Annotated in this window: 51 protein-coding genes; 20 read left to right on the plus strand and 31 right to left on the minus strand. The window is 66.4% G+C overall.

Annotation, left to right across the window (positions count from 1 at the left end; translation table 11 throughout):
* The first annotated feature begins 261 nt into the window (after positions 1 to 261).
* Complete coding sequence (locus N7573_RS14440) at positions 262 to 1,776, plus strand: acetyl-CoA hydrolase/transferase family protein (protein WP_012509864.1); 1,515 nt, start codon at positions 262 to 264, stop codon at positions 1,774 to 1,776.
* 162 nt (positions 1,777 to 1,938) lie between these two features.
* Here the strand turns inward: N7573_RS14440 and N7573_RS14445 are convergent, their stop codons facing one another.
* The 9 genes from N7573_RS14445 to N7573_RS14485 form a co-directional block, all read right to left on the minus strand.
* Positions 1,939 to 3,303 carry a VOC family protein gene (locus tag N7573_RS14445; RefSeq protein ID WP_279913977.1) on the minus strand — a complete coding sequence of 455 codons (1,365 nt, stop codon included), beginning with the start codon at positions 3,301 to 3,303 and terminating at the stop codon, positions 1,939 to 1,941.
* Between the two features lie 165 nt (positions 3,304 to 3,468).
* The gene (locus N7573_RS14450; protein ID WP_279943201.1) at positions 3,469 to 3,957 is read right to left on the minus strand and encodes a hypothetical protein; all 489 of its coding nucleotides are present in this window, start codon (positions 3,955 to 3,957) and stop codon (positions 3,469 to 3,471) included.
* A gap of 31 nt (positions 3,958 to 3,988) precedes the next feature.
* Positions 3,989 to 4,741: an HAD family hydrolase gene (locus tag N7573_RS14455; RefSeq protein ID WP_032130030.1), complete on the minus strand. Its 753-nt coding sequence runs from the start codon at positions 4,739 to 4,741 to the stop codon at positions 3,989 to 3,991.
* 95 nt (positions 4,742 to 4,836) lie between these two features.
* Positions 4,837 to 5,247 (minus strand): EF-hand domain-containing protein, encoded by a 411-nt coding sequence (locus N7573_RS14460; RefSeq protein ID WP_279913450.1) that lies wholly within the window; start codon positions 5,245 to 5,247, stop codon positions 4,837 to 4,839.
* A gap of 232 nt (positions 5,248 to 5,479) precedes the next feature.
* Positions 5,480 to 5,851, minus strand: coding sequence for a hypothetical protein (locus N7573_RS14465; RefSeq protein WP_032968343.1), 372 nt, complete (start codon positions 5,849 to 5,851; stop codon positions 5,480 to 5,482).
* A gap of 210 nt (positions 5,852 to 6,061) precedes the next feature.
* The gene (locus tag N7573_RS14470; protein WP_253144926.1) at positions 6,062 to 6,775 is read right to left on the minus strand and encodes a M15 family metallopeptidase; all 714 of its coding nucleotides are present in this window, start codon (positions 6,773 to 6,775) and stop codon (positions 6,062 to 6,064) included.
* Positions 6,708 to 8,261 (minus strand): serine hydrolase, encoded by a 1,554-nt coding sequence (locus N7573_RS14475; protein WP_279913449.1) that lies wholly within the window; start codon positions 8,259 to 8,261, stop codon positions 6,708 to 6,710. The genes N7573_RS14470 and N7573_RS14475 overlap by 68 nt, the downstream gene beginning before the upstream one ends.
* 55 nt (positions 8,262 to 8,316) lie before the next feature.
* Positions 8,317 to 11,340 carry a TonB-dependent receptor gene (locus tag N7573_RS14480; RefSeq protein WP_279913448.1) on the minus strand — a complete coding sequence of 1,008 codons (3,024 nt, stop codon included), beginning with the start codon at positions 11,338 to 11,340 and terminating at the stop codon, positions 8,317 to 8,319.
* A 51-nt stretch (positions 11,341 to 11,391) separates the two neighbouring features.
* Entirely contained in the window at positions 11,392 to 12,882 is a 1,491-nt protein-coding gene (locus tag N7573_RS14485; protein ID WP_279913447.1) for a transglutaminase domain-containing protein, read from the minus strand.
* 132 nt (positions 12,883 to 13,014) lie between these two features.
* Between N7573_RS14485 and N7573_RS14490 the strand changes: the two genes are divergently transcribed.
* From N7573_RS14490 to N7573_RS14515, 6 genes are all read left to right on the plus strand, one after another.
* Complete coding sequence (locus tag N7573_RS14490; RefSeq protein WP_279913446.1) at positions 13,015 to 14,451, plus strand: SH3 domain-containing protein; 1,437 nt, start codon at positions 13,015 to 13,017, stop codon at positions 14,449 to 14,451.
* Entirely contained in the window at positions 14,452 to 15,546 is a 1,095-nt protein-coding gene (locus tag N7573_RS14495) for a dipeptide epimerase (RefSeq protein WP_032130035.1), read from the plus strand.
* Between the two features lie 376 nt (positions 15,547 to 15,922).
* Positions 15,923 to 16,771: a MurR/RpiR family transcriptional regulator gene (locus N7573_RS14500; RefSeq protein ID WP_279913594.1), complete on the plus strand. Its 849-nt coding sequence runs from the start codon at positions 15,923 to 15,925 to the stop codon at positions 16,769 to 16,771.
* Between the two features lie 15 nt (positions 16,772 to 16,786).
* On the plus strand, positions 16,787 to 17,548 hold the full coding sequence (locus N7573_RS14505) for a L,D-transpeptidase family protein (protein WP_279913595.1): 762 nt from the start codon (positions 16,787 to 16,789) through the stop codon (positions 17,546 to 17,548).
* On the plus strand, positions 17,545 to 18,846 hold the full coding sequence (locus tag N7573_RS14510) for an amino acid permease (protein ID WP_279913596.1): 1,302 nt from the start codon (positions 17,545 to 17,547) through the stop codon (positions 18,844 to 18,846). Before N7573_RS14505 ends, N7573_RS14510 begins: the two co-directional genes overlap by 4 nt.
* A 108-nt stretch (positions 18,847 to 18,954) precedes the next feature.
* Positions 18,955 to 19,284, plus strand: coding sequence for a hypothetical protein (locus tag N7573_RS14515; protein ID WP_049421182.1), 330 nt, complete (start codon positions 18,955 to 18,957; stop codon positions 19,282 to 19,284).
* A gap of 52 nt (positions 19,285 to 19,336) precedes the next feature.
* Here the strand turns inward: N7573_RS14515 and yiaA are convergent, their stop codons facing one another.
* A complete protein-coding gene (gene yiaA, locus N7573_RS14520) occupies positions 19,337 to 19,789 on the minus strand; it encodes an inner membrane protein YiaA (RefSeq protein WP_032130378.1) in 453 nt (150 codons plus the stop codon).
* 170 nt (positions 19,790 to 19,959) lie between these two features.
* Here yiaA and N7573_RS14525 point away from each other — a divergent pair, with 170 nt between their 5' ends.
* Positions 19,960 to 21,126 (plus strand): PQQ-dependent sugar dehydrogenase, encoded by a 1,167-nt coding sequence (locus N7573_RS14525; protein WP_279913597.1) that lies wholly within the window; start codon positions 19,960 to 19,962, stop codon positions 21,124 to 21,126.
* Positions 21,127 to 21,196: 70 nt separating this feature from the next.
* Here the strand turns inward: N7573_RS14525 and N7573_RS14530 are convergent, their stop codons facing one another.
* The 4 genes from N7573_RS14530 to folB all read right to left on the minus strand — a co-directional run bounded on the left by N7573_RS14530 (position 21,197) and on the right by folB (position 25,861).
* On the minus strand, positions 21,197 to 21,739 hold the full coding sequence (locus N7573_RS14530; RefSeq protein WP_279913598.1) for a hypothetical protein: 543 nt from the start codon (positions 21,737 to 21,739) through the stop codon (positions 21,197 to 21,199).
* 131 nt (positions 21,740 to 21,870) lie between these two features.
* Positions 21,871 to 24,045, minus strand: a complete 2,175-nt coding sequence (locus N7573_RS14535) for a glycoside hydrolase family 3 N-terminal domain-containing protein (RefSeq protein WP_279913599.1) — start codon at positions 24,043 to 24,045, stop codon at positions 21,871 to 21,873.
* 128 nt (positions 24,046 to 24,173) lie between these two features.
* Complete coding sequence (locus tag N7573_RS14540; RefSeq protein ID WP_279943202.1) at positions 24,174 to 25,445, minus strand: mechanosensitive ion channel domain-containing protein; 1,272 nt, start codon at positions 25,443 to 25,445, stop codon at positions 24,174 to 24,176.
* Positions 25,446 to 25,507: 62 nt separating this feature from the next.
* On the minus strand, positions 25,508 to 25,861 hold the full coding sequence (gene folB / locus N7573_RS14545; protein WP_046983887.1) for a dihydroneopterin aldolase: 354 nt from the start codon (positions 25,859 to 25,861) through the stop codon (positions 25,508 to 25,510).
* A gap of 360 nt (positions 25,862 to 26,221) precedes the next feature.
* On the opposite strand from folB, the gene N7573_RS14550 reads away from it, so the two are divergent.
* Complete coding sequence (locus tag N7573_RS14550) at positions 26,222 to 26,887, plus strand: hypothetical protein (protein WP_279943203.1); 666 nt, start codon at positions 26,222 to 26,224, stop codon at positions 26,885 to 26,887.
* Positions 26,888 to 27,028: 141 nt separating this feature from the next.
* Here N7573_RS14550 and tsaD read toward each other — a convergent pair whose 3' ends face one another.
* Positions 27,029 to 28,054 carry a tRNA (adenosine(37)-N6)-threonylcarbamoyltransferase complex transferase subunit TsaD gene (gene tsaD / locus N7573_RS14555; RefSeq protein ID WP_279943204.1) on the minus strand — a complete coding sequence of 342 codons (1,026 nt, stop codon included), beginning with the start codon at positions 28,052 to 28,054 and terminating at the stop codon, positions 27,029 to 27,031.
* Between the two features lie 166 nt (positions 28,055 to 28,220).
* Here tsaD and rpsU point away from each other — a divergent pair, with 166 nt between their 5' ends.
* The 6 genes from rpsU to N7573_RS14585 all read left to right on the plus strand — a co-directional run bounded on the left by rpsU (position 28,221) and on the right by N7573_RS14585 (position 33,391).
* Positions 28,221 to 28,436, plus strand: a complete 216-nt coding sequence (rpsU, locus tag N7573_RS14560; RefSeq protein ID WP_002808376.1) for a 30S ribosomal protein S21 — start codon at positions 28,221 to 28,223, stop codon at positions 28,434 to 28,436.
* Positions 28,437 to 28,569: 133 nt separating this feature from the next.
* Complete coding sequence (locus N7573_RS14565; protein WP_004153909.1) at positions 28,570 to 29,013, plus strand: GatB/YqeY domain-containing protein; 444 nt, start codon at positions 28,570 to 28,572, stop codon at positions 29,011 to 29,013.
* A gap of 103 nt (positions 29,014 to 29,116) precedes the next feature.
* On the plus strand, positions 29,117 to 30,061 hold the full coding sequence (locus N7573_RS14570) for a YihY/virulence factor BrkB family protein (protein WP_050509858.1): 945 nt from the start codon (positions 29,117 to 29,119) through the stop codon (positions 30,059 to 30,061).
* Positions 30,062 to 30,120: 59 nt separating this feature from the next.
* A complete protein-coding gene (dnaG, locus tag N7573_RS14575; protein ID WP_279912657.1) occupies positions 30,121 to 31,860 on the plus strand; it encodes a DNA primase in 1,740 nt (579 codons plus the stop codon).
* Positions 31,861 to 31,887: 27 nt separating this feature from the next.
* Positions 31,888 to 32,388, plus strand: a complete 501-nt coding sequence (locus N7573_RS14580) for a sulfur transferase domain-containing protein (RefSeq protein ID WP_279912656.1) — start codon at positions 31,888 to 31,890, stop codon at positions 32,386 to 32,388.
* Positions 32,389 to 32,419: 31 nt separating this feature from the next.
* Entirely contained in the window at positions 32,420 to 33,391 is a 972-nt protein-coding gene (locus N7573_RS14585) for a bile acid:sodium symporter (RefSeq protein ID WP_279912655.1), read from the plus strand.
* Between the two features lie 81 nt (positions 33,392 to 33,472).
* Here the strand turns inward: N7573_RS14585 and N7573_RS14590 are convergent, their stop codons facing one another.
* The 5 genes from N7573_RS14590 to N7573_RS14610 all read right to left on the minus strand — a co-directional run bounded on the left by N7573_RS14590 (position 33,473) and on the right by N7573_RS14610 (position 37,899).
* Positions 33,473 to 34,279, minus strand: a complete 807-nt coding sequence (locus tag N7573_RS14590) for a calcium-binding protein (protein WP_182267114.1) — start codon at positions 34,277 to 34,279, stop codon at positions 33,473 to 33,475.
* A 152-nt stretch (positions 34,280 to 34,431) separates the two neighbouring features.
* Positions 34,432 to 35,325 (minus strand): heme o synthase, encoded by an 894-nt coding sequence (cyoE, locus tag N7573_RS14595; RefSeq protein WP_010484229.1) that lies wholly within the window; start codon positions 35,323 to 35,325, stop codon positions 34,432 to 34,434.
* Between the two features lie 4 nt (positions 35,326 to 35,329).
* Entirely contained in the window at positions 35,330 to 36,493 is a 1,164-nt protein-coding gene (locus N7573_RS14600) for a COX15/CtaA family protein (RefSeq protein ID WP_279912654.1), read from the minus strand.
* A gap of 10 nt (positions 36,494 to 36,503) precedes the next feature.
* Entirely contained in the window at positions 36,504 to 37,073 is a 570-nt protein-coding gene (locus tag N7573_RS14605; RefSeq protein WP_032129724.1) for a hypothetical protein, read from the minus strand.
* 109 nt (positions 37,074 to 37,182) lie between these two features.
* Positions 37,183 to 37,899: an SURF1 family protein gene (locus tag N7573_RS14610; protein ID WP_279912653.1), complete on the minus strand. Its 717-nt coding sequence runs from the start codon at positions 37,897 to 37,899 to the stop codon at positions 37,183 to 37,185.
* A gap of 57 nt (positions 37,900 to 37,956) precedes the next feature.
* Between N7573_RS14610 and N7573_RS14615 the strand changes: the two genes are divergently transcribed.
* Positions 37,957 to 38,175: a twin transmembrane helix small protein gene (locus N7573_RS14615; RefSeq protein WP_010484233.1), complete on the plus strand. Its 219-nt coding sequence runs from the start codon at positions 37,957 to 37,959 to the stop codon at positions 38,173 to 38,175.
* A gap of 20 nt (positions 38,176 to 38,195) precedes the next feature.
* Here N7573_RS14615 and N7573_RS14620 read toward each other — a convergent pair whose 3' ends face one another.
* Genes N7573_RS14620 through N7573_RS14645 form a run of 6 tightly spaced genes read right to left on the minus strand, consistent with a single transcriptional unit; the run spans position 38,196 to position 43,026 of the window.
* Positions 38,196 to 39,071: a cytochrome c oxidase subunit 3 gene (locus tag N7573_RS14620; protein ID WP_005412024.1), complete on the minus strand. Its 876-nt coding sequence runs from the start codon at positions 39,069 to 39,071 to the stop codon at positions 38,196 to 38,198.
* Positions 39,072 to 39,085: 14 nt separating this feature from the next.
* Positions 39,086 to 39,676: a cytochrome c oxidase assembly protein gene (locus tag N7573_RS14625; RefSeq protein ID WP_279912652.1), complete on the minus strand. Its 591-nt coding sequence runs from the start codon at positions 39,674 to 39,676 to the stop codon at positions 39,086 to 39,088.
* Positions 39,673 to 39,909 (minus strand): hypothetical protein, encoded by a 237-nt coding sequence (locus tag N7573_RS14630; protein WP_279912651.1) that lies wholly within the window; start codon positions 39,907 to 39,909, stop codon positions 39,673 to 39,675. The genes N7573_RS14625 and N7573_RS14630 overlap by 4 nt, the downstream gene beginning before the upstream one ends.
* Positions 39,910 to 39,917: 8 nt before the next feature.
* Positions 39,918 to 41,525, minus strand: coding sequence for a cytochrome c oxidase subunit I (ctaD, locus tag N7573_RS14635; RefSeq protein WP_004153896.1), 1,608 nt, complete (start codon positions 41,523 to 41,525; stop codon positions 39,918 to 39,920).
* Positions 41,526 to 41,584: 59 nt separating this feature from the next.
* The gene (coxB, locus tag N7573_RS14640; protein ID WP_279912650.1) at positions 41,585 to 42,538 is read right to left on the minus strand and encodes a cytochrome c oxidase subunit II; all 954 of its coding nucleotides are present in this window, start codon (positions 42,536 to 42,538) and stop codon (positions 41,585 to 41,587) included.
* Positions 42,539 to 42,549: 11 nt separating this feature from the next.
* Positions 42,550 to 43,026 carry a DUF2244 domain-containing protein gene (locus N7573_RS14645; RefSeq protein ID WP_004153894.1) on the minus strand — a complete coding sequence of 159 codons (477 nt, stop codon included), beginning with the start codon at positions 43,024 to 43,026 and terminating at the stop codon, positions 42,550 to 42,552.
* Between the two features lie 274 nt (positions 43,027 to 43,300).
* Between N7573_RS14645 and putA the strand changes: the two genes are divergently transcribed.
* Positions 43,301 to 46,519, plus strand: a complete 3,219-nt coding sequence (gene putA, locus N7573_RS14650; protein ID WP_279912649.1) for a bifunctional proline dehydrogenase/L-glutamate gamma-semialdehyde dehydrogenase PutA — start codon at positions 43,301 to 43,303, stop codon at positions 46,517 to 46,519.
* A gap of 118 nt (positions 46,520 to 46,637) precedes the next feature.
* Here the strand turns inward: putA and pnuC are convergent, their stop codons facing one another.
* Together pnuC and N7573_RS14660 are read right to left on the minus strand one after the other, a co-directional pair.
* Entirely contained in the window at positions 46,638 to 47,210 is a 573-nt protein-coding gene (gene pnuC / locus N7573_RS14655) for a nicotinamide riboside transporter PnuC (protein WP_032968313.1), read from the minus strand.
* A 142-nt stretch (positions 47,211 to 47,352) separates the two neighbouring features.
* On the minus strand, positions 47,353 to 48,702 hold the full coding sequence (locus tag N7573_RS14660) for an outer membrane protein transport protein (protein ID WP_032129717.1): 1,350 nt from the start codon (positions 48,700 to 48,702) through the stop codon (positions 47,353 to 47,355).
* Positions 48,703 to 48,928: 226 nt separating this feature from the next.
* Between N7573_RS14660 and N7573_RS14665 the strand changes: the two genes are divergently transcribed.
* Positions 48,929 to 49,621 carry a rhomboid family intramembrane serine protease gene (locus tag N7573_RS14665; protein WP_019662230.1) on the plus strand — a complete coding sequence of 231 codons (693 nt, stop codon included), beginning with the start codon at positions 48,929 to 48,931 and terminating at the stop codon, positions 49,619 to 49,621.
* 117 nt (positions 49,622 to 49,738) lie between these two features.
* Here the strand turns inward: N7573_RS14665 and N7573_RS14670 are convergent, their stop codons facing one another.
* The 3 genes from N7573_RS14670 to N7573_RS14680 all read right to left on the minus strand — a co-directional run bounded on the left by N7573_RS14670 (position 49,739) and on the right by N7573_RS14680 (position 53,076).
* On the minus strand, positions 49,739 to 50,149 hold the full coding sequence (locus N7573_RS14670; RefSeq protein ID WP_279912648.1) for a hypothetical protein: 411 nt from the start codon (positions 50,147 to 50,149) through the stop codon (positions 49,739 to 49,741).
* Between the two features lie 83 nt (positions 50,150 to 50,232).
* Complete coding sequence (locus N7573_RS14675; protein WP_279912647.1) at positions 50,233 to 51,669, minus strand: S41 family peptidase; 1,437 nt, start codon at positions 51,667 to 51,669, stop codon at positions 50,233 to 50,235.
* Between the two features lie 108 nt (positions 51,670 to 51,777).
* Complete coding sequence (locus tag N7573_RS14680) at positions 51,778 to 53,076, minus strand: peptidoglycan DD-metalloendopeptidase family protein (protein ID WP_049461916.1); 1,299 nt, start codon at positions 53,074 to 53,076, stop codon at positions 51,778 to 51,780.
* Positions 53,077 to 53,171: 95 nt separating this feature from the next.
* On the opposite strand from N7573_RS14680, the gene N7573_RS14685 reads away from it, so the two are divergent.
* Positions 53,172 to 53,834, plus strand: a complete 663-nt coding sequence (locus tag N7573_RS14685; RefSeq protein ID WP_032129713.1) for a hypothetical protein — start codon at positions 53,172 to 53,174, stop codon at positions 53,832 to 53,834.
* A gap of 86 nt (positions 53,835 to 53,920) precedes the next feature.
* Entirely contained in the window at positions 53,921 to 55,636 is a 1,716-nt protein-coding gene (locus N7573_RS14690) for a M28 family metallopeptidase (protein WP_049401620.1), read from the plus strand.
* Positions 55,637 to 56,077: the final 441 nt, after the last annotated feature.

A 56,077-nucleotide genomic window follows, 5' to 3' on the forward strand; every position in this document is an offset into this window, starting at 1 on the left:
ATGGAGACCGCGTATTCATACTGGACGACAGGTAATAAAAAAGCCCGCTTGCAGCGAACTGCCAGCGGGCTCTGCTCCCTCCCCCACGTCGGGATGCAGGTCCATCGTGCGGGCTGCGAAAGCACTTTGCACGCTGCACTGCAAAACAAAACCGGCGGGTTTGGGTGACCCCTGCGGGAAAAGCCATTCCACGAAGGTAGAACCCCCCGTACGGATGAGGATGGCCGATAATCAGAATTCCCCCCAGCAACACGTGTCGTCATGTCTGTTGATCGCATCGCCAACGCGCGTCTTCGTGACCGCGTGGTCTCCGCAGAGGCCGCAGCCGCGCTGATCCAGCCCGGTGAAACCGTGGCCATGAGCGGCTTTACCGGCTCCGGGTATCCCAAGGCCGTTCCCGTCGAACTGGCCCGCCGCATCGAAGCGGTGCATGCCCAGGGCCAGCCCTTCCAGATCAGCCTGATGACTGGCGCCTCCACCGCGCCGGAACTCGATGGCGCGCTGGCCAAGGCCGATGGCATCGCCATGCGCATGCCGTTCCAGAGCGACCCGGATGCGCGCAACCGCATCAACGAGGGCAAGCTGGATTACATCGACATCCACCTCAGCCACGTGGCCCAGCACGTGTGGTTCGGTTTCTATGGCGAGATCGATACCGCCGTGATCGAAGTCTCGGCCATCCGCGAGGATGGCTCGCTGGTGCCCTCCACCTCGGTCGGCAACAACAAGACCTGGCTGGACCTGGCGAAGAAGGTGATCGTCGAGGTCAACGAGTGGCAGCCGGCCGGCGTCGACGGCATGCATGACATCTACTACGGCACCGCGCTGCCGCCGCACCGCAAGCCGATTCCGCTGGTGAACGCCAACGACCGCATCGGCGACACCGCGCTGCGCTGCGACCCGGACAAGATCGTGGCCGTGGTGCGCACCAACGGCCCGGACCGCAACAGCCCGTTCAGCCCGATTGATGCAACCAGCGAGCAGATCGCTTCGCACCTGATCGAGTTCCTCAAGCACGAAGTGAAGAAGGGGCGCCTGCCGCCGAACCTGCTGCCGCTGCAGTCAGGCGTGGGCAATATTCCGAACGCGGTGCTGGCCGGCCTGGCCAAGAGTGGTTTCCGCGACCTGGCCGCGTTCACCGAAGTGATCCAGGACGGCATGCTCGACCTGCTGCGCGACGGCGTGCTGAGCTATGCCTCGTGCACCGGCTTCGCGCTGAGCCCGCAGGCCAACGAGACGTTCAAGGAGAACATCGATTTCTACCGCGAGCGCATCATCATGCGCACGCAGGAAATCTCCAACCATCCGGAACTGGTGCGCCGCCTCGGCTGCATCGGCATGAACGGCATGATCGAGGTGGACATCTACGGCAACGTCAATTCGACGCACGTGATGGGCACGCGGATCATGAACGGCATCGGCGGTTCCGGTGACTTTGCCCGCAACGGTTTCCTGTCGGCGTTCCTGAGCCCGTCCACCGCGAAGAACGGCACCATCTCGGCGATCGTGCCGATGGCCAGCCACGTGGACCACACCGAACACGACGTGTCGGTGATCGTCACCGAACAGGGCTTGGCCGACCTGCGTGGCCTGACCCCGCGCAAGCGTGCGCAGGTGCTGATCGACAACTGCGCGCACCCGGATTTCCGCCCGCAGCTGCAGGACTACTTCGACCGCGCCAGCCGCGAGAGCTACGGCAAGCACACCCCGCACCTGCTGCCGGAAGCGCTGTCGTGGCACCAGCGCTGGCTGGATACCGGCACGATGAAGGGCTGAGACCCGCTTTTGTAGAGTCGAGCCATGCTCGACTGCTTTTCTCGGCAGCCGAGCATGGCTCGGCTCTACAGAGGGCAGCGCCATGACCCCAGGCACGGACATCGGGTAGAGCCGGCCGCTGGCCGGCTCCCCAGAACAGCCGGCCAGCGGCCGGCTCTACCTTCACGCGGTGCGCAGCGCCGCCAGCGATTCGGCCTGCAGCCGCTCGTAGATTTCGAACTCGTCATTCACCGCCACGCCCAGCGCCTGCTCGAAGGCCTCGCGGTTGGCGTGTGCGGCATACGCACGCTGTTCTTCACCGCCCAGGTTCGACTGGAAGATGCCCGCGGCGCTGACCGGCAGGAAATCCTCGTAGACGATCGGGTCGGCCGTGGCCAGGCCCGCGGCCACCAGTACTTCAGCCGGCAGATCGGCCACGCGCTCCGGCGCGGCGCGGCCGGCATCGGTCAGCTGGTAGCGGTAATAGCCCAGGCCTTCCTGGCGCAGCGTGTCATGGTCATCCGGGAAGCTGGCGAACACCGCCTGCAGGCGCTGGCCGTAGTCGCCGCCGGTGCTGCCTTCGCCACCGGCATCGCGTGCCTGCGACAGCAGCTGGTCGTAGAGCGCGCGGCCCTTCGGGGTCAGCGCAAGGCCACGCTGTTCGATCTCGCCGAAGCGCGCGGTGTGGGTGCCGGCATCACCACCCTCACTGTGCGGGAACTGCACGGCTTCTTCCAGTGCCTTGAAGCTGGTCTGCCGCAGCAGGATCGGGCAGGCACGGCGCGGCGGGCCTTCGATCACCGCCTTGGCCGCCATGCCATGCTCGATCATCGCCGCCTGCGCCGCGTCGATATCCAGCGTGCGCGGGGTCAGGTGGTTGATGTGCGGGCCACGGAAACTGACCACGTCGGCCACCAGCCGATGCGCGTTGTGCAGCGCGTGGTAGGTCGGCAGATCGACGGTGGCATCGCCGTGCCAGCGGAAGGTTTCCAGTGCTTCATCGACGAAGCGCTCGGCATCGGCCTGCGACAGCCCGCCGTCACGCTCGGCCTGCTCGATCAGCGCCAGCGCGCCCTCGGTGAAGATGCGGCGACGTGCAAGGATCTTTGCCGATTCGGCACGCAGCGCTTCGTCTTCGATCAGCTCCAGGCGCAGCAGCGAGGTGAACACGCGGAACGGGTTCTGCGCCAGCGCGGCGCCGGTGAGCGGGCGGAACGCGGTTGAGTGCACCGGCACGCCAGCCACCGACAGGTCGTAGTAGCCCACCGGGTACATGCCCATCACCGCGAACAGGCGGCGCAGCGTGGCCAGTTCCTGCACGGTGCCGACCCGGATCGCGCCGTGGCGCTCTTCATCCAGGCGCGCGCGCTCGTCGTTGCGCTGCAGCTGCGCGGCCAGCGCAGGGTCTTGGTCAAGCACCTGCGCGTTGATCCGCTCCACCAGTTCCACCAGCGTGCCGTACAGCGGCACTTCGGTGCGGTACATGCGGGACATGGCCTGCGCGAACAGGCGGCGGATCACATCAGGCGAAACGAAAGAGGCGCTCATCAGTCACTCGATTACGGGAACGGGGAACAGCTCGAACCCGTATTGTCGCCGGAGCGCGGGGCCGCGGCGATATGCAGAGCAACATGAAGGAAATCGGTAGTGCCGGCCGCTGGCCGGCAACCTCGGGATGCCTGGAAGGGTGCAGTTGCCGGCCAGCGGCCGGCACTACCGCTTGAGCTGGCGCCTCAGGGTGGCATCCAGGGTGATCGGCCGGTCCCAGTGCTGGTAGCTGGCCACGATGGCGTGGCGCAGCGCGCGGTAGTGCAGGTTGTCCGGCTTGGTCGGCATGCGCTTCACCCCCGCCTCCCAGCCGCCCTCCGGGTCCTGGCTGAAGGCGCGCACGCTGTCGCGGCAGGTCTGGCCGCTGGCCTTGGCCCAGAAGCAGGCGAAGTAGATATCCCCGGCCTGCCAGCCATGGGTGGTGAACAGCGCGCTGATGTAGCCGCGCGGTACGCCGGCATAGCGCGACACCTCGTCGAGGAAGGCGTCGGGGTAGCGTTCGGCGTAGTGGTTGATGTCCTGCAGTTGGGCATCGACCCAACGGTCACCGGTTTCCACCGTGTAGGCCGCCGAACGCTCGGCGGTCTGCTGGGCCAGCACGGTGGCCGGCACCAGCAGCAAGGACAACAACAGTGCGCGCAGTCGGACGTTCATGCCCCGATTCTGCCGCAGCCGCCGGGTCCTGTCAGGCCGCCGCCGAGGCCTTGGCCTCGATCGCCGCCAGTGCGGCCGGCCAATCGTGGGCAGTGTCGGCGGTGACCATGCGCGGTTCGTCGTCGGCCACGCCGTGCTGGGTCTCGTGGGCCCAGGTCACTGCGTACGGCGTATGCACGCCCCAGCCGCCCAGGGTCACCACCGGCTCGATGTCCGAGCGCAGCGAGTTGCCGACCATCACGAAGCGCTGCATCGGCAGGTCGAATTCGGCCAGCACGCGGGCGTAGGTTTCCGGGTCCTTCTCGGAGACGATCTCGATGCGCGGGAACAGCTCGGCCAGGTTGGCGACCTTGATCTTCGCTTCCTGGTGGAACAGGTCGCCCTTGGTGATCAGCACCACCGGGTAGTGCTCGGCGATGGCCGCCACCGCTTCGCGCACACCGTCGATCAGTTCGACCGGGTGGCGCAGGGTGTCGTGGCCGATGTCCAGGATGCGCTGGATGTCCTTGGCCTCGATGCGCTGGCCGGTGATGTCGATGGCCGCTTCGATCATCGACAGCGTCATGCTCTTCACGCCGTAACCGAAGGTGCCCAGGTGGCGCTGCTGCACTTCCAGCAGGTGGCGCGCGGTCTGCGTGTCATGCACGTCGACGTAGCGCGACAGCAGGTCAAGATAATCCTGCTCGGCCTTGCGGTAGTAGTCCTCGCTCTTCCACAGCGTATCGTCACCGTCAAAACCGACCAGGCCGATGGCGCGCGACGGCGCAGGCGTGGGGGTGTTCATCGCACAAGGATACAGGGGTGCTGGTGACGATAAAAACCCGGGCGGCCGCAGCCGCCCGGGTCCTCATGCACCGGTCTTCCCGAATCAGGCGTGGATCAGCGGCCCTGCGCCGCGCCGGCACCTGTACCGGCCTGCTGGGCGGCCACGTAGGCCTTGTACTCATCGGCGCTCAGCTCGCCGTCCTTGTTGGTATCGGCCTGGTCGAACACCTGGGCCAGGCCAGCGTTCACCTGCGCCTCGGTCTTGCTGATGGTGCCGTTGCCATCGGTATCGATGCTGGCCCAGGTCTGGCCACCGCCATTGGCCTGTGCCGAAGCCGCTGCGGCCGCGTTGGTCGCCTGGTCAGCCGCCTGCCCTGCCTGTGCCGCCGACTGCTGCGCCTGCGCGGCCTCGTTCTGTGCCTGCGCGGCCTGCTGCTTGGCCGACTGGGCCATCGCCGGAATGGCCAGCACGCTGCCGGCGGCGACGATCAGGGCGATCAGGGGCTTGCGGTTGCGAATAGTCATCAGGGGTGTCTCCTACCAATTGGGTGGTGTTGCGCGGCGTGTTGTCTCCGCACGGCACCTACCCTGCCACCGCCTTTCTGAATCGATTTTGCCCCGCGACCGGCGTCAACACGCACGATTAACCACTCGCCTACGCGCATGCTTTAGCGCGGTGGTTAGCATGAAGTGAGTGGCTCATAAGCTGCGCATTCAGCGCTGCCTGATTTAACCGGCAGCGAACGAAAAACCTGCGTCAGTCGACGTTCTGAGCCGATGACCGCGAACTGAACACCACCCAGCCGAGGGCAACACCAGCGAGCGCGCCGGCGATTTCCAGCACCACGCGGCTGCCGAGTTCGTTCGGATCGTGGATGGTGGCGAGGAAAAGACGCGCATACAGCGGCGACTCCAGACGCACGATGCCCATGTAGAACAGCTTCCAGGCATCGATGCCGGCGGAGATGATCACGGCGATGACGCAGGACCAGCCGATCGCGTGGCCGACCGTCCAGTGCAGGAGCCGGCACAGCTGCGACCACAGGAAGTACACCAGCAGCCCGACCAGCAGGGCGATGGCGCCCGCTTCGAGGGTACCGAGCAGGCCGAAGTGCAGGGGAAGGTTCATCGGGTGGGCAGGGATGAAGAGGCGGCCAGTGTAAGGGATCTGCCTCGGACCCAATCCGTTAGCCCCGGTAGATCCACGCCATGCGTGGATGAATCCCCATCGAAATCGAATACTCCGATGATTGAACGAAAGGCGTCCACGCATGGCGTGGATCTACCGTGTCGACCAAGGTCGACACCTACCAACAGCAGCGACCCTCTGCCGATATCCCTACCGCACCGGGACGTCGTACGCGGTGCCGGGATCCGGCTCGGGTTGCAGGGTGTAGTGCCACCACTCCTGCGGATAGTTGACGAAACCACGGCGTGCCATCGCCTGCACCAGCTGCTTGCGGTTCGCCTGTTGTGCATCGCTCAATCCGCTTGTCTGCGTGTGCGCACGAGGGCCGAAGAAATCGAAATCCGTCCCCATGTCCAGCGGCGTGCAGGTACCGCTGCGGCAATCGAGCAGACCGAGGTCGACGGTGGCACCGCGGCTATGGCCGGAGCGCTCGGCGATGTAGCCGTCGACCAGCAGCCGTGGCTTGTCCAGATCCGGGTACTGCAAAGCCTTGCGCGAGCGCTCGCGCGGATCGTTCACCCAGGCCATGAAGGCCTGCACCGAACGCACCGGCCGGTAGCAGTCGTAGAGGCGCAGGCCAAAGCCATCCGCGCGCAGGTCCTGTTCCACCTGTGCCAGTGCCTTCGCCACCGGCGCCAGCAGGTAACAGGACGGCGCCTCGTAACCCGGCACGCGCGCGCCGGTGAAGTTGTTCGCGCCGGCGTAGCGGATGTCCATCTCGATGCCTGGCGACAACGTGCGGACCTCCACTAATCCGGCGCTGGCGGCATCAGTGGCCGGCGAAACACGCGGCGGCTCAGCGGCGCTGGCGCTCGCTGCCAGGGCAGTCGCCAGTACGAGTGAAATGCAGGTCCTGGAAGTCATAGCTGAAGTCGATGTCCGGATCGATGGCACGCAGGTCCAGTGTGGGCGGCGCACCGTCACCGGGCTGCAGCCAGGCCTGTGCATCTTCGCCCAGCGTATCCCAGCGCAGCAGCCAACGCCCCTGCAACTGCAGCACCGTGGCCTGCAGCCGGGGCGACTTGTCCACGCTGAAGCGCAGGCCGTCCGCGCCCGGGCACAGTGAGGCCGGGCCCAGCCACGAATCAGTGTAGCGGCCTTGCCAGCGCTGCAGATCGGAAGCCGACGCCTGCTGCGCATCTGACGTCGGCGGCCGCTGATGCCCGGTTGCCGCACGAGCGGCCTGGTCCGCCTTCAGTTCGGCAAGGTACTCCATCGCAGGCCGCGCATCGTCCGCTGCGGTGAAGCGCTTCAGCGCGGCCTGCATCAACGCGGTACGCGCATCCTCGCCTTCGCCATTGATCAGCATCACCACACCCACCTTGCGGTCGGGCAGCAGCGCCAGCGACGAGTACATCCCTGACAGCGTGCCGGTGTGTGCCACCTTCCACTGCCCATCCATGTCAGAAACGCGCCAGCCATAGCCGTAGCCGTAAAAATGCGCGTTGTCCCAGCGCCGCTGGCGCTCACCCAGCGGCATCGGCATGTGTAATGTCCACAACGTGCGGCGCTGTTCACTGTCCAACCAGGCCGGCACCACGGCAGGATCCAGCAGTACCTGCATCCAGCGCGTCATGTCACGCAGCGAACAGCGGATGCCTCCGGCAGCCATGGACGGCAGGTCCGGGCTGATGGCACCGTCAGCGTTCACCACCTCATTGCGATCACCACGCCAGGCATGTGGCTGCGCGACGTTGCCTACGCGCTTCACCGACCAGGCCCCCACCTGGCAGCGCGTCATCCCGAGTGGTTCAAACACCTGCTCGCGCATCAACTGGTCGTACGATTTGCCACCCGCCGCAGCGGCCACTTCGCCGGCCACCACGTACATCAGGTTGTCGTAGGCATAGTGGCTGCGGAAGCTGCTGACCGGCTTCAAGTGCGCCAGTCCGGCAATGATGTCGGCGCGGGTGAACGAGTTCGGTTCCGGCCACAGCATCAGGTCGCCGGCACCCAGGCCGAGGCCGCTGTTGTGGATCAGCAAGTCGCGCACCTGCATCTGCTGGCCCACCCATGCGTCATGCATGCGGAAACCGGGCAGGTGCCGCCGCACCGGGTCATCCCAGCGCAGCCTGCCCTGCTGCACCAGCCGCGCCAGCAACGCGGCGGTCATCGCCTTGCTGTTGGAGGCGATCTTGAACAGCGTGTCCTCGTCGATGCGGCCGCCATCACCGCGCGCGCCCTCGGCATGGCGATAGACCACCTGTCCGTTCTCGACCACCGCCATGGCCAGCCCGGGCAGGTGCTCGTGCCGGACCACGGCGGCGACATCGGTATCGAGGGGGGCGGTGTCGGTCGCCGATGCGGAGGGTGCGGCCAATGCCGCTGCGAGGATCAGCAGATGATGCATGCACGCTTCCCTTCCAATGCCCGCGCCGCCCACACGGACGGCACGGGATGCAGCCTCAGAAATTCCAGGTCACCACCAACTGTGTATAGCGCGGAGCCTGCCAGCGCGTCCCGGTGGCGAACGTCGCCTCGCGGTACTGGCCGGGCTGCGCTTCATAGCGCTGGTGCACGTTGATGGTCTTCTGATTGTTGAACAGGTTGTAGACCGACAGCCGTGCGCTGAGGTCGACGCCTTCCACCGGCAAACGCCACGTCACATTGGCGCCCATGGTCCACGTCCATGGCAGGCGACCGAACGCGCCGCGCGGACTGTACTCGAACTGTCGCTGGTTGTATGGGCCGGAGCAGTTGGCCACGCACAGCCAACCGGTGCCACCGCCACTACCTTCACTGGAGGTACTGCCACCGGCGATGGAGTCGTTTGGCCACATCACGCCATACGCAGTGATCGGGCCACCGGACTGCACCTGCAACGTGGTGCCGAAGGACCATTGCTTGTTCAGTGCGTACGCAGCTCGCAGCTTGAACTGGTGGCGGAAGTCGTTGAACAGTACGCCGTAGCGCTCGTTGGTGGCGGGGTGGTCCCAGAACTGGACCATGCCGGTATCACCGTAGTTGGTATCGGAGTTCACTGGTCCTTCGAAGTTGCCTTCACTCTTCGACCACAGGTAGGACGCGTTGAACATCCACTTCTCGTCCCATGCACGGTCGATCTGGAACTCCAGCGCCTTGTAGGTACGCTTGGGCTTGGAGTAACCGATCACCTCGTCGCTGCCGCCCTTTCGATAGCCGCTGTTGGCGGTGTCGATGGTGATCCAGCCTTCGTTGGCGCAGCCGATGCTCTTGTCGCCCCAGATCGTCAGGCTCTCGCCCGGATTGGCGATCGGCCACAGCGTGCTCGGGGTCGGGCCGCACGGGGTGTAGTTGATGCGGATGTCATCCAGCGCACGGGTCATCCGTCGATAGGTGGCGTTGACGCCCCAGGACCACGCCTGGTTGATCATGTTCTGGAAGCCCAGGATGTACTCGTCCTGGTAGACCGCCTTGAGATCGCGGTCCACGCTCTGGCGCAGGTCGGCACCGCCGGTGTTCATGCGGGTGTCGGTCGGCCCGATCTGCTGGCCGACGATCGGTGCCATGTACGGCGAGCCTGTCGGCGAGGTCTTCTGTTCCCAGCCATTGAGCACGTAATAGCTGTATTCGTCGGTGAGACCACCGGCGAAGTTCACGTTGATGTTGTTGGTAACCGGCAGGTAGTAGCGGCCGGCGTTGCCGAAGAGCTTGGTGCTGCCATCACCGCGCATGTCCCACGAGAAGCCCACACGCGGCGCGACCAGGTCGTCCATCTTGATGAACGCCTTGCCGGCGGCGGTGCGGTTTTCGAAACGGTCCCAGCGCACGCCGAGGTTGAGCATCAGGTTCGGAGTGATGTTCCAGATGTCTTCCACGTAGAAGGCATTGGCTTCAGTCTCGAACGTGCCTCCCGACTTGCGGTTGCGCGCACGCAGCATTTCGGTAACGCCTGCTGGCACGTAGGCATTGGCACCGTCCCAGACTTCGTCGCCAGGTCGCGCTACGTAGGCCGTGTAGCTCAACTCGGTCGGACCGGGGTAGCGGGTGGACTGCTTTGTGGTCATCAGCTCACGGTCGACACCGAAGCGTAGCAGGTGATCACCCAGCTGCCATTCGAAGTCCAGTCGCGCCACGTCACGGGTATCGTCACGCTCGGCCACTGCCGTGCCGGTGGGGTGGCAGCCTGCGCGCAGGCCCTGCAGCTTGCCCAGGCGCGGGCCGTAGGTGCTGTCGGTGAACACCGGGCTGCACGCCTGATCCAGCGACGAATTGGTGAACGCACGCTGGTTGTTCTGGCCGACCATGGCGCGGGCGGTGAAGTTCTGGCCGAAGTGGCCGGTATAGGTGGCCGACCAGTTGCGACCACCCGTCTCGGTGACCGAATCACCGCCCCATGCACCGAGCTGGTCTGCGTTCCAGTTGTAGCCATACGAGGCGTTGGTGACGTCACCTTCGTCGGAGAACGCCAGCAGTGCCAGGCTGTGGTTGTCGTTGATGTTCCAGTCCAGCTTGGTGCCCCAGAAGCCGTTGCCGGAATCATTCTTGAACCAGGTACTGCCATCGGACGAGGTGTTGTGCCCTTTGTCACTGCGGTCTTCATACATCGCGAACAGGAACAGCTTGTCCTTGATGATCGGACCGGAGCCCCACACGTTGGTCTTCAGGAACGAGTTGTTGTCGCGGCTGCCATACGAATGCGGGGTTCCATCACGATGGAAGTGGTCGCCGCCGCTGGAGCGCCATGCACTGGGTTCAGCGGTGACTTCCACGCCGCCTTCGAACTCGTTGCTGCCCGAACGGGTCACCGCATTGATCACGCCACCGGTGGAGCGGCCGAACTCGACCGAGTATCCGCCGGTCTTGACCTGAAACTCCTTGAAGAAGGCGAACGGCGCGGTACTGAAGCCGCGACGGGTGTACATGTCGGTGACATTCAGGCCATTGATGAAGACGGCATTTTCAGCCACCGACGAGCCGGCGAAGGACAAGCCACCAAAGGACGAGTTGCCGCCGACCACGCCAGGCGCCATCAGTGCGACCGCAGACAGGTCCTGCGCCACAGGAAGGCGCGAGATTTCCTGTCGATTGATGTTGAAGGATGTTTCGGTGGAATAGACATCCACGCGATTGACCACGCGTGTGCCGACCACCTGCAGTGCATCGAGATTGGTGACGCCGCCGCCGCTTGCCAGATTGACCGTGGTGGTGCCGCCGATCGCGACGCTGACAGCAACCTGATCACCCAGCTTCTGGCCATCACGGCTGAGCTGCAACTGGTAGTCGCCCACCGGTAGCTGGCCAAGGCGATAGCTGCCATCGGCACCGACCGTGACAGAGCGGGTCAGGCCCGTGCTGTTGCTGACCACGGTCACCTGATCACCGGCGGTGGCACGGCCCGCCACCGCGCCGCTCACGTTCTGCGCCATTGCGGTGCCGGGCAGCATCACGCCCAGACACGCCCCGAGGGCGACGCACAACGCCGCCCGCTTGATGCTGTAAGCCTTCATCCCCTGCTCTCTCCTGCAAGAATTGAATGGTGTGGAATGCGATGTGTCGCGCTAGCGTTGCCCGGCTGGCAGTACCCGCCACTGGAAGTCGTAGTTCCATTGGTCGAAGTACAGGTTGCCGCCTGACCACTCGGCCTCGCCGCGCTGCGAGTCGACCGTTTCCGAGCGGAAGTGCTGCTTGGCCGGCACCAGGGCCTGGCCGAAATCGTCGTTGAAGGCGATGCGGTAGCCGTCGAGGCCACCCAGGTAGAAATCGCGCAGGGCAGGCACGTCGCTGGCCAGCGCGCCGGTGGTCACATCCATCGGCAGCCAGCCATACGGCGCCAGGTAGACCTGCCCCCAGTCATGCAGGTTGTTGTAGCCGCTGCCATCGTCGGAGAACACCATGCCCGACTGCCAGCGCGCGGGAATGCCGTTCATGCGCAGCAGCGCGATCAGCAACAGCGTCTGCTGGCCGCAGTCGGCATGTCCGGCACGCAGCGCGTAATCGCTGATGTTGCTGATCGTGGAGTATTCGCGCGCACCGGCCCATGGAATGCGATCCACGGCAGCAAACAGCTTGCGCACCACTTCATACGGGCGGGTTTCCCCCTGCAGCACCTGGTCGGAGAACAGCTTCAGTGCCGGCGTGAATCGCACGTGCGGCGGCTGCTCGGCCAGGTAGGGTTTCAGCGCCGGATCGGCCGGTGTCGGCTGCACCTTGGCCGGATCGATCGCGGTATGCCGGGCCAGGATCGTGACCGCGTAGCGGACCTCGAAGCGCGTCGGCTGCCCCGCCACCGCCTTGGCTTCCAGATAGGCCGTGCGCTGCAGGGTGCTGGCTGGCGCCACGCGCGCCTTGCCCGGGGTGCTGCCCAGCCACTGCACCTGCTCCTGCTGGCCGGGTATCTCGCGCGGGTAGGGAATCCAGGCGCGTACGGTCTCGCCGGCCGGCACCGCATCAGCTTTCACCGTGAGCGACTGGGTGAATTCAATGCGCTGCGGCAGTACCGACGCTCGGCCACTTTGTTCCGCTGCGGCAAGCACGCGCGCGTGGTGCGCGTTGAGCACCTCGTTCGGGCCCGGCGCCGGCATCGGTGCATCCGCGCGGCGGCGCGCACGTGCCTCGTCGCTGAGCAGGAACAGGTTCGACGGTGCGCGCTTGAGGTACCAGCGCGTGCCATCGATGTCGAGGTGTTCGATCAGTCCAAGCTGGTCCCAGCGTGCGAATTCCTCGTCGGTCAGGTCGGGAATCCAGCGGCGCACGGCAGACTTGGTGGCGGCTTCGTCGAGGGAAAAATCCAGGCGGATGCGGCGCATGCGCTCTTCCTGGAACGCGATGTCGTCGAAACTGACGCCAGGCTCCGCCGCGTCCGCAGCCGACCAGGTGTTCAGTTCGCTGCCGGCTTCAAAGAACCGTCCCGCGTCGATCATCTGCACGACGCGCGCGAACTGGATGGCCGAGGGTGGCGGCTCCGCTCCCGCCGACCACGCGCACAGCAGCAGCGCGGCACTCAGGCCGGCAGCAGCAGGCAGACGCAGTTTGCGAACGGCAGGATCCACAGCGACACTTCCCAAGCGCGGGTGGTAACGGCTGTGTAACACGGGCCGGGAGACCGGTCAATAATTTATTCTTGCTTTCGACGCCGAAAGGAATAAATATTCCAACAGGCATTCGAGGAGGGTGTGCAGCGCATGATCCTGGCTTCCCGCGAACCGCGCCGGCGCTGGCCGCGCCGGTTGACCCTGGCCCTGTGCCTGCTGGCCGCACCGGCCTTCGCACTCGCTTCCCCGACGCCTGATCCCGGCGCGCCGCTGCCCTATGTGATCGGCCTGCACGAGGCCTACCTCACCCCCCAGTACTGGGCCGCGCGCCTGGACAACGCCGATGTGCCGATCCTGGACCGCAGCCAGATCGAGGCACAGAACGCGCGGATGCGGGCACAGGACGGCCACATCCAGGACATCGCCGCATTGCCAGCCCAGCTGGATGCGGCGGCGGTGCGCGCAAGCATCACCGCGCTGTCGAGCTGGCCCACCCGCACTCTGTACAACGACAAGGGCCAGGCCGTTGCGCCGGCACTGCGCAGCGCGACCGAAGCCAATCTGGGCCTGCAGTCCATTCCCGCGCAGACGACACCGCAATACGGGCTGGTGGTGAAGCGCGCTGCACTGCGTACTTTCCCCACCCGCGAGCGCGTCTTCAGCACCGTCGGCGACACCGACATCGACCGCTTCCAGGAATCGGCACTGTTCCCCGGTGACAAGGTCGCCGTGGTCCATCACAGTGCCGACGGCCGCTGGCTGTTCGTGCACAGCGAGCGCTACAGCGCATGGATCGAGGCCGACGCCATCGCCAACGGCGACAAGGCCACAGTGCTCGGCTACGGCGCGAAAGGACCGTACCGGATCATCACCGGTGCCACCACGCAGACCGCATACACCCCGGAAGAACCACGCGTCTCGCGCCTGCAGCTGGACATGGGCGTGCGCCTGCCGGTGCTGGCCGACTGGCCGGCGTCAGAGCCGGTGAACGGCCAGCAGGCGCACGCCGCGTGGGTGGTGCAGTTGCCGGTACGCGAAGCCGATGGCCGGTTGAAGCTGGTGCCGGCGCTGCTGCCGCGCTCGCAGGACACCGCCGCCGACTACCTGCCGCTGACCCCACGCCTGCTGCTGCAGCAGGCCTTCAAGTTCCTCGGCGAGCGCTACGGTTGGGGCCACGACTACGACACCCGCGACTGCAGCGGTTTCGTTTCCGAGATCTACCGCAGCTTCGGCGTGCTGCTGCCGCGCAATACCAGTGCTCAGGCGATCAGTCCGGCGCTGGACCGCGTACCGTTCACCGGCAAGGACGGCAAGGACGTGCGCGACCGCGCCGTCACCGATCTGCAGGTGGGCGATCTGGTCTACATCCCCGGCCACGTGATGATGGCCATCGGCCACGTCGACGGCCGCACCTGGGTGATCCACGATACGGCGGGCGGCAGCTGGTTCGGTGCTGACGGCAAGCGTGTGCAGGCCCATCTCAATGGTGTTTCGGTCACCCCGCTGGAGCCGATGATGGCCAGCGACAGCGTCCGCTACATCGACCGCATCACCAACATCCAACGCCTGCGTGCCAAGACCCCCTGAATGAAGATCACTGCCATCGAACTGGGCATGCTGCGCGTGCCGCTGAAAACACCGTTCAAGACCGCCCTGCGCACGGTGGAAACCGTGGAAGACGTAGTGGTGCTGATCCGCACCGACACCGGCCACACCGGCTACGGCGAAGCGCCGGCCACCGCGGTGATCACCGGTGATACCCACGGCTCGATCATCGAGGCGATCCGTCACTTCATCGCGCCGCGCCTGATCGGCCAGGACGTGGCCAACCTCAATCGCCTGTGCGGTCTGGTGCAGACCGCGATGGAGCGCAACACCAGCGCCAAGGCGGCGGTGGAGATCGCGCTGTACGACCTGTGGGCACAGCTGCATGGCGCGCCGCTGTACCAGATGCTGGGCGGCGGCGACCCGGTGATCACCACTGACATCACCATCAGCGTGGACTACATCGACAAGATGGTGGCCGATTCGCTGTCGGCGATCGAACGCGGCTTCGAGTCGCTGAAGATCAAGGTCGGCAAGGACATCGGCCTGGACATCGAACGGGTCAAGGCGATCCACGCTGCTGTGGAAGGCCGCGCCCTGCTGCGGCTGGATGCCAACCAGGGCTGGACCGCCAAGCAGGCGGTGCATGCCATGCGCACGCTGGAGGAAGCGGGCGTGGTGCTCGAGCTGCTGGAGCAGCCGGTGAAGGCCGCCGACATCAGTGGCCTGAAGTACGTGACCGACCGCGTCAACACGCCGGTGATGGCCGACGAAAGCGTGTTCAGTCCAAGCCAGGTGATGGACCTGATCCAGCAGCGCGCGGCCGACATCATCAACATCAAGCTGATGAAGACCGGCGGCCTGTCCAACGCGATCCGCATCGCCGACATCGCCGGTATCTACGGTGTGCCCTGCATGATCGGCTGCATGATTGAATCCAGCATCAGCGTGGCCGCGGCCGTGCACCTGGCGGTGGCCAAGAGCGATGTGATCACCAAGGTCGATCTGGACGGCCCGTCGCTGGGCCAGTTCGACCCGGTCAGCGGGGGCGTGCATTTCAATGAATCGGAGATCAGCATCAGCGACGTACCGGGGCTGGGCATTACCGAAGTGCGTGGGCTGGAGATGCTGGGTTGAAGCGCGCAGTCGAGCATGGCTCGACTCTACAAGGGCCGTGCGTATCTGATGCTCGGTCGGGCGTTACTTTTCTTTTCGCGAAAAGAAAAGTAACCAAAAGAAACGCTCCGCCAGCCGCGAGCCGACGTGCTGCGCACGTCGGTGCCCTGTGCTCCTCGGTCCGGCGAGGGACGGCGCGGAACTCGCTGCGCTCAGACACCCGTGCCTCTTCGCCCTCGCCGGACCTGCGGTGCTCGGCTCGCTTGAAAGCGGACTCAACGTCAAAGGCGATAACTGCACTCCGTATCCCCTTCGCGGCTGGCACGCGCGCGACCCATTCCTTGAAACGCTCTACGCTGCCAACCGCAGCGCGCCTACATATGCCCGGACTCCCCGCATGCCGCCCCTGCTGAAGATCCGTTCCGAGCGCGGGCAGATGTCGGCCATCGAGCGTCGCATCGCCGACTTCATCCTCGACAACGCTCACCTGCTGCGCGACTACTCGTCCCAGCAGCTGGCCAGCGCGTTGGGCATCAGCCAGTCCAGCGTGGTGAAGTTCAGCCAGAAGCTCGGCTTCAAGGGCTACCCAGACCTGAAATATTCGATCGGCCAGGACGTGGCTCGCGCCGGTGCCGATCCGCAGCAGACGCCCAGCGAACCCGACAGCGGCGATGACTACCTGCGCCTGGGCGAGGCCCTGCGCCGCAGCAAGGCACAAGCCGAAGAGGAAACCCGCCAGGCCAACCCGCGCGGGGAAATCGAGCGCATCGTGCAGCTGCTCGACGGCGCGCCGAAGCTGTTCGTGTACGGCCTGGGTGACGACGGCCTGTACGCGCGTGAGTTCGCCATGCGATTGTCGCTGCTCGGCCTGCTGGTGGTGCCGCATACCGACCCGATCCTGATGCTGGCCAACCTGTCGGCGGCACGCCCGGGCGATGCGCTGCTGGTGTTCTCCGAGTTCGGCAACCTGCCCCAGCTTTCGCAGCTGTCGCGCCAGTTCCAGGACATGGGTGGCAAGGTGATTTCCATCACCCGCCACACCGCCAACCCGCTGCGCGCGCATGCTGATGCAACACTGGTGGTGTGTGCGCACGACCGCACGCCGCAGGTCGCGCAGCTGCTGTACCGTAGCGCCATGCACGCCCTGCTCGATTTCCTGTTCGTGCTGCTCTGCCACGCCAATCCGGACCGCCAGCAGCAGCTCGCGGTGAACCTGGAGCGGATCGACCACCTGCTGGATTCCTGACCGGAGCGCACGTTGATGAAATCGCTGGCCCGTCTCGCCACCACTGCGCTGCTGCTTGCCGCTGCGGTGTCCGTCCACGCCGCGCCGCTCGATGGTGCACGCCAGCTGATCGTGGTTACCAGCGACAACTGGGACAGCACCCAGGGGCAGCTGCAGGCCTATGTACGCGACGGCAAGGGCTGGCACGCGCACGGGCAGGCCTTCCCGGTCGCGCTCGGCCGTACCGGCAGCGCGTGGGGCCTGGGCCTGCATCCGGCACAGGGCGAAGGCCCGCAGAAGCAGGAAGGCGATGGCCGCAGCCCGGCCGGCGTGTTCGCGCTCGGCAGCGCCTTCGGCTATGCCATCACCCGCCCCGGCACCGCGATGGCCTACCAGCCCATGCTTGAAAGCAGCTACTGCATGGATGTGCCCGGTTCACCGTTCTACAACCGCATCGTCGATGCGAGGAAGGTCGGCAGCGCCGCGGTCAAGGGCTCCACCGAGCCGATGCGGCTGGACCTGCACAACAAGGGCGACGTGCGTTACCAGGAAGGCTTCGTGATTGCCCACAACCCGGACAACCAGCCCGGCAAGGGCAGCTGCATCTTCGCCCATCTGTGGCGCGCGCCCGGTGAGGCCACGGCCGGCTGCACCGCCATGCCGCAGGCGCGCATGCAGGCCCTGCTGGACTGGTTGCGCCCGCAGGATACGCCGCGCTTCGTGCTGCTGCCGCGCGCCGAGTACACGCGCCTGCAGGCCCAGTGGCAGCTGCCCGCACTGAGCGGAGACGCCCGTTGAGCGCGCAGGACGAACCGCAGCTGCAGCGCGCGGTCAGCCGCTGGCAGATCGTCGGCCTGTCGATCAACGATGTGATCGGCAGCGGCATCTACCTGCTGCCGGCCGCCACCGTCGCCCTGCTCGGCCCCTTCAGCCTGTGGGGCGTGGTCGCCGCCGGCATCGTCGTTGCCCTGCTGGTGCTGTGCTACGCGCAGGCCGCCAGCTACTTCGATGAACCCGGTGGCAGCTACCTGTATGCCCGTGAGGCGTTCGGGCGATTCGCCGGGTTCGAGATCGGCTGGATGATCTGGTTGACCCGCATCAGCTCGGCGGCCGCATTGAGCAATGCACTGGCCGATGCGGTCGCGCGCTTCTGGCCGTGGGCCGGCGCCGGCATGGGCCGCATCGCGGTGATCGTGGTGTCGCTGGGCTTCCTGACCGGCGTCAACATCATCGGCGTGCGCTCGGCTGCGCGTACCGGCGTGGTGCTGGTGATCGGCAAGATGCTGCCGCTGCTGCTGTTCGTGGCCATCGGTGCGTTCTACATCGATCCGCAGCTGGCCTTCTCCGGCCAGCGCCCGGACCCGCATGACCTGCAGCGCATGGGCGAAGCCGCCTTGCTGCTGCTGTACGCCTACGCCGGCTTCGAGAACATTCCGGCGGCCGCCGGCGAGTACCGTAATCCGCGCCGCGATATTCCATTCGCCCTGATCACCATGATCATCACCGTCACCGTCATCTACGGCGCAGTGCAGGTGGTGGCGCAGGGCACGCTGGCCGGGCTGTCCAGTTCGGCCACGCCGCTGGCCGATGCCGCCGCCGGCTTCGGTGGCGAGGCACTGGCGCTGATCCTGACCGTCGGCGCCACCATCTCCATCCTCGGCACCAACAGCAACACGATGATGATGGGCCCGCGCTTCCTGTTCGCGCTGGCGCGCGATGGCTACGGCCCGAAGATCCTGGCCCAGGTGCATCCGCGCTTCCATACGCCGGCCGCATCGATCCTGTGCCAGGGCCTGATCGCGCTCGGGCTGGCGCTGTCGGGGTCATTCGTGCAGCTGGCGCTGCTGTCGATGACCACGCGCCTGTTCGCCTACATCGGTACCGCCGCGGCAGTGCTGGTACTGGCCAAGCGCTACGCCGACCGCCCCGGTGCATTGAAGCTGCCGGGCGGCCCACTGATTCCGGTATTGGCGCTGCTGCTATGTGTTGCCCTGTTCGCCAGTGCGAGCTGGCAGAACATTGCCGCCGCGCTGGTGGCGTTCGCCATTGGTGCAGTGATCTACAAACTGCCGCGCAAGGATGCCGACGCCGAGTGAACGGTGGCGCGCCCTGACCGGCAGATTGATCTGACGATCACGCTGCCGGCCCCGGCCGTTAACCGCCTCGCAGGCACGATCAGGTTTCGTCCACAACGGAGCCCTTCCATGACCGAGTACCAGATCCCCGGCCGCGTACCGGACGACAGCACACCGCGCGACGCGGTCAGCAACTACTGGCGCGAACGCTACACGGCCGAGCCGTACTACGACGACCAGCTGTTCTTCGAGGACTATGAGCCGGCCTATCGCATCGGCCACGCAGCGCGTGCGCAGGACATGATCCGCGCCTACGAACAGGTCGAAGCCGAGCTCGAATCACGCTGGGCCAGTGAACGCGGCCGCAGCCGCCTGGACTGGGCGCAGGCACGCAGTGCCGTTCGCCGTGGCTGGGAGGAAGCGCAGCAGGTGGAACCGCGCCTGGCACGCGGCCCCTGACGGACCCGATATGCGGCAACGCCGGGCATGGCCCGGCGCTACCGTTGCTGCATCACTCCTGTTCCGGCAGCGGCGGCACGGCCGTGCTGCGCTTGCTCTCACCGCCACCGGCGGCGATCAGGTCGCGGGTGTTCTTCTGCACCGCCACCGCACCGAACAGCGACAGCGCGAAGGCCATGCCGTAGAAGCCCTTCTCGCTCAGCACCAGGGTGGCGTTCCACAGGCCAACCAGCAGCAACAACAGCGCAGACAGCAATGCGAACCAGCACAGCGCGTAATACAGGCCACTCACCGGGATTCCCTCGACACGGTCGCGCACGCTCTTCTGCAGCGACACCGCTGCGAACAGGCCAAACAGGAGCAGGGTGAGGTAGTAGCCCTTCTCGTTCAGCGGCATCTCCGCATTGAACAGGCCTATCAGGTAGGCCACCGCGCCGAGCAGCAGGGCCACCCAGGAGGCGGCAATGAAGGCCGGCGAGGGTCGATGGATGATCGGTGCGTTCATTGCGGTTCCTTGCAGTCAGGCGGGCATGCTTTGCCCGGGCGAACCCACCCTAGACGATCCCGCCGCCGCCGCACAGGGGGAAACAGGACCTTCGGGCCAGGACCGTCACCGCCCCGGTGGTATACAAGGGAGAGCCTGGCCATCCGCATCCCCTTCCGCTGGAGATACCCATGACCCGCACGCCCCTGCTGCTCGTCCTCGGCCTGTTGCCGATCCTCGCCACCACGGCCTGCAGTGCCGCCGGCCCCGATGCCAGTGGGCAGAAAGCCGCCGCTGCCAGCACAGACGCTGCCGACCAGCGACCGTTCACCGCATCCGAAATCACTCGTTTCGACCAGCCGTGGGCAATGACCTTCCTGCCCGATGGCAGCCTGCTGGTCACCGAAAAGCGCGGCAAGCTGCAGCATCTGGACCTGGCCGGCGGCCAGAAACACGAGATCACCGGCGTTCCGAAGGTCGCTTATGGCGGCCAGGGCGGCTTCGGTGACGTGATCCTGCACCCGCAATTCGCGAGCAACCACGTGGTCTATCTCAGCTATGCCGAGGAAGGCACGCTGGACACCCGCGGCGCTGCCGTGGCCCGTGCCACGCTGGCGCTGGATGCCAACGGTGCCGGCCAACTGAAGGACCTGAAGGTGATCTGGCGACAGAGCCCGAAGGTGAGTGGTGAAGGTCACTACGGCCATCGCCTTGCTTTCGGCCCGGACGGCAAGCTGTGGATCAGCTCCAGCGAGCGCCAGAAGTTCGATCCGGCACAGGACATGGGCGGCAACCTCGGCAAGATCATCCGCCTCAACGATGATGGCAGCCTGCCCGCCGACAACCCGTTCGCCTCGCAGGGCGGCGTGGCCGCGCAGGTGTGGTCACTGGGCCACCGCAACATCCTCGGCATGGCCTTCGATGCCAACGGCAAGCTGTGGGCACACGAGATGGGCCCGGCCGGCGGTGACGAACTGAACCTGATCGTGCGCGGCGCCAACTACGGCTACCCGATCGTTTCCAATGGTGACCATTACGACGGCCGCCCGATTCCCGACCACGACACGCGCCCGGAATTCGCCGCGCCGAAGGTGACCTGGACGCCGGTGATCTCGCCGGCCGGCTTCGTGATCTACAGCGAGAACCTGTTCCCGCAGTGGAAGGGCAGCGGCTTCATCGGTGGCCTGTCCTCCACCTCGCTGGTGCGGGTGGCCTTCGACGGCGACAGCGCGCGCGAAGCCGAGCGCTTCAACATGGGCGAGCGCATCCGCGAAGTGGAACAGGGCCCGGATGGCGCACTGTGGCTGCTGGAGGACGGCAACAAGGCGCGCCTGCTGAAGCTCACCCCGAAAACCTGACAGGATGGTAGTGCCGGCCGCTGGCCGGCACGTTTTCCCGCAACGGCCCCGCACGCGGAGCCGTCTGTGTTCATTGAATGGTGATGACCTTCACCTCGGTCTTCGTGCAGGCCTGGTCCAGGCACTGCCCGTTCAGCCACACCTGGCCATCGCCGATCATCACGCCCTGCTGGTTGACGAACACCTTGCCGAAGTCCTGTTCGGACACCGCCTTGACCACCACCGGCGTGATGATCTTCTCGTAGCTGCGCTGGAACTCACCGGGGCCGGTGATCTTCTTTCCGTTAGCGATATTCAGCGGGAAGCGCACTTCCTCCACCACCGCAGCGCGATCACCGCCGACCACCGCGGTCTTGAACGCGTTGAACACCTTCTCGTACTGCGCGGCGTCGCCGAGCAGCGTCTCAATGCGTGCACGCGCGTCTTCCGCGGGCGCATCCGTCGGTGCGGCGCCGGCCGGCTCGGCAGCAGCCTTCGCCGGTTCAGCCGCAGGCGTCGCCGCAACACTGGCCTCCATCGGCGGCGGTGCGTCCACCGCAGGCTCGGCCGGCGGTGCCGGCTGCGAACAGGCCGCCAGCAACAGGGCGGGAATCAACACAGCGATCGTGCGCATGCGCGGGCATCCATCGGTTCAAGAACACCGATGGTAGCGCCGCCCCAGTGAGGACAACAAAAAAGGGGACGGAGGGGATTAAGTCGTTTGTGCCACTAACGACTTAATCCCCTCCGTCCCCTTTTTTTCGATCAGGCCTTCAGCAGTTCGAACTGCACGGCTTCGCCTGCCGCCGACGAGGCGCAGACCCACAGGTCGAACTGGCCCGGCTCGGCACGCAGCACGCCGTCGCGGCCGGTGAACGCCAGCTGCTCGCGGGTCAGGGTGAACACCACTTCGGTCGACTCGCCCGGCTGCAGCGCCACCTTGCGGAAGTCCTTCAGTTCGCGCACCGGACGCACGCGGCTGGCCACGCGGTCGTGGATGTACAGCTGCACCACTTCCTCGCCGGCCACGTCGCCGCTGTTGGTGAGCGTGGTGGTGATGGTCAGGCTGTCGTCCCAGCCAAGCTGCGCCGCACTCAGCTGCGGCGCACCGTAGGCGAAGGTGGTGTAGCCGATGCCATGCCCGAACGGATACAGCGGCTCGTTCGGAATCTCGCGCCAGCGGGCCTTGAACTCCGACATGGTCGGCAGTTCCGGGCGGCCGGTGCGCGGGTGATTGTAGAAGTACGGCTGCTGGCCGGACACCTGCGGGAAGCTGACCGGCAGGCGGCCGGACGGGCTGTAGTCACCGAACAGCACATCGGCCACGGCATGGCCAGTCTGGGTGCCCAGGTACCAGGTCACCGCCACGGCCTGTGCATTGCGCACCGCGCCCTGCAGCGCCAGCGCGCGGCCATTGCGCAGCAGCACCACCAGCGGCTTGCCGGTCATCGCCACTGCCTCGGCCAGCGCCTGCTGTGCCGGCGGCAGGGTGATCTCCACGCGCGACTGCGCTTCACCGCTGTAACGCTGCGGTTCGCCCAGCGCCAGCACCACCACATCGGCGCGCAGCGCGGCGGCCACGGCCGCTTCGGTACCGCCCGGAATCGCGGCTTCCAGATCGCAACCCGGCACGATTTCCAGTAGCGCTTCATCGCCGATGGCGGCGCGCACGCCGGTTTCCAGATCCACGTAGCGCTGCTTGTCGCCGAACAGCGTCCAGCAGCCTTCGATGTTTTCGCGGTCCTGCACGAACGGGCCGATCAGCGCGATCTTCTGCCCGGTCTTCTGCAGCGGCAGCACGCTGTCACGGTTGTTCAGCAGCACGATCGAGCGACGCGCCGCATCGCGCGACAGCGCGTCATGTGCGGCAATGTGCGAGGTATCGGCTTCGCGCGCCGGGTCCAGCGAACGGTACGGGTCGTCGAACAGGCCGATGGTTTCCTTCAGCCACAGGATGCGGCGCACGCCTTCATCCAGCACCGCCATCGGCACCTCGCCGCTCTCGACCAAGCCCGGCAGGTGCTCGGCGTAGAAGCCGCTCTGCATGCTCAGGTCCAGGCCGGCGGTGAACGCCTTGGCGGTGGCATCGCGGTCGTCGGCGGCATAACCGTGCGCGACCAGTTCCATGTCGGCGGTGTAATCGGAGATCACCACGCCCGGGAACTTCCACTCACCGCGCAGGATGTCGGTCAGCAGTTCGGCGTTGGCGCTGGCCGGTACGCCGTTGATGTCGTTGAACGAGGACATCACGGTGATCGCGCCCGCATCGAAGGCGGCCTTGAACGGCGGCAGGTGCACGTCGCGCAGGGTCTGCGGCGAGATGTCCACCATGTTGTATTCCATGCCCGCCATCACCGCGCCATAGGCGGCGAAGTGCTTCGGCGTGGCCAGCAGCGAATCGGCAGCGCGCAGGTCGCTGCCCTGGAAGCCGCGCACGCGGGCGGCGGCGAACGCACACCCCAGCACCACGTCCTCACCGGCACCTTCGGCACCACGGCCCCAGCGCTGGTCGCGGGCGATGTCCACGGCCGGCGCATAGGTCCAGTGCAGGCCAGCAGCGGTGGCTTCGATGGCGGTGGCGCGTGCGGTGCGCTCGGCCAGCTCCGGTTCGAAGCTGGCGGCCTCGCCCAGCGGAATCGGGAACACGGTACGCATGCCGTGGATGACGTCGGCGGCCAGGATCACCGGAATGCCCAGGCGGCTCTCTTCGGTGGCGACCTGCTGGATGCGGCGGCCCAGCTCGGCGCCCACACCATTGAACAGCGAGCCGACCTTGCCCTCGCGCACCTGCTGCAGCACCTGGTCGGCATTGCGCACGTTGGCTTCCGGGTTCACGTCCGGGGCGAACGGGCGGACCATGTCCGCGAAGACACCCAGCTGGCCGACCTTTTCCTCGACGGTCATCTGGGCAATGAGGGATTCGATGCGATCGGAGGCCACCGGCAGTCCTTGATGAAAACGTTTACAAGCCCGGCATTCTAGCGATCCCGGGCGATTTGGCGAGAGGTTTCTTCATTCAGTTTCAGCCACCAGCGGGGTCCGTATGGCCCCGCCGGGAGCACCGCAGCTTACTCCGAGCCGGCCAACTGGCGCTGCCCGGCCATCAACATGGCGTCGCTGGAGGCCTGGAACACGCGCAGGCCGAAGGCCGGCAGGATCGCCAGCAGGTGGTCGAAGATGTCCGACTGCACCGCCTCGTACTCGCCCCAGGCGGTGCTGCGGGTGAAGCAGTACAGCTCCAGCGGCAGGCCCTCGGTGGTCGGCTGCAGCTGCCGCACCAGCAGGGTCATGTCGGTATGGATGCCCGGGTGACTGCGCAGGTAGCGCTCCACGTACGCACGGAAGGTGCCCAGGTTGGTCACCCGGCGGCTGTTCACCTCGGCCACGCCCTGCTCGCGCAGGCGCTCGTTCCACTGGCCCAGTTCCTGCTCCTTGGCCTGCAGGTAGTCACGCAGCAGCGCGAACTCGCCGAGGAAGGCCAGGTCGCCTTCGTCCATAAAACCGACGCTGTGCTGGTCCAGGTACAGCGCGCGCTTGATCCGGCGGCCACCGGCCTCCTGCATGCCGCGCCAGTTCTTGAACGACTCGGTCACCAGCTTCTTGGTCGGGATGGTGGTGATGGTCTTGTCGAAGTTCTGCACGGTGACGGTGTGCAGCGCGATGTCGATCACATCGCCATCGGCGTTCTGGCTGGGCATCTCGATCCAGTCGCCGATGCGCACGCGGCCATCGCCACTGATCTGCACGCTGGCCACCAGCGACAGGATGGTGTCCTGGAAAATCAGCATCAGCACTGCGGTGGCCGCGCCCAGGCCGGTCACCAGCGGGCCCAGCTTCACCCCCAGCAGGGTCGCAATGATGGACAAGCCGGCGGCCACGAACACCACGATCTTGACCACCTGCAGGTAGCCCTTGATCGGCTTGTTGCGCGCATCGGGCTTGCGCTCGTATAGGCTGTTGGCCGCGTCCAGCGCATGCGAGAACGCCATCGACACCGTCAGTACGGCCCACACGATGCACAGCTTGATGATGACCTTGACCAGGCCTTCCGGCAGATCCGGGATGAGGGTGATGCCCGAGGCGATCACCTGGCTGGGCACCACGTTGGACAGGCGCGAAATGACCCGCATCAAGTGGCTGCCGCGCCCGGACTCGGCGCCCGGCAGGCGCTGCAGCAGGCGCCGCAGGCCACGCACCAGGATGCGCTTGGTCACCCAGTTGGCCAGGCCCGCTGCGATCAGCAGGGCTGAGATCATCAACGCCAGGTAGGCGCCGGGATAGGGTTCCAGTGTGTTCTGCAGCTTTTCCAGCCACTGTACCGCCACCACCGCGTCCACCATCAGTTGTCTCCTTGCGTTGTCGTTGTTGTTGGGGGTGCCGGCCAGCGGCCGGCACTACTGGGTCAGTCCCGCGTGCGCTCGATGATCACGCCCACCGCGCGCGCGCCACGCACCGCGCCCGGCTTGCTCAGTTTCAGGCGCAGCCACTTCACGTCGAATTCGTCCAGCACGATCTGTGCGCAGCGCTCGGCCAGGGTTTCCACCAGGCCGAATTCCGACTCGCGCACGAACTGCTCCAGGCGCTTGCTCACCGCCTTGTAGTTCAGGGTATGGGCGATGTCGTCGGAGGCCGCGGGACGACGGTTGTCAAAGCCCATCTCCAGGTCGAACACCAGGTCCTGGCGGATCCGTCGTTCCCAATCGTAGATACCGATCAGGGCGTCGATCGTCAGCCCCTCGATGAAAACCTTGTCCATTTCGCTTAACCAGCCCGAATACAGGGGGCCATGGTAACGGCACGACGGTGAGCCTGCCCGGAACGGGCGGTGGGCGCCCGGCAGGGACGCGGCTCCAGAAAAAACAAAGGGCCCCGCTAGCAGGGCCCTTTGGTACTACCGTTTGTCCCCGGGGGGAGCTGTTGAACAGCCGCGGGTCCCGGTGGCGCAGGCACGCAGATTAGGTAAAGACGAGATCACCGGTCAAGGCCAATTCCGACAGGGCAGGTCAGGTAGTCGTCCGAGGTCAAACGCAGAGAATCAGCCGCGCAGACAACGACGTTCCCTGATGGCCGCCGCCGCCCACTCTCGCGAACATCGATCCCTCCTTCACCACCGCACATGACGATGGCTCCACACGATGTACTGCGGCGCGCGTTGTCAGCGGAGCGTCTGTCTACTTACGAGAGAATCGCATCGACCTGCAGCCCCGACGTCACAGCCGAATCTCTGTACCTCTGGAACATGCGGATGTGCGGTGCACTGATGATGCCGGTCCATCTGTGCGAAGTGGTCACCCGTAACGCCGCTGCTACCGTGCTCGCCCGACAGCATGGCCCGCGTTGGCCCTGGAATGATGCCTTCCGACGCAGGCTGCCAACCTCGTCCTGTACTTCCGCACGTGCAGCACTGGAACAGGTTGCTGGCCGCACGACCGATACACCCGAAATCGTCGCCAAGCTGCCGATGGTGTTCTGGCAGCAGCTTTTCACCTGTCGCTTCGACGACACGCTGTGGATACCCGCACTCAATGGAGTTCTGCGGCATGCACCCTCAGCTCATCCCAGCGTCATCAGAAAAGCCATCCACGCTGACATCGGACGCATTCGCCATCTGCGCAACCGCATCGCGCACCACGAACCCATCCTGGAACGCGACATCGGTGCCGACCTGGCGGCGATCGGACGGCTGATCCACGCCCGCTGCCCGCATACGCTGGGCTGGCTGCAGCGCCATGAGCGGGCGACAACGGTGTTGGCGGCGTCGCCGTTGGCAGGGCGTCCGTAATGTGTAGCCGGGCGTAGCCCGGCGCTACGGAGGCCTGCCTGTAGAGTCGAGCTTGCTCGACTGCTCTGTGTTCGTCATTGCGCCCAGTCGAGCAAGCTCGACTCTACAAACGCCGATCGAGCGGTTCGCGCGGCCGGGGGCTCAGACCGCCGGCAGGGTCGCCATGTCCCAGCGCGGGGTCACGCCCACCTTCGGCGGGCTGTACTGGCCGGCCTGCAGCCGCAGCGCGCCGGCGAAGGCGATCATCGCGCCGTTGTCGGTGCACAGTGCCGGCCGCGGGAAACAGGCCCGTCCGCCGAGGCGCTCGGCCATCTGCTGCAGGCGTGCGCGCAGGCGCTTGTTGGCGCCGACGCCGCCAGCCACCACGATCACGTTGGTGCCGGCCGCTTCCAGCGCGCGCTCGCATTTGATCGACAGAGTCTCGACTACGGCGTCTTCGAAGCCCCGAGCGATGTCGGCGCGGGTCTGTTCGCTCTGGTCACTGTCGCGCCAGGCCATCAGGACCTGGGTCTTCAGGCCGGAGAAGCTGAAATCCAACCCCGGGCGGTCGGTCATCGGCCGCGCGAAGCGGTAGACACCCGGCGTGCCCTGCTCGGCCAGCCTGGCCAGCTGCGGGCCGCCCGGATAGGGCAGGCCCATCATCTTGGCGGTCTTGTCGAAGGCCTCGCCGGCGGCATCGTCCAGGGTTTCGCCCAACAGGCGGTACTGGCCGATCGCGTCCACCGCCACCAGCTGGGTATGGCCACCGGACACCAGCAGCGCCACGAACGGCGCTTCCGGCGGGTCGTCCTCCATCAGCGGGGCCAGCAGGTGGCCTTCCATATGGTGTACGCCCACCGCCGGCACCTCCAGCGCCCAGGCCAGCGACCGCGCCACGCCGGCGCCGACCAGCAGTGCGCCGACCAGACCGGGACCGGCCGTATAGGCCACGCCGTCGATATCACCTACACCCAGGCCGGCGTCGGCCAGGGTCTGGCGCACCAGCGGCAGCAGCTTGCGGACGTGGTCGCGGCTGGCCAGTTCCGGCACCACACCACCGTATTCGGCGTGCAGGGCGATCTGGCTGTAGACCGCATGGGCGCGCAGGGCCGCGCTGCCGGCCAGGTCGGTGTCATACACCGCCACGCCGGTCTCATCACAGGAAGATTCGATGCCAAGGACTCGCATGCCTGCTATTATGACGCCCCTGCCGCCCCCTCGGGGGACGTGCAGGTCTCACTGCTTTCGAACCTCTGGCCCGTATTCAGGGTTGGCCGCTTGCAGTTTGTCTATTCGCCGCTATAATGTGCGGCTCGCCGGGCGTGACCCGGTTCTACTGTGTCCCGGAGATTCCATGCCCAGCGTCAAAGTCCGCGAGAACGAGCCCTTCGAGTTTGCTCTTCGCCGCTTCAAGCGCACTTGCGAAAAGGCCGGTGTGCTGGCCGAAACCCGCAAGCGCGAGTTCTACGAAAAGCCGACCCAGGAGCGCAAGCGCAAGGCCGCCGCTGCTGTGAAGCGTCAGCTGCGCCGCTCGTCGCGCGACGTTACCAAGCGTCAGCGCCTGTACTGATCGGACGCATCTTCATTGCGATGGGCTTGCCTGTCGCGATGGAGCCGAAGCCGGCACGCGCGAGCGTCGCCGGCTTTTTGCGTTTCCGGGTTCGGGCATCCGCCCCGCCCCACCTACTACCACGAGGTTCCTCATGAGCATGAAGCAGCAGCTCACCGAAGACATGAAGGCCGCCATGAAGGCGGGCGAGAAGCACAAGCTGGGCGTGATCCGCCTGATCAACGCCGCCATCAAGCAGCGCGAAGTGGACGAGCGCATCGAGCTGGATGACACCGCCGTGATCGCCGTGCTCGACAAGATGGTCAAGCAGCGCAAGGACTCGGTCAGCCAGTTCGAAGCCGCCAACCGCGAGGACCTGGCCGAGATCGAGCGCGCCGAGATCGTGGTCATCGAAGCCTACCTGCCGGCCAAGATGGGCGAAGCCGAGATCGTCGCCGCGATCCAGGCCGCCATCGCCGAGACCGGCGCTTCCGGTCCGGCCGACATGGGCAAGCTGATGGGCGCATTGAAGCCCAAGCTCGCTGGCCAGGCCGACATGGGTCTGGTCTCCAAGCTGGTCAAGCAGCAGCTGGCGTAAGCCATTGCCGGGGTCGGATCCCTTTCGCATCGCGGAAGGGCTCTGACCCCATTGATGCACCCGCTTCACCGCACCTTCGACCCCCGGCTGCTACAACATCCCCATGGTCGAGCAATCGCACTCCCCCGCCGACACGCGTCCCCACGGCATTCCCGCACGGCTTCGCCACTACGCCGATCGCCTGCAGGACAGCTTCCCGATGGCCGTCGCCAAGCGCTTCGTCGAAATCGACGTGCTGACCCAGGCCGCCTCGGTCTCCTTCTACGCCCTGCTGTCGATGGCACCGCTGCTGGTGCTGCTGCTGTGGCTGACCGCCTCGCTGTACCCACCGGCACAACAGACGTTGATCAGCCAGATCGGTTCGGTGGCCGGCAGCAGCGTGGCCAGCGTCGCCGACACCGTGCTGCACAACGCCAACAGCCAGCCCAGCGTCGGTTCATTGGCCGGGCTGTGGAGCACGCTGCTGCTGTTCATCGGCGCCACCGCCGTGTTCGCCCAGCTGCAGAACGCGCTGAACCGGATCTTCCACACCAGCGGCCAGCGTCTGGAAGGCATCAAGGCCTGGCTGCGCAAACGCGTGTTCTCATTCGGCGTGGTGCTGGCACTGGGCTTCCTGCTGATCCTGTCGATGACCGCCACCACCGCACTGCAGGTGGTGTTCGCGCAACTGCCCTCGGTACTGCCGGCAATCGGCTACCTGACCTCGCTGCTGCTGTACACGCTGGCCTTCGCCTTCCTCTACCACTACCTGCCGGACCGCCGCGTGGCCTGGCGCCAGGCCTTCATCGGCGGTGCCATCACCTCGGTGCTGTTCACCCTCGGCCGCTATGGCATCGGCGTCTACATCGCCACGGTGGCCCCGGGCAGCGCCTACGGTTCGATGGGCGCGCTGGTGATCTCGCTGGTCTGGATCTACTACGCCACCGCCGTGTTCTTCGTCGGTGCGTTGATGACCGCGGTGATCGACGAACGGCAGCATGCACGGGCGCAACTGGCCAGGGCCGGGGCCGATGCCGAACAGGCCAGCCCCGGCACCGCTAGCGAGTAAACTAGGGGAACCTGCCGCCCCTGCTGCGCGCCCTGCGGCCGCGCCCCGTTCTGTTGCCCATGGCCCGTATCCCCGACGCTTTCATCGACGACCTGCTCGCCCGCTCCGACATCGTCGAGGTGGTGGGCAGCCGCGTGCCGCTGAAGCGCCAGGGCAAGGAATACGCGGCGCGCTGCCCGTTCCATGATGAGCGCTCGGCCTCGTTCACGGTCTCGCCCACCAAGCAGTTCTATCACTGCTTCGGCTGTGGCGCGCACGGCACCGCGATCAGCTTCCTGATGAACTACGACCGCCTCGAATTCCTCGACGCGGTGGATGAACTGGCCAAGCGCGCAGGCATGGAAGTGCCGCGCAGCGAGAATCCGCGCAGCCCCCAGCAGCAGGACGACAGCCGCGAGCTGTACTCGGCGCTTGAGGCGGCCACGAAGTTTTTCCAGAGCAACCTGCAGGGCAGCGACAAGGCCCGCAGCTACCTGGATGGCCGCGGCGTGGATGAAGAGAACCGCGCGCGCTTCCAGATCGGCTACGCGCCGGATGGCTACAGCGGCCTGCGCGATGCGCTGGGCAAGGACGAGCGACGCATGAAGCTGCTCGATCGCGCCGGCCTGTTCTCCAAGAACGATCGCGGCCACGTCTACGACAAGTTCCGCGACCGGGTGATGTTCCCGATCTTCGACCGCCGCGGCCGGGTCATCGCCTTCGGTGGCCGCGTGTTCGAGAAGGACGACGGCCCCAAGTACCTCAACTCGCCCGAGACCGCGCTGTTCCACAAAGGCCGCGAGCTGTACGGCCTGTGGCAGGTGCGCCAGGCCAACCAGAAGATCGAGCGGCTGATCGTGGTCGAGGGCTACATGGACGTGGTCTCGCTGTTCCAGTTCGGGGTCACCCAGGCGGTGGCAACGCTGGGTACCGCAACCACGCCGGACCATGCCGAGCTGCTGTTCCGCAACGCACCGGATGTGTTCTTCTGCTTCGATGGCGACGCCGCCGGCCGCCGCGCCGGCTGGAAGGCGCTGGAGTCGGTGCTGCCGCGCATGAAGGATGGCCGCCAGGCCTTCTTCCTGTTCCTGCCCGATGGCGAAGACCCGGACACCATCGTGCGCAAGGAAGGCGCCGAGGCCTTCAACGAACGCCTGAAACAGGCCACGCCGCTGTCGCAGTTCTTCTTCGACGAGCTCACCCGCGAGATCAACCTGGGCACGCTCGATGGCAAGGCGCGCCTGGCCGAGCGCGCAAAGCCGATGCTGGCGCAGATTCCCGACGGCGCCTTCGGCGACCTGATGAAGCAGCAGCTGGCGCAGCTGACCGGCCTTGGCGGCAATGCCCAGGCAGCGCGCGCACCGATGCCGCAACGCCAGCCCTCGCGAGCGATCCAGCCCGTGGCCAAGCGCAGTCTGGTGCGCGGCGCGATCGCCGTGCTGCTGCAGCAGCCGTCGCTGGCGCTGACGCTGGGCGGCAAGCATCACTTCCAGGGCCTGCGCCTGCCCGGCGTGGAACTGCTGCTGGAGCTGCTGGGACTGGTCGAACAGCGCCCGGACATCAGCACCGGCGCCCTGCTGGAGCACTTCGACGGGCGCGAGGAACAGGCATCACTGCACACGCTGGCTGCGCAGACACTGCCTGGCACCGAGGCCAGCTGGACCCAGGAACTGCACGATGCCGTGGCCCAGCTGGAGAAACAGCTGCTGGTGCAACGTCTGGAGGAGTTGTTGGCAAAGCAGCGCCAGCAGGGTCTGGACGATACTGACAAATACGAACTGCGCGAGCTGCTGAAGGCGCGCGCCGGACTGCGCCTGTAGCGGCAGAACGTTTTCACGGAGAGGACCATGCTGCTGCGCCTGACCTGCCTGCTGTTGTTGTCGCTCTGCCTGCCGCTGACGGCCCTGGCCGAAGACGCGTCCCTCAACGAAGTCCGCCCCGGCCTGTATGCCGGCGGCCAGCCCAGCGCCGCACAGCTGCAGGCCTTGGCCGCACAGGGCGTACGCACCGTGATTGACCTGCGCCAGCCTGGCGAGGACCGGGGCTTCGATGAAATCCACGCGGCCGAATCGCTGGGCCTGCGCTATGTGCGCATTCCGGTGGCCGGCGCCGAGGGCCTGGATGCGGCCAATGTGCGCGCCGTGCACCAGGCCCTGCAGCAGAGCCAGGGGCCGGTGCTGCTGCACTGCGCCTCCGGCAACCGCGCTGGTGCCGTGCTCGGCCTGGTCAATGCCCGCTATGAGCATGCCAGCCCGGAGCAGGCGCTTCAGCTCGGCCAGCGCGCCGGCCTGAAGTCGCTGGAAGCCGCCACCCGCCAGCGCCTGGCCACACCGGTCACCTCGCCCTGAACCACCCTCCGCACCAAGGACTCTGCCCACCATGACCCGCTGGTGGTCGCGCCTGCGACCGGACAACTTCACCCTCGCCCTGCTGTGCACCGTCGGCCTGGCCTCGCTGCTGCCGATGAAGGGCGCCGCCGCCATCGTGCTCGACGATGTCACCACCGTCGCCATCGCCGCACTGTTCTTCCTGCATGGTGCGCGCCTGCCGCGCGAGTCGATCATCGGCGGCATGCTGCACTGGCGGCTGCACCTGACCATCCTGGCCTGCACCTTCATCCTGTTCCCGCTGCTGGGGCTGATGTTCAAGCCACTGTCGGGCTGGCTGCTGACCCCCGAGCTGTACCTGGGCGTGCTGTTCCTGTGCACCCTGCCCTCCACCGTGCAGTCGTCCATCGCGTTCACCTCGATGGCACGCGGCAACGTGCCCGCCGCGGTATGCAGCGCGTCGCTGTCGAGCATCCTCGGTGTGTTCCTGACGCCGCTGCTGCTGACCGCACTGGCCGGTACCTCCGGCGGCGTGCACGACCCGCTGCATGCGATCGGCGGCATCATGCTGCAGCTGCTGGTGCCGTTCGTGGCCGGCCACCTGCTGCGGCCGTGGATCGCCGGCTGGGTGGAGAAGCAGCGCGCGCTGCTGCGCTATACCGACCAGGCCACCATTCTGCTGGTGGTGTACTCGGCCTTCGGCGAAGCGGTCACCGAGGGCCTGTGGAGCAAGACGCCGCTGCTCTCGCTGCTGGCCGTGGCGGTCGTGGCCGCCGTGCTGCTCGGCATCGCGATGCCGCTGATCACCTTCATCGCGCGTCGCCTGCGCTTCAATCGCGAGGACGAGATCGCCATTGTGTTCTGCGGCTCGAAGAAGAGCCTGGCCACCGGTGTGCCGATCGCCAAGGTGTTGTTTGCGGGTGGCAGCCTCGGCGCCATCGTGCTGCCGGTAATGATCTACCACCAGATCCAGCTGATCGTCTGCGGCGTGATCGCGCAGCGGTATGCGCGGTGCAAGCCCTGACCATCGGGGAAATCATCCACGCATGGCGTGGATCTACTGTAGAGCCGCCCAAGCTCGGCTGATGATTGGCCACGCGTGGATTCACGGTTCTGCCAGCGTGCCGACGCTCAGCTGCGGCATCCACACCCACAGGTCGTATTGCCGGCCCGCATGAGTATCCACCCGCGGCCCTCGCGCCGCCTGTTCCGGCAATGGCCTGGCCGAGCATCGGTCAAGGCACGCCCAAGTCTCACCACGCTGTGCTCCCAGCCGCACACTGTAGATGTCCAGATCACGCAACGCCGATGCCATCGGCCGGGTCTGCATTTCCGGCGGCGCACCGCCCGGCCGCTGCAGCATGGCGTGCACGTTACCGGTCAGCACCAGCATGCGTGCGTCAGCCGGCAGGCGCCGGTACAGGCGCCGCAACTCGGTAGCCATGCGGTCATCGCGTGCCTGGTTGCCGCCCTTGCTGGCATTGACGTCATAGCCAACGACTTCGATCACACGCCCCTGCGACTTCAGCACGCGCAGGCTTTCGATCATCGCCAGCATGTCGCGGCTGCGACGGCCATCGTGCTGGTCGTCGCGCACGCTCCAGAAGGCACGCCTGCGCAGCTGCTGGCGTGCCTGCTCGCCGCCATCGGAAGCCAGGTAATCGCGTAACGTGGGGGTTTCGCCGCGTGGCAGTTCCAGCGCCAGCACGACCGGGCCGTTACGGCTGTAGTCGTCCACCAGCTGGCGTACCAGCAGCGGTGTCTCGCGGGTACCGTGAAATTCACCCAGCACCAGCAGGCGATGCTCACCGGCGTGCTGGCGGATCTGCACGGCGGTGTCGTCGGCATGCGCACTAAGGGCCATGCCCAGCGTCAGCAGCAGCGCCGCAGTCCAGCGGAAGATCGAATGCATCCCTGCGCCTTCCTTTCCTTGGGGTCAGGAACAGCAATGGCGACACAGCAACCGCGGTTCAAGTAGATCCACGCCATGCGTGGATGCGCCCACCATCAGACCGGGTCAGAGCCCCGACGGGGATCCGCCCCCGAGTCGAGCATGACTCGACTCTACAGCCAGGGCAGGATCCAATGGTCCACCAGCAGGAAGGCGAACAGCGCCATCAGGTAGACGATGGAGTAATAGAACATCTTCATCGAGAACAGTTCGTCCGGCGGATTGAGCATGCGCCAGGCGTACCAGAGGAACACCGCATTGAGCACGATCGCGCCGCCCAGGTAGAACGCACCGCTCATGCCCACCAGGTACGGCAGCAGGCAGACCAGCGCCAGCACCACCGAATACACCATGATCTGCTTGCGGGTGTGCACCACGCCGTGGGTCACCGGCAGCATCGGGATCTCCGCTTTGGCGTAGTCCTCGCGGCGGAAGATCGCCAGCGCCCAGAAGTGCGGCGGCGTCCAGATGAAGATGATCAGCACCAGCAGCGACGAGTACGCCCAGTCCGACGAACCCTGCATGCCGGTCACCGCAGCCCAGCCCAGCATCGGCGGCATCGCGCCGGCCAGGCCACCGATGACGATGTTCTGCGAGGTCGCACGCTTGAGGTACACGGTGTAGATCACCGCGTAGCCGATCAGCGAGGCAAAGGTCAGCACGGCGGTGATCAGGTTCACCCACAGCACCAGGATGACCATCGACAGCACGATCAGCACGCCGGCGAACACCAGCACCTGCCACGGCTTGACCTTGCCCACCACCAGCGGCCGCCACGAGGTGCGGGCCATCTGCGCATCGATGTGCGCATCCAGCAGCTGGTTGATCGCGGCGGCGGCCGAAGCGGCCAGCCAGATGCCCAGGAAGCCGAGCACGCCGGCGCGCACCTGCTCCCAGCTGGGCACGCCGGGGATGGCCAGGACCATGCCGACCAGGGCGGTGAAGACAATGAGGGCAACGACCTTGGGCTTGGTCAGGTCCCAGTACTGGCGGTAATTGGAAAACATGGAATCAGTCCGGGGCACGCAGGCGGGCCAGCAGGCTGACCAGCACGAACAACAGGGCAACGGCCACGCCGTTGTGGGCCACCGCCACTTCCAGCGGCAGCGCCAGCTTCACATTGAGGATGCCGAGGGTGACCTGCAGCACCAGCAGCGCGATCAGCGCGCTGGCCCAGCCACGCATGCTCGGCAACCGGAACAGGCGCACGCCCAGCCACAGCAGGTAGAGGGCCACCACCACCGCGAACAGGCGGTGTGCCATCTGGATGGCGATGCGCGAGGCGCCATCCAGCACGCCGCCTTCGTAATCCACGCCGATGCCACGCCACAGGGTGAAGCCTTCGACGAAGTTATGCTGCGGCCACCACTGGTTGGCGCAGCGCGGGAAGTTGTCCAGCGAGGCGCTGCCACCGCCGCAGGCCAGCGCCGCGTAATTGGCGCTGACCCAGCCCCCCAGCGCGATCTGGGTGACCAGCACCGCTACGCCGATGCGCAGCAGCCACTTCAGCTTCGGCGCCTCGGCCAGGGTGATCGGCATGTGCGTCGCGCGCCAGGCCATCCACACCAGCAGGCCGAACATCAGCATGCCACCGAGCAGATGGCCCATCACTACGATGGGTTTGAGCAGCAGGGTCACCGTCCACATGCCCAGCAAGGCCTGGAAGATCACCACCGCCAGGGTCAGCAATGCAGCGCGCGCCAGGTCGATGTTGCTCCAGCGCAGCGCGGCGATCAGCAGGACCGCCTCACCGATCAACGCCAGCACGCTGGCCGTGCCATGCCAGCCCATCATGTACAGCGGTATGCCGGCGGCCACCAGCACGCAGGCGGTCACCACCGCCGTGCTTCCGAATCGCCGCTTGCGCGTGGCCAACAGGGCCAGGGTCAGGATCTCGATGCCCAGCGCGCCAGCCAGGAAGCGGTGCACCTGCTCACGCCAGGCCTTGTGGGTCTCCAGCGGGCGGATCTCCGCCGCCGGGTGGCCGATGGTCTCTTCCACATGCTGCGGCCAGGTGGCCTGGCCATAGCAGGTCGGCCAGTCCGGGCAGCTCAGGCCGGCATCGGACAGGCGCACGAACGCGCCGAACATGATCGTGCTCGCGGTCATGATCATGGCGAACCACGCCAGGCGGTGGAAATTGCGGTGCAGCGCCGGACGCGCGGAAAGGCTCATCAAACGGGACTCACTTCAGTTTCAGCAACGTGGCCATGTCCTTGCGCAGGCCACCCAGGTCGGTGCCCGGGGCATGACGCATGATCACGAAGCCGTTCGGATCGATCACGTAGACCGGCAGGCCAGCCGGATCGTCGACGCCGGGCAGGGCCGCGCGCAGTGCTGGCGACGGAGCCAGCGGCCGCAGCGCGGGCAGCGAGGCGATCGACGCCGGTGGCGTTCCCAGCCACAGGATTTCGACATTATCGGCGTTATGGCCGAACAGCTGCCACACCTTGCCCAGTCCCTGCGACAAAGTGACGCACTGCGCGTCGCAGGCACCGGCCGGCGCCACCAGCAGACGCCAGGTACGGGCCTCGGGGTTCCAGGCGTAGGGCTGGCCGCTGGCCAGGGTCGGCGCCTGCTGGCGCAGGTCCACCGGCGGCTTCAGCAGCTGGCCGGCATTGCGGTGCCCGGTCGGTTGCCAGCCGGAGAAGCGCAGCACGGCGGCCAGTGCCATCGCACCGAAGAACACGGCAAACAGCAGCACCAGGGTCCGGCGGCCGGAGCCGCGCGCCTGCGGGGACGTAGCAGTGTTCATGCGGGGCATTTTCTCATGGTTGGGTAAGGGATGCGGGTGTGGTGCCCCGGTAGTGCCGGCCGCTGGCCGGCATCCAGGAATCCAAGGGGATGCCGGCCAGCGGCCGGCACTACCGGGCCACGGCACGTCTCCTGCGCCACTCCAGCCCCAGCGCGACCACCAGCACGGTCAGGGCCAGGCCGAACCACTGCACGGCGTAGCCCAGGTGACGCTGCGGCGGCAGCGTGTTCGGCAGCAGGTCCAGATCGCGTTCGTCGCCGAATGGCAGTGCCGGGTCCAGGCGCAGGACGCGTTCGGGTAACGCCTGCAGCCCCAGCGCGCGCGCCAGGCCTTCGGCCGGCAGACGGCTGGCCAGCCAACGCCCGGCCTCATCGGTAGCGGAGAACGCCGGGCCCAGTGCCAGTCCCGCCGACGGCGGCGGCGCCAACAACCCACGCACCGCCACCGGCGAAGGCGGCGCCGGCACATCCGGCAGCGTGCGATCCGGCGGCAGCGCGCGCCAGCCGAGGTCGACCAGCAGCGCGCTGCCTCCGTCACTGCGGAACGGACGATAGATCTTCACCCCGGCGCGACCATGCCGGGTCTGGTTGTCCAGCAGCACCACGCCGGGCAGGAAGCGGCCGTGGTCGGCCACGCCGTGCAACGCGCCGGGCGCCGCCAGAGCCTGCGCCAGTGGCAGCGCCTGTGCCACGGCTGGACCTTGTGCATCCAACATTGCCTGTTTGGCATGCATGCGCTGCAGCTGCCACAGCCCCAACGCGGTGAAAGCAGCCATCGCCAGCAGCGCCAGCAGCCAGCCGATCAGGCGCGTGTGCTGGCGCATCATGACAAGTCCGCGCAAACGCGGTCAGATAGGCCCATCCACCCTGCCCTCGAGCCGCGCATGAGTGATTCGCTGAAGACCCTGCTGGTAATCGCGTTTCTGATCGTCATCGTCTGGAATCTGGGCGCCGGCCTGTATTACCTGCTGGTCGACCGCGGCCAGACCAAGCGCACGGTCAACGCACTGACACGCCGCATCGGGGTGTCGGTGGCCTTGATCGTACTGGTGATCGTGAGCATCTACATGGGCTGGATCAAACCGCACGGCATCGGCGGCTGAGGCCACCGATACGTGCGCGGTCAAAGCACGTAGACGAACATGAAGAGCATCAGCCACACCACGTCGACGAAGTGCCAGTACCACGCGGCGGCTTCGAAACCGAAATGGTTGTCGCGGGTGAAGTGCCCCTTGGCCGAACGCAGCCACATCACGATCAGCATGATCGTGCCCAGCAGCACGTGCGCGCCGTGGAAGCCGGTCAGCATGAAGAACGTTGAACCGTAGATGCCCGAGCCCAGCGTCAGGTTCAGTTCCTTGTAGGCGTGGATGTACTCCTCCGCCTGCAGGGTCAGGAAGCCGAGGCCGAGCACCACGGTCAGGCCCAGCCAGATCAGCAGCTGGCGACGGTTGCCGGCCTTCAGCGCGTGATGGGCGATGGTCAGGGTCACGCCGGAGGTCAGCAGGATCAGCGTGTTGATCAGCGGCAGGCCCCAGGCCGGAATGGTCTGGAACGCGCCACCGATCGCCGCCGGGCCATTGGTGGGCCAACCCGCCGAATAGCCCTGCCAGAGCAGCTCGTTGGTCATCACCCCGCGGCCTTCGCCGCTGAGCCACGACAGGCCCAGGTTGCGGGTGTAGAACAGCGCGCCGAAGAACGCACCGAAGAACATCACTTCGGAGAAGATGAACCAGATCATCCCCATCCGGAACGAGCCATCGACCTGATGGTTGTAGTTGCCGGCCTGCGATTCGCGCACCACGTCGCTGAACCACCAGAACAGGGTCAGCACCAGCATCGCGATGCCGATGTAGAACGTCCAGCGTCCCCAGCTGGCATCGTTGAGCCAGCTGGCCACACCGACCATGGTCACCATCATCGCGATGGAACCCACGAACGGCCATTTGCTCTGGGCCGGGACGAAGTACACGTTGGCGTCGGTCGGTGTCTGGGCCATGTCGGTATCCGAGGTCAGGGTGCGGCGTGCGCGCCTTCCGAGGTGGCGGCCGGAGCCAGCCGATCGGACAGCGCGTCGTTGCGGTAGAAGGTGTAGGACAGCGTGATCGTCTTGATCTCCGGTGGCAGGTCCGGATCGACGATGAAGCGCACCGGCATGTCGCGCTTCTCGCCGGCCTGCAGCGTCTGCGCGGTGAAACAGAAGCACTCGGTCTTGCTGAAGAAGCCCGACGCACGCGCCGGTGCCACCGAAGGCACCGCGCTGCCGACCACTGCCTGCTGGCTGTCATTGCGGGCGAAGTACAGCGCTTCGTTGAGTTCGCCGGGCACCACGTCCATGGTCAGCTGCTCGGGATGGAACGACCATGGCAGCCGTGAGTTGACCCCGCCATCGAATTCCACGCGCACGGTGCGCTTGCCGGCCGCCGCGCCGGTACTGGCCTCGCTGCCGGGACCGCGTTCCAGGCGCACGCCGAACACCTTTTCGCAGGCGATGCGGTACAGCGGTACCAGCGAGAACGTGAGCAGGAACACCGCCACCGCCACGCCGATCAGGCGCGGCAGCCCCGCACTGCGTGACGGTGTGGTGGCCGGCGCCTCGCTCATCGGCCGATCACCCCGCTGAGGATGAAACCGACGTAGACCAGCACGGCGATGGCGCCGACCCACATCGCCGTGCGCCTGGCGCGCTGGCGTTGCTGCTCGATGCTTCCACCCTGGTAGAGCCGACCGCTGGTCGGCTGCGCTTCGCTGTTGTAGAGCCGACCGTTGGTCGGCTGCTTTTCGTCAGTCGAGCATGGCTCGACTCTACCGATCGGGAGCGGGCTTTCGTTATGCATGCCCCACCTCAATGCGTGATGTCGTCATGCGCCAGATCCCCCGGGCGGATGGTCGGCGGCGTGGTGAACGTATGCGCCGGTGCCGGCGACGGCAGCGTCCATTCCAGGCCGCGCGCACCTTCCCACGATCGGGCCTCGGCCTTCTCGCCATTGCGCAGCGAGGACAGCAGGATCGCGGCCATCATGAACGGGGTGACGAACATGCCGAACGCGCCGATCGAGCTGATCAGGTTCCAGTCGGCGAAGGCCACGCTGTAATCGGGAATGCGGCGCGGCATGCCGGCCAGGCCGAGGAAGTGCTGCGGGAAGAACAGCAGGTTGACGAACACGATCGACCACCAGAAGTGCACCTTGGCCCACTTCTCGCTGTACATCCGCCCGGTCCACTTCGGCCACCAGTAGTACACCGCCGCGATCAGCGCGAACACCGCGCCGGTCACCAGCACGTAGTGGAAGTGCGCGACCACGAAGTAGGTGTCGTGGTACTGGAAGTCAGCCGCCACGATGGCCAGCATCAGGCCGGAGAAGCCACCGATGGTGAACAGGATGACGAAGGCCACCGACCACAGCATCGGCGCCTCGAACGTCAGCGAGCCACGCCACATGGTGCTGACCCAGTTGAACACCTTCACCCCGGTCGGGATCGAGATCAGCATGGTGGCGAACATGAAGTAGATCTCGCCGCCCAGTGGCATGCCCACGGTGAACATGTGGTGGGCCCAGACGATGAACGACAGGAACGCGATCGCGGCGGTGGCGTACACCATCGCCTGGTAGCCGAACAGCGGCTTGCGGCTGAAGGTCGGGATGATCTCGCTGACCACGCCGAAGGCGGGCAGGATCATGATGTAGACCTCGGGGTGCCCGAAGAACCAGAAGATGTGCTGGTACATCACCGGGTCACCGCCACCGGCGGCGTTGAAGAAGCTGGTACCGAAGAACTTGTCGGTCAGCAGCATGGTCACCGCACCGGCCAACACCGGCATCACCGCGATCAGCAGGAAGGCAGTGATGAGCCAGGCCCAGCAGAAGATCGGCATCTTCAGCAGGTCGATACCCGGCGCGCGCATGTTCAGCACGGTGGCGATGATGTTGATCGCGCCCATGATCGAACTGATGCCGGCCACGTGGATCGCGAACACGCTGAAGGCCACGTTGTAGCCGCCCTGCAGCGACAGCGGCGGGTACAACGTCCAGCCGCCGGCCGGTGCACCGCCAGGGAGGAACAGGGTCAGCAGCAGCAGGCTGAAAGCCACCGGCAACAGCCAGAACGACCAGTTGTTCATTCGCGGCAGCGCCATGTCCGGCGCGCCGATCTGCAGCGGGATCATCCAGTTGGCGAGGCCGACGAAGGCCGGCATCACGCCGCCAAAGATCATCACCAGCGCATGCACGGTGGTCATCTGGTTGAAGAACTCGGGCTTGACGAACTGCAGGCCCGGCTGCGCCAGCTCGGCACGGATCACCACGCTCATCGCCGCACCGATGATGAACATGATGAAGCTGAAACCCAGGTACAGCGTGCCGATGTCCTTGTGGTTGGTCGAGAAGAACCAACGCTCGAAGAAACTCTGCTGGTGATGGTGATCGTCGTGCCCAACTGCCGAGTGCGCCATTGCAAAACACCTCTCAGAATCGGTTGTCACCACGGCCGCGAACGGCCGCGGGCTTTACATCACGCTCCGCTGGCCGCGGTGGCAGGCGCGCTGCCGGCTTCAGCAGCGGCAGGCGCAGCAGGTGCCTCTCCCGTCGGTGCAGCCGGTTCGGCAGGTGCCGCAGGCGTTGCCGGCTCGGCGGGCGGCGCCGGCTTGCGCTGCGCCAGCCACTGCTTGAACTCTTCCTTGGACACCGCCTCGACCACGATCGGCATGAAGCCATGGTCCTTGCCGCACAGCTCGGCGCACTGGCCGCGGTAGACGCCGGGCTGCTCGATGCTGGTCCAGGCCTCATTGATGAAACCGGGGATGGCGTCCTGCTTCCAGCCCAGCGCCGGCACCCACCAGGCGTGGATCACGTCGTCGGAGGTGATGACGAAGCGCACCTTGGTATCGACCGGCAGCACCAGGCGGTTGTCGACATCCAGCAGGTAATGCGGGTGAGTCTCGCGGGTCGGCACGATGCCACTTTGCCGCACGCGGTCGGACTCGCGGTCCAGGCGGCTGGTGAAGGTGACGTTCTCGCCGAGATATTCGTACTTCCACATCCACTGGTAGCCGGTGACCTTCACCGTCATCTCGGCATCGCGGGTGTCGTACATCTTGATCAGGTTGGCCGTGGCCGGCCATGCCATCACGATCAGGATGATCACCGGGATCACCGTCCAGATGATCTCGGCCTTGGTGTTGTGGCTGAAGGTGGCGGCGACCGCACCCTTGGATTTGCGGAACTTGAAGATGGCGTAGGCCATCGCCCCGAACACGATGACGCCGATCACCGTGCAGATGATCAACGAGAGATTGTTCGATTCCCAGGCCAGGCGCGAGGTCTGGGTCACCCCCTTGCCCATGTTCAGCTGCCACGGCTTGGGATCGGCCGCCTGGGCCCAGGCCAACGCCGGCATCAGTCCCCCGGCCACCATGGCGGCGACCGCTGCAACGCACTTCGTGCCCCACCTGCTGCTTTGCTTCATTGCCTAGACCCTTAGCGTCGTCGGTTGCCGCCATCGCTGGCGGCGAGCAAGCTTTCAAGTGTCTCTGCGAGCGTCTGACGTTCGGCCGGCGCGAGGAAACTCCCCACCTCCACCTGCCGGCCGCTGGATGCCAGCCGGACCCTCTCGTCGTCGGTGAGCAGGCGCACCCAGTGGGGGTGGGCCCGGAACACCGGCGATCCACCGGGTACGGGGATGACCTCCACGTACGCCGGCACTACCCGGATCTCCTCCTGCCGTTCACCACTGCGCCACAAGGCACGCAGTGCCGCTGCCAGCACCAGGCTGTACAGCAGCGCGAACAGGGGGGCGAATGCATTGCCGGCCAACCACCCGAGGGCGGACACCAGCCACATCGCACCCGACAACACGGTGAACAACAGGACGAACTGCCGGGCATCGAGCGCCCGTGGGGGACGCAGCCGCAGCTGCGTACCTGACCCATCCGGAGCTGGAAGCACCTCGATCATGTCGCAACCGCGTTCCTGCCGCGGGAAACGTCTCGATGGTAGCCCCGCCCTCTCGCCGGTAGCAAGGGTGCATTCACACTTTTTCCCATGCTGCAACACAGCATGAGGTCGGCGGTGCGAATGACGAATTCAGCACAAATTCTGCCGAGCTTGCTGAACACGCTGAATCCACCGCAGCTAGGGGCTATCAGCGCTTCACGAAGGTGGCTGAGGGGCACTTCCGCAACCCGCAAAAATGATTAAAATCGCCAAGTTTTCCACTGGCCGGACCGGCATGAACGCACCTTCCTCCTCCCCTGCCGCCACCGACGCCCTGCGTCCCGGCGCGCTGCTGTCGCCGGAACTGCCGGCGCCCCCCAACCCGTTCCGCCAGGCCATCACCGATGGCTGGTTGAAGGACGAGGCCAGCCACGTGCGCGAGCTGCTGGCGCAGGCCCGCCTGCCCGCCGAGGAGCAGGCCAAGGTACAGGCGCTGGCCGCCGACCTGGTCGGCCGCGTGCGCGTGCGTGCCAAGGACCAGGGCGCGATCGAAGCCTTCATGCGCCAGTACGACCTGGGCAGCGAGGAAGGCGTGCTGCTGATGTGCGTGGCCGAGGCGCTGCTGCGCATTCCGGACCAGGACACCGCCGACAAGCTGATCCGCGACAAGCTGGCCGATGCCGACTGGGAAAAGCACCTGAGCGGCAGCGACTCGGTGCTGGTCAACGCCTCCACCTGGGGCCTGATGCTGACCGGCAAGCTGGTGCAGATGAACGACGCCACCCGCGCCGATGCGCCCAGCGCGTTCAAGCGCCTGGTCGGCCGCGTCGGTGAGCCGGTGGTGCGCCTGGCCGTGCGCCAGGCGATGAAGATCATGGGCCACCAGTTCGTCATGGGCCGCACCATCAGCGAAGCGCTGTCGCGCTCGCACAAGGGCGACAACGCCAGCTACCGCTACTCCTTCGACATGCTGGGCGAAGGCGCGCTGACCATGAAGGACGCGCTGCGCTACCTGGAAGACTACCGTCGTGCGATCCACGCCATCGGCGGCGATCACAAGGCACGCGGCGGCCGTCCGGATGGCGACGTCAACAACGCCCCGGGCATCTCGATCAAGCTGTCGGCGCTGTACCCGCGCTACGAGCACGCCAAGCGCGAGCGCGTGCTGAAGGACCTGGTGCCGGGCGTGCTGGAACTGGCACAGCTGGCCAAGAGCTACGGCATCGGCTGCACCGTCGACGCCGAAGAGTCCGACCGCCTGGAACTGTCGCTGGACATCATCGAGCAGGTGTTCTCCGATGCGTCGCTGGCCGGCTGGGATGGCTTCGGTGTGGTCGTGCAGGCCTACCAGAAGCGCACGCCGTACACGATCGACCACCTGGCCGACATGGCCCGCCGCGCCGGTCGCCGCCTGCAGGTGCGCCTGGTCAAGGGCGCCTACTGGGACGCCGAGATCAAGCGCGCGCAGATCGAAGGCTATCCGGGCTACCCGGTGTTCACCCGCAAGCAGAACACCGACGTCTCCTACCTGGCCTGCGCCAAGCGCCTGTTCACCCATGCCGACGCGATCTACCCGATGTTCGCCACGCACAACGCACACACCATCGCGGCCGTGCGCAGCATCGCCAATGGCGGCGTGTACGAGCACCAGAAGCTGCACGGCATGGGCGACGACCTGTACGCCGAAGTGGTGCCGGCCGACCGCTTGAACCTGCCCTGCCGCGTGTATGCGCCGGTCGGTTCGCATGAAGACCTGCTGCCGTACCTGGTGCGTCGCCTGCTGGAAAACGGCGCCAACTCCAGCTTCGTCAACCGCATCACCGACGAGCGCGTGCCGATCGCCGACCTGATCCGCGATCCGGTCGAGATGGTTGCTTCGTTCGAATCGATTCCGCATCCCAAGATCCCGCTGCCGGTTGACCTGCTGCGCAGCCAGAACCACGACAGGAAGAACTCCATGGGCGCCAACCTCGCCAACGACAACGAACTGCGCGCCCTCGCCGAGCAGATCAACGCTGCAGTGAAGCCGTGGCAGGCCGCCCCGCTGGTGCCGGGTGCCAACCCGGCCGGCGCCGCGCTGCCGGTGACCAACCCGGCCGACACCCGCGAAGTGGTCGGCCAGTGGCTGGCCGCCGATGCCGCCACCGTGCAGAAGGCCCTGGCCAACGCCGTGGCCGCGCAGCCGGCCTGGAACCGCACCCCGGCCGCCAGCCGCGCCGCCATCCTCGAGCACGCCGCCGACCAGCTGGAAGCGCGCATGCCGGAGTTCATGGCGCTGTGCGTGAAGGAAGCCGGCAAGAGCCTGCCCGACAGCATCGCCGAAGTGCGCGAAGCCGTGGATTTCCTGCGCTACTACGCCAAGCAGGCACGCGAGCAGTTCAGCCACGCCGAGAAGCTGCCGAGCCCGACCGGTGAGTCCAACGAGCTGCAACTGCACGGCCGTGGCGTGTTCGTCTGCATCAGCCCGTGGAACTTCCCGCTGGCGATCTTCCTGGGCCAGGTCGCTGCCGCCCTGGCCGCCGGCAACAGCGTCATCGCCAAGCCGGCCGAGCAGACCAACCTGATTGGCTACTACGCGGTGAAGCTGCTGCATGACGCCGGCGTGCCGGCCGAGGTGGTGCAGTTCCTGCCGGGCGACGGTGCCACCGTCGGTGCCGCGCTGACCGCCGACCCGCGCGTGGCCGGCGTGGCCTTCACCGGCTCCACCGACACCGCCCGTGCGATCAACCGCGCGATGGCCGCACGTGACGCCGCCATCGGTGTGCTGATTGCCGAGACCGGTGGCCAGAATGCCTTCATTGCCGACTCCTCGGCACTGCCGGAACAGCTGGTCAAGGACGCGATCGGTTCGGCCTTCACCTCTGCCGGCCAGCGTTGCTCGGCCGCGCGCGTGCTGTTCGTGCAGGACGACATCGCCGACAAGGTGATGACCATGCTGGCCGGCGCGATGAAGGAACTGAAGGTCGGCAACCCCGGCCTGCTGTCCACCGACGTCGGCCCGGTGATCGACGCCGACGCGCTGAAGATCCTGCAGGACCACGCCGAACGCATGGACCGCGAAGCGCGCCTGATTGCTGCCGCCGAGCTGTCTGCCGAAGCGGCCAATGGCACCTTCTTCGCACCGCGTGCGTACGAACTGAAGGACCTGGGCCAGCTGCAGAAGGAAGTGTTCGGTCCGGTCCTGCACGTGATCCGCTGGAAGGGCGACCAGCTCGACGCGGTGATCGACCAGATCAACGCCACCGGCTACGGCCTGACCCTGGGCGTGCATTCGCGCATTGACGAGACCGTCGACCGCATCAGCAACGGCGTCCATGTCGGCAACGTCTACGTCAACCGCAACCAGATCGGTGCGGTGGTCGGCGTGCAGCCGTTCGGCGGCCAGGGCCTGTCCGGCACCGGTCCGAAGGCCGGCGGCCCGCACTACCTGCTGCGCTTCGCCACCGAAAAGACGGTGACGGTGAATACCACCGCCGCCGGTGGCAACGCCTCGCTGCTGACCCTGGGCGACTGATCGCCCGGTTGATGCGGTGAACGAAAAACCCCGCGAAAGCGGGGTTTTTTGTGCCTTGTTTCCTGTAGCGCCGAGCCCATGCTCGGCTTGCACGGTGCAGCCGAGCATGGGCTCGGCTCTACCCCCGCATCAGGTGCCGCCAGTGGCGCAACGCCACCAGCGCGTTGATCCAGAAGCCCACGTACAGGATCGAGGTCAGGTGCAGGCCACGGCTGTAGTACAGCGGCACTGCCACGGTGTTCACCAACAGCCACACCCACCACGATTCCAGCTTGCGCCGCATCATCAGGATCTGCGCGATCACGCTCAGCACCAGTACCGCCGAATCGATGTACGGCGCATAGGCATTGGTCAGGCGGGTCAGCATCCAGCCGTAGCCGAACGTGGCCACCACCGCCAGCGGCGCCAGCCAGGCCCATGCACGCGGTCGCAATGAGGTGATCGGCAGCGGCGCACCGTGATCGCCGCGCAGCCACTGCCACCAGCCCAGCACGCTGATGGCAATGAAGAAGAACTGCAGCACCATGTCCGCGTACAGATGCGAGCGCTCGAACACCGCGGCAAACAGCGCACAGCCGACGATGCCCAGCCACCAGGTGTGCACGTTGTTGCGGCCGGCCAGCAGGATCGAGCCGGCGACGGCGATGTTGGCGGCCAGCTCCAGCTGGAAGTTCGGATCGGACAGGTTCATGGCGCTATTGTCGTGGATCCACGCCGTGGATGGCTGCGATCTTCGGTAGATCCACGCCACGCGTGGATGGCCCGTGGCCACAGAAAAAGAAAGCCCCGCTTGCGCGGGGCCTTCCGTGTGCTGCGTCAGGCCGAGGCCCGAATCAGAACTTGTACTGGAACGAAGCCGCCAGCACGTCGCCACGGACCTTGTACTTGCCCGACAGCGAGTTGCCCTGGTTGGCAGTGGTGGCACGCACGTTCACGTTCGGATCGCTGGTGAACAGGTGGGTGTAGCCAAAGTTGTACTCGGTGTTTGCCGACGGGGTCCAGCCCACGCCCAGCGACAGCCACTTGCGGCTGGTATCCGGCACGCGCACGTCGCGGTGGGCGTCGGTGGTCGGGGTCTGGTCCAGCGCAACACCACCGCGCAGGGTGACGGTGTCGCTCAGCTTGTAGTCGGCGCCCAGCGACACGAAGGTGGTGTCACGGTAGCCGAACTCCAGGACCGAGTCCGCCTGCGGCGACGCGTAGTCGACGGTGACGCTGTCAAAGGCGGTCGACCAGGCGGTACGGGTCACGTCGCCCATCACGGTCCAGCGGTCGTTGACCTTGTGGGTCACGCTCAGGGTGGCCGAGGCCGGCATGGTCACCGTGGCCTTGCCGCTGGTGTCCATGAACCAACCGCGGGTACGCGGCGAGTTGGTCAGCAGCGAACGTGCGCGGTCGGCGCCGCTGAAGGTCGCATCACCACCGGTGATCTTGTGCTCGACCTTCGAACGGTAGCTCAGGCCGATGTGGGTGTTCTCGTCGATCGAGAACAGGCCACCGACGGTCCAGCCCACGGCATTGTTGTCACCCTCGATCTTCAGGGTGCCATCCGCGCTGCCCGGGGCGAAGCCCGGAGCGCCGGCGCCGGCCAGGATGCTGCCGTAGTCGACGGCGTTGCTCAGCTCGATGGTCAGGTGCTCGACGAACACCGACGCGCCGAACGACACGTACGGGTTGACGTCATACGACGCGGCGAAGCCAAGGTCGATGGCCTTCAGATCGGTCTTCAGGCCGCTGTAACGACCGACCCAACCGTTGTCGTATTCGGTCTTGAAGCCGAACGGTGCGGTCAGCGACACACCGAAGTGGGCCTTCTCGCCGATCGGCATGTGGAAGTACGCAGCCGGGACCGGAGCGATCATGCCGGCGTCGCCGCCGTCACCACCGGTCTGCGGGCGGCCTGCCGCATTGCGGCCCTGGCCCTTGAACTCGGCCTTGAAGCTGATGGCGCTCAGGTCGCCCTGGACCATCGTGCCTTCCAGCTGGCGCATGCCGGCCGGGTTGACGGCGATGATGGAGGCGTCGCCTTCGGCGCTGCCGGAACCGGCGAACGCGCGGCCGAGGCCCTTGGCGCTGTTTTCCTTCAGCTGGAAGGCAGCAGCGTTGGCGTCGGCGGCGGCCAGCGCACCGGCAACGCCGACGGCCAGCAGGGTCAGACGGGCAATGGTGGAAGCGGTTTGCATCGTAGTTCTCTCTCCGGTAAGCGGTGATGGTGCTCTGAGTGCGCCTGCGCCCGGCAGGCCTTGGGGCCCTTCGGAGCGCGCCGGATTCCCCTCCCGACATACGACGCCGTATGCGAGTATTACCCAGAGCTGTTAATGAAACAATAACAGCGCAGGCGCTTTTTTCGTCCCAGAAGCTGAACAGGACAATCCCCGCCGTAAGCGCCCACACGCTAGGCTATTGCCCATGTTCGTCTCCCTCCCGTCGCGCAAGAAGGCGGCCCTGCGCTGGGCCACGCCCGTGCTGTTTGCGGCACTGTGGCTGGCGTTCCTGTGGTCGATCTCGCGTCCGGACGACGCCCGCGGCAGCCTCTGGCTGGACTGGGGCGCGCTGTCCACCGGCCTGACCCACCCGCTGGACTGGTGGGCGACCCTGCAGGACGGCAGCGTGCTGCGGCTGTTCACGGCCCTGTTCCTGCACGCGGACTGGTCACACCTGCTGGGCAACCTGGTGTTCCTGCTGATCTTCGGCCTGCCTGCTGAGCGGGTGCTGGGCCCGTGGCGGCTGCTGCTGCTGTTCCTAGTCGGAGGCGCGGTGTCCAACCTGGTGGCGATCTACACCATGGGCAGCCCGGACCAGATCATCATCGGTGCCAGCGGCGCGGTGTCCGCACTGATCGGCGCCTATCTGGCCCTGTTCCCGGGCGCCCGGCTGGGCGTGGTCATTCCGCTCGGCCTGTTCCTGGAGTTCGTGCGCGCCCCGGCCTACCTGCTGATCGGCGTCTGGGCCGCCCTGCAGGTGGTGTTCGCCCATATCGGCCCAAGCTTCGGCATGGTCGCCTGGTGGGCGCACATCGGCGGCTTCGTGTTCGGCGTGGTGTACGGGGTCTACGTGCGGGCGGCCATCGCCCGCCGCCTGCGCAAGCGCCACGGCTTCTGACCCCTGGTAGTGCCGGCCGCTGGCCGGCTCCACGCGCACCCGCTCGTTCGTGGCGTCGAGCGTGCTCGACTCCTTCATCGATATGGATCTGCTCCGTCCGCGATGACGCCGAATGCGTCACTCGCGACTGACCACCAACGTGTTGTGGTGGGTATCGAACAGCAGCGTAGCGCCGTCATCCAGCACCACGAAGTACTCAAAGAACGGCAACTCGCCGAGCAAAGGAATCAGTTCACTTGCCTGCAGAGTCCAGATCGGCCACGGCACTGCGCGCTCATCTGACGCTACCAGGCACATTTCACCGTTCACTTCCGCCAGCAGTTCAGCCAGGCAGGAAAGGCCTTCATCGCTGCTGTCGTATTGGATCGTCTGATCAGACGTCGCTTTGCCTGCCCACCAATAGACAAAGCGCGGATCGATTCCATGGCGGACCGCCAGGGATTCCAGCAAGGTGGCGGCCCGGTCAGGTGGCAGCGGATCACGACCAAGCAGTTGGCTGATCGTAGTCGCCAGGTTCGAATCGTCCATGGGCCGATTCTATCGGGCGACGCCTCGGCCGCGTCACCTTGTGGATGAGCAGGGTGTCCGCCGGGCACAGCCCGGCGCTACCGTCAGGGCTTGGCCGGGACCGGAATGGGCTTCGCTTCCGGCTTCGCTTCCGGCTTCGCTTCCGGCTTCGCGGCAGCGGCCTTCGCAGCCTTGGCCGCATCCACTTTCGCCGCTTCGGCCTTCAAGCGTGCAGCCACCGAACCCGGGGTCTTCAGCTCGGCCAGCGCGTCGTTGATCGGGCCATCGCCCGGCAGTACCGCACCGGCGTGATAGCCCTCGGTGCCCTCGTCGTCACCGCGCAGATGACCCGGCAGGGTCGCTTCGCTGTAATCGCTCAGGCTGGCCGGCAGTGCATCCTCGGCCGGCGTAGCGGCCGGCTTCAGTTCGACCTCCGGCACGATGCCCGTGGCCTGGATCGACTTGCCGCTGGGCGTGTAATAGCGCGCGGTGGTCAGCTTCACCGAGTCACCGTTGTCCAGCGGCAGCACGGTCTGCACCGAGCCCTTGCCGAAGGTGCGGCTGCCAACCACGCGGGCGCGCTTGTTGTCGCGCAGTGCGCCGGCCAGCACTTCCGAGGCACTGGCCGAACCGGCGTCGACCAGCACCACCACCGGTGCGCCCTTCAGCAGGTCGCCCGGCGTTGCATCGAAACGTGCATCGCTGATGCTGATGCGGCCGCGGGTACTGACGATGTTGCCCTTGTCGAGCAGGTCGTCGGCCACCTGCACGGCAGCGGTCAGCAGGCCACCCGGGTTGCTGCGCAGATCCAGCACCAGGCCCTTGAGCTGGCCACCGGACTGCTTCTGCAGCTGCTGCACGTGCTTCTGGAAGTCCGAACCGGTGTCGGCCTGGAAGGTGCTCAGGCGGATGTAGCCATAGCCCGGTTCCAGCAGGCGGCTGCGCACGCTGGTCACGCGGATGGTCTGGCGGGTGAGGCTGACATCGAACGGCTTGGGCTTGCCTTCGCGCACGATGGTCAGCACCACCTTGCTGCCGGCCGGTCCGCGCAGCGGTTCGCTGGCATCGATCGCGCTGATCGGCTTGCCGTCGATGGCGATGATCAGGTCACCGGCGAGGATGCCGGCCTTGGCCGCCGGCGTGTCGTCGATCGGCGAGATCACCTTCATGCTGGCGTTGTCCGGCTGCTGCTGCAGCTCCACGCCGATGCCTTCGTAGGCGCCGCTGGCCTGTTCGTCGAAGGCCTGCGCGTCTTCCTTGTTGAAGTAGGTGCTGTGCGGGTCGAGGTCGAGCAGCAGGCCACGCACCGCTGCCTGCATCAGCTTCTTGTCATCGACCGGATCGACGTAGGCGGCCCGCACTGCGTTGTAGACGGCCACGAAGCGGCGGATGTCCTCCAGCGGCACCTTCGAGGTCACCGCCTCCTCGCTGCTCGCTGCCTGCCCGCCGGTTTCCTGGCTCGGGGCGGGCGCGGTCTGCTGCGCCCAGGACAGCGCTGGCAACAGGGCCAGCAAGAGGGTGGCGGTACGGGCTGCGCGCATGGATCACTCCTGTCGACGGTGGCATGGTGCCCAAGGCACATGCACCGATTATGCGCGAAGCACAGCTAAATTCCCGTTGAATCCGGCCCGCACGTGGCGAGCCGGGATTCAGCGCCGCTGCAGCCAGCTGTCCGGATTCACCGGTTGCCCGCCACGACGCAGCTCGAAGTACAGCGCGGTGACCCCTTGGCCCCCAGAGTTGCCGACCTTGGCCACCGCATCGCCACGGCTGACCCGTGCACCGGCGTCCTTGAGCAGGGTGTCGTTGTGGGCGTACAGGCTCATGTAGCCATTGCCGTGGTCGACGATCAGGATCATGCCGTAGCCGGTCATCCAGTCGGAGAACACCACGGTGCCGTCGGCCACGGCGGTGACGGTGCTGCCGGCCGGTGCGCCGATCAGCACGCCGCTGCTGGTACGCCCGTCAGGCAGCTTGCCGCCGTAGCGGGCCAGCAGGTTGCCGGACAACGGCCAACCCAGGCCCCCCACCTTCGGCGCCGGTGCGGAAGCCACCGCCGGCGGAACCTTGGTGGGCGGTGGCGGCCGTCCCTGTGCCGCGGCCTGGCGTGCGGCACGTTCGGCAGCGGCCTTCTCCGCTGCCGCACGGCGCGCAGCCGCGCGACGCTCGGCCTCGGCACGGGCGGCGGCCGCACGCAGATTGGCCAGCAGTGTTTCCAGCGCCTTGGCGTCCTGGCCCAGCGCCTGTTCCTTCTCGCGCTGGTCCTTGAAGCGCTCGTCCAGCGAGGCCACGGTCTTTGCACGATCGCGGCGGTCGGCTTCCAGCGCCGCTGCCTGCTGCTTCTGGTCCTGCTGCGCCCCCTGCAGCTTCTGCTTGCGCTCGGCAATCTGCGCCTGCAGCGCTTCCAGTTCCTTCAGGTCGGCGGTCAGCGTGGTGATGCGCTGGGCCCGCTCACGCTGCAGGTAGCGGTGGTAGGCCAGGGCGCGATTGGCATCGGCCACCGTGTCCTGCGACAGCAGCAGCTTCAATGGTGCGTGGTTGCCCAGCTGGTAGGCCGCACGCAGCAGGCCGGCCAGCTCGCGATGCTGCTGGGCGAGGTTGACCTGCAGCGTGCTGCGGCGTTGTTCGGCCTCGGCCAGGGCCCTTCCCTGCTCGCGCAGCGCGGTCTCGGTCTGCGCAAGCGCACGGCCGGTGCGGGCCACCTTCTCATCTGCCTCGCGCAGCTGCTGCGAGGCCTGGCCACGCTGGCCTTCGATCTGCCGGCGCTCCTGCGCCACGCCCTTCAGCTCACTGCGCAGCTTCTGCAGCTTGCGCTCGGTCTCGCGCGTGGTCTGCGCGGCACCCGGCAGCGGCAACGCCAGTGCCAGGGCCAGCCCCAACAGCAGGCAGCGCCCGCCGCGAGCAGCGGCGATGTGATGTCGGCGTGATGGGAAGGCGTTGTTGCGCAAGGGCTTTCCAGTGACTTCAGGCAGTTGCAGGGGGTACCGGGGAATGGTGACATCTCCGCACGCGGCCTGCCAGCCGCACATCCATCGAGGTCCCCATGAAAGCTCTCTCCATTCCGCTGCTGTTGGGCGTACTGCTGGTCACCGGGCCAGTGGCAGCGCAGGAAAACATCAGCAAGGTCAACGGCAGCATCAGCGCCGAACCCGGCCAGCGCTACGGCAAGCTGGACACCGTCAACGGCGGCATCCGTGTCGGCGAAGGTGTCGAGACCGGCAGCATCGACACCGTCAACGGCGGGGTCAAGGTCGCCGATCGCGCGCGCACCGGCAAGATCGAAACGGTCAACGGCGGCGTACGCCTGGGCCGCGAAGTGATCGCACACGGCAGCGTCAGCACCGTCAACGGCAGCATCTTCAGCGATCGCGGCAGCCAGATCGAAGGCGGCGTTGAAACCGTGAACGGTGGCATCGGGCTGGTCGAAAGCCGCGTCGGCAACGACGTGGAAACCGTCAACGGTGACATCACCGTGGGCATCGGTTCGCAGGTCAAGGGCGGTGTGCACGTGCGCAAGCCGAACTTCAGCGTCTCGCTGACCGCCAGCCGCAAGCCACGCGTGATCATCGGTCCGAATGCCGTGGTGGACGGCCCGTTGCAGTTCGAACGCGAGGTGGTGCTGTACGTGCACCGCACGGCCCGCATCGGCCCGGTCACCGGCGCCGAGCCGATCCCGTTCGACACCGAAACCGCTCCGGCGGACTGAGCACACCGCGCCCATCGGTTCGGTGATACTCGCTGTTACCGGTCGTACACGTGGTGCGGCCGCCCTTTGTTTTCCAGGAATCGACGATGCCCCGCAAACTCCTCCTGTGCCTGGCCGCTGCGGCCGCGCTCAGTGCCTGCAAAGGCGAAGACACTCCGGCGCCCGCGCCGGCCACCGACACCGCCACTGCCAAGCCGGCGGCCCATGCGTTCTCGCCGGAGATCAACGCCGGCGACTTCGCCGAGATGGTCAAGACGCTGGCTTCGGATGAATTCGAAGGCCGCGCCCCGGGCAGCAAGGGCGAGGAACTGACGGTCAACTACATCCGCGACCAGATGCAGCGCATCGGCCTGCAGCCCGGCAACGGCGACAGCTGGTTCCAGGATGTGCCGATGACCGAGACCACGGCCGACGAATCGACCGTGCTGAAGATCACCCAGGGCGGCAAGACCACCGAGCTGAAGTTCGGCACCGACATGGTGGTGGGTACCCGTACCGGCCAGGCCGAGGTGAAGGTCGATGCCAGCGACCTGGTGTTCGTCGGCTACGGCGTCGACGCGCCGGAGCAGAAGTGGAACGACTACGCCGGCCAGGACTGGAAGGGCAAAACGGTCGTCATGTTCGTCAACGACCCGGGCTTCCATGTCGATGACGCGAAGCTGTTCGACGGCAAGCGCATGACCTACTACGGCCGCTGGACCTACAAGTTCGAGGAGGCTGCGCGAAAGGGCGCCGCTGCCGCGCTGATCGTGCACGACACCGCCGGCGCTTCCTACGGCTGGGATGTGGTGAAGAACTCCTGGGCAGGCCCGCAGTACGACCTGCCGGCCAAGGATGACCCGGAAGCCCGCATTCCGGTGCAGGGCTGGCTGAGTGCCGACGCTGCCAAGGCGCTGTTCGCCGGTGCCGGCCTGGACCTGGCGCAGGCCTACAAGGACGCCAGCAAGCGCGGCTTCAAGCCGGTGCCGCTGAAGGCCACCGCTGCGGTCGATCTGAAGAGCCAGATCGCGCAGAAGCAGTCGCGCAACGTGGTGGGCGTACTGCCGGGCAGCAAGCGTGCCGACGAGGCCGTGCTGTACATGGCGCACTGGGATCACCTGGGCAAGCACGAGGGCGAGACCGGCGACAACATCTACAACGGCGCGGTCGACAACGCGACCGGCGTGGCCGGCATTCTCGAAGTGGCCGAAGCAATGGCCCATCAGGAGCCGAAGCCGGAGCGCTCGGTGGTGTTCCTGGCGGTGACCCTGGAAGAATCCGGCCTGCTGGGTTCGAAGTACTACGTTGCCCATCCGACCTTCCCGCTGGACAAGATCGCCGGCGTGATCAACATCGACGCGATGTCGGTGGCTGGCCGTGCCAAGGACGTGACCGTCACCGGCTTCGGCAGCTCGGAGCTGGAAGACATCCTCAAGCCGCTGGCCGCGGCCCAGGACCGTACCCTGCACGGCGAGACCTCGGTACAGAGTGGCTTCTACTTCCGTTCCGATCACTTCAACTTCGCCAAGGCCGGTGTGCCGGCCCTGTACGCCGATGGCGGCGAAGACCTGCGCGAGGGTGGCGTGGACGCGGGCCGCAAGGCTGCAGCCGACTACGGCGCCAACCGCTACCACGGCCCGAAGGATGAGTTCGATGCGGCCACCTGGAAGCTGGACGGCACCGTCGAAGACCTGCAGCTGATGTACGGCGTCGGCAAGGAACTGGCCGGTGGCGATCGTTGGCCGAACTGGTACGAAGGCAACCCGTTCAAGGCAGCCCGCGACGCGATGATGAAGGACAAGGCCCCGGCTGCGGCGAAGTAGCGTCGAGCTTGCTCGACTGAGTACTGAAGCAAGCCAAGGCGGCGCCCGCAAGGGCGCCGCTTTTTTGTGTGTGATCGCGCCCTGCAGTTGTAGATGCCAACCTTGGTTGGCGCCGTGGTTCCATGCAGAGAGCATCCACGCATGGCGTGGATCTACTTGTAGTGCCTGCCGCTGGCCGGCAAACGATCGCTGTGTGGGCCTGCTGTTGGTAGCCGCCAACCTTGGTTGGCGCCGTGGTTCCTCACGGAGGGCATCCACGCATGGCGTGGATCTACCGGGCGATGTAACGCCGTCGGGTTGCCGGCCAGCGGCCGGCACTACCCGCATTTCGCGCGCACAAAGAAAAACCCCGCTGCGTAAGCAGCGGGGTTTTGGGTGTAAACCCTGGCGATGACCTACTCTCGCATGGCTTGAGCCACACTACCATCGGCGCAGCTGCGT

This window comes from Stenotrophomonas sp. GD04054, from assembly GCF_029836955.1.
Taxonomy (GTDB): domain Bacteria; phylum Pseudomonadota; class Gammaproteobacteria; order Xanthomonadales; family Xanthomonadaceae; genus Stenotrophomonas; species Stenotrophomonas maltophilia_A.

What these genes read in the sequence shown, in the direction of transcription:
- N7573_RS14525 (WP_279913597.1), top strand. Translation starts at nt 19,960, where the DNA reads ATGACCCGCACGCCCCTGCTGCTCGTCCTCGGCCTGTTGCCGATCCTC.
- tsaD (WP_279943204.1), bottom strand. Translation starts at nt 28,054, where the DNA reads ATGCGAGTCCTTGGCATCGAATCTTCCTGTGATGAGACCGGCGTGGCG.
- N7573_RS14675 (WP_279912647.1), bottom strand. Translation starts at nt 51,669, where the DNA reads ATGCGCGCAGCCCGTACCGCCACCCTCTTGCTGGCCCTGTTGCCAGCG.
- N7573_RS14625 (WP_279912652.1), bottom strand. Translation starts at nt 39,676, where the DNA reads ATGAGCGAGGCGCCGGCCACCACACCGTCACGCAGTGCGGGGCTGCCG.
- N7573_RS14550 (WP_279943203.1), top strand. Translation starts at nt 26,222, where the DNA reads ATGACGATGGCTCCACACGATGTACTGCGGCGCGCGTTGTCAGCGGAG.
- N7573_RS14455 (WP_032130030.1), bottom strand. Translation starts at nt 4,741, where the DNA reads ATGAACACCCCCACGCCTGCGCCGTCGCGCGCCATCGGCCTGGTCGGT.
- N7573_RS14665 (WP_019662230.1), top strand. Translation starts at nt 48,929, where the DNA reads ATGTTCGTCTCCCTCCCGTCGCGCAAGAAGGCGGCCCTGCGCTGGGCC.
- N7573_RS14445 (WP_279913977.1), bottom strand. Translation starts at nt 3,303, where the DNA reads ATGAGCGCCTCTTTCGTTTCGCCTGATGTGATCCGCCGCCTGTTCGCG.
- coxB (WP_279912650.1), bottom strand. Translation starts at nt 42,538, where the DNA reads ATGAAGCAAAGCAGCAGGTGGGGCACGAAGTGCGTTGCAGCGGTCGCC.
- N7573_RS14590 (WP_182267114.1), bottom strand. Translation starts at nt 34,279, where the DNA reads ATGCATTCGATCTTCCGCTGGACTGCGGCGCTGCTGCTGACGCTGGGC.
- N7573_RS14615 (WP_010484233.1), top strand. Translation starts at nt 37,957, where the DNA reads ATGAGTGATTCGCTGAAGACCCTGCTGGTAATCGCGTTTCTGATCGTC.
- N7573_RS14620 (WP_005412024.1), bottom strand. Translation starts at nt 39,071, where the DNA reads ATGGCCCAGACACCGACCGACGCCAACGTGTACTTCGTCCCGGCCCAG.
- N7573_RS14475 (WP_279913449.1), bottom strand. Translation starts at nt 8,261, where the DNA reads ATGCATCATCTGCTGATCCTCGCAGCGGCATTGGCCGCACCCTCCGCA.
- N7573_RS14565 (WP_004153909.1), top strand. Translation starts at nt 28,570, where the DNA reads ATGAGCATGAAGCAGCAGCTCACCGAAGACATGAAGGCCGCCATGAAG.
- N7573_RS14690 (WP_049401620.1), top strand. Translation starts at nt 53,921, where the DNA reads ATGCCCCGCAAACTCCTCCTGTGCCTGGCCGCTGCGGCCGCGCTCAGT.
- cyoE (WP_010484229.1), bottom strand. Translation starts at nt 35,325, where the DNA reads ATGTTTTCCAATTACCGCCAGTACTGGGACCTGACCAAGCCCAAGGTC.
- yiaA (WP_032130378.1), bottom strand. Translation starts at nt 19,789, where the DNA reads ATGAACGCACCGATCATCCATCGACCCTCGCCGGCCTTCATTGCCGCC.
- N7573_RS14685 (WP_032129713.1), top strand. Translation starts at nt 53,172, where the DNA reads ATGAAAGCTCTCTCCATTCCGCTGCTGTTGGGCGTACTGCTGGTCACC.
- N7573_RS14440 (WP_012509864.1), top strand. Translation starts at nt 262, where the DNA reads ATGTCTGTTGATCGCATCGCCAACGCGCGTCTTCGTGACCGCGTGGTC.
- N7573_RS14645 (WP_004153894.1), bottom strand. Translation starts at nt 43,026, where the DNA reads ATGATCGAGGTGCTTCCAGCTCCGGATGGGTCAGGTACGCAGCTGCGG.
- ctaD (WP_004153896.1), bottom strand. Translation starts at nt 41,525, where the DNA reads ATGGCGCACTCGGCAGTTGGGCACGACGATCACCATCACCAGCAGAGT.
- N7573_RS14605 (WP_032129724.1), bottom strand. Translation starts at nt 37,073, where the DNA reads ATGAACACTGCTACGTCCCCGCAGGCGCGCGGCTCCGGCCGCCGGACC.
- N7573_RS14490 (WP_279913446.1), top strand. Translation starts at nt 13,015, where the DNA reads ATGATCCTGGCTTCCCGCGAACCGCGCCGGCGCTGGCCGCGCCGGTTG.
- folB (WP_046983887.1), bottom strand. Translation starts at nt 25,861, where the DNA reads ATGGACAAGGTTTTCATCGAGGGGCTGACGATCGACGCCCTGATCGGT.
- N7573_RS14500 (WP_279913594.1), top strand. Translation starts at nt 15,923, where the DNA reads ATGCCGCCCCTGCTGAAGATCCGTTCCGAGCGCGGGCAGATGTCGGCC.
- N7573_RS14480 (WP_279913448.1), bottom strand. Translation starts at nt 11,340, where the DNA reads ATGAAGGCTTACAGCATCAAGCGGGCGGCGTTGTGCGTCGCCCTCGGG.
- N7573_RS14495 (WP_032130035.1), top strand. Translation starts at nt 14,452, where the DNA reads ATGAAGATCACTGCCATCGAACTGGGCATGCTGCGCGTGCCGCTGAAA.
- N7573_RS14670 (WP_279912648.1), bottom strand. Translation starts at nt 50,149, where the DNA reads ATGGACGATTCGAACCTGGCGACTACGATCAGCCAACTGCTTGGTCGT.
- N7573_RS14530 (WP_279913598.1), bottom strand. Translation starts at nt 21,739, where the DNA reads ATGCGCACGATCGCTGTGTTGATTCCCGCCCTGTTGCTGGCGGCCTGT.
- N7573_RS14470 (WP_253144926.1), bottom strand. Translation starts at nt 6,775, where the DNA reads ATGACTTCCAGGACCTGCATTTCACTCGTACTGGCGACTGCCCTGGCA.
- N7573_RS14600 (WP_279912654.1), bottom strand. Translation starts at nt 36,493, where the DNA reads ATGAGCCTTTCCGCGCGTCCGGCGCTGCACCGCAATTTCCACCGCCTG.
- N7573_RS14570 (WP_050509858.1), top strand. Translation starts at nt 29,117, where the DNA reads ATGGTCGAGCAATCGCACTCCCCCGCCGACACGCGTCCCCACGGCATT.
- rpsU (WP_002808376.1), top strand. Translation starts at nt 28,221, where the DNA reads ATGCCCAGCGTCAAAGTCCGCGAGAACGAGCCCTTCGAGTTTGCTCTT.
- N7573_RS14585 (WP_279912655.1), top strand. Translation starts at nt 32,420, where the DNA reads ATGACCCGCTGGTGGTCGCGCCTGCGACCGGACAACTTCACCCTCGCC.
- N7573_RS14465 (WP_032968343.1), bottom strand. Translation starts at nt 5,851, where the DNA reads ATGAACCTTCCCCTGCACTTCGGCCTGCTCGGTACCCTCGAAGCGGGC.
- N7573_RS14450 (WP_279943201.1), bottom strand. Translation starts at nt 3,957, where the DNA reads ATGAACGTCCGACTGCGCGCACTGTTGTTGTCCTTGCTGCTGGTGCCG.
- N7573_RS14630 (WP_279912651.1), bottom strand. Translation starts at nt 39,909, where the DNA reads ATGCATAACGAAAGCCCGCTCCCGATCGGTAGAGTCGAGCCATGCTCG.
- N7573_RS14610 (WP_279912653.1), bottom strand. Translation starts at nt 37,899, where the DNA reads ATGATGCGCCAGCACACGCGCCTGATCGGCTGGCTGCTGGCGCTGCTG.
- putA (WP_279912649.1), top strand. Translation starts at nt 43,301, where the DNA reads ATGAACGCACCTTCCTCCTCCCCTGCCGCCACCGACGCCCTGCGTCCC.
- N7573_RS14460 (WP_279913450.1), bottom strand. Translation starts at nt 5,247, where the DNA reads ATGACTATTCGCAACCGCAAGCCCCTGATCGCCCTGATCGTCGCCGCC.
- N7573_RS14660 (WP_032129717.1), bottom strand. Translation starts at nt 48,702, where the DNA reads ATGCAAACCGCTTCCACCATTGCCCGTCTGACCCTGCTGGCCGTCGGC.
- dnaG (WP_279912657.1), top strand. Translation starts at nt 30,121, where the DNA reads ATGGCCCGTATCCCCGACGCTTTCATCGACGACCTGCTCGCCCGCTCC.
- pnuC (WP_032968313.1), bottom strand. Translation starts at nt 47,210, where the DNA reads ATGAACCTGTCCGATCCGAACTTCCAGCTGGAGCTGGCCGCCAACATC.
- N7573_RS14580 (WP_279912656.1), top strand. Translation starts at nt 31,888, where the DNA reads ATGCTGCTGCGCCTGACCTGCCTGCTGTTGTTGTCGCTCTGCCTGCCG.
- N7573_RS14505 (WP_279913595.1), top strand. Translation starts at nt 16,787, where the DNA reads ATGAAATCGCTGGCCCGTCTCGCCACCACTGCGCTGCTGCTTGCCGCT.
- N7573_RS14540 (WP_279943202.1), bottom strand. Translation starts at nt 25,445, where the DNA reads ATGGTGGACGCGGTGGTGGCGGTACAGTGGCTGGAAAAGCTGCAGAAC.
- N7573_RS14515 (WP_049421182.1), top strand. Translation starts at nt 18,955, where the DNA reads ATGACCGAGTACCAGATCCCCGGCCGCGTACCGGACGACAGCACACCG.